Source organism: Nannocystis punicea, from assembly GCF_026965555.1.
Classification (GTDB): Bacteria; Myxococcota_A; Polyangia; order Nannocystales; family Nannocystaceae; genus Nannocystis; species Nannocystis punicea.
Map to the genome: position 1 here is coordinate 4,371,110 of NZ_CP114040.1, position 56,372 is coordinate 4,427,481.

The 56,372-nt window shown below is 71.2% G+C and carries 50 protein-coding genes (2 of these 50 running past the window's edge); 17 read left to right on the plus strand and 33 right to left on the minus strand.

From position 1 onward, the window contains the following. Positions 1-96: the start of a hypothetical protein gene (locus tag O0S08_RS16850; RefSeq protein WP_269040178.1), read on the minus strand. The gene continues 390 nt to the left of window position 1, outside the view; the window shows 96 of its 486 coding nt (coding positions 1-96); it begins with the start codon at positions 94-96; its stop codon lies off the left edge, out of view. Positions 97-413: 317 nt separating this feature from the next. Here O0S08_RS16850 and O0S08_RS16855 point away from each other — a divergent pair, with 317 nt between their 5' ends. Continuing rightward, positions 414-755 carry a GlsB/YeaQ/YmgE family stress response membrane protein gene (locus tag O0S08_RS16855; protein WP_269040179.1) on the plus strand — a complete coding sequence of 114 codons (342 nt, stop codon included), beginning with the start codon at positions 414-416 and terminating at the stop codon, positions 753-755. A gap of 72 nt (positions 756-827) precedes the next feature. On the opposite strand, the gene O0S08_RS16860 is transcribed toward O0S08_RS16855, so the two are convergent. From O0S08_RS16860 to O0S08_RS16870, 3 genes are read right to left on the minus strand one after another with little or no spacing between them, the layout of a single operon-like run. Further along, a complete protein-coding gene (locus O0S08_RS16860; protein WP_269040180.1) occupies positions 828-1,637 on the minus strand; it encodes a protein kinase family protein in 810 nt (269 codons plus the stop codon). Between the two features lie 53 nt (positions 1,638-1,690). Beyond that, positions 1,691-2,638, minus strand: a complete 948-nt coding sequence (locus O0S08_RS16865; protein WP_269040181.1) for a hypothetical protein — start codon at positions 2,636-2,638, stop codon at positions 1,691-1,693. A gap of 1 nt (position 2,639) precedes the next feature. Then, positions 2,640-4,082 carry an esterase/lipase family protein gene (locus O0S08_RS16870; protein ID WP_269040182.1) on the minus strand — a complete coding sequence of 481 codons (1,443 nt, stop codon included), beginning with the start codon at positions 4,080-4,082 and terminating at the stop codon, positions 2,640-2,642. 139 nt (positions 4,083-4,221) lie between these two features. Between O0S08_RS16870 and O0S08_RS16875 the strand changes: the two genes are divergently transcribed. Further along, entirely contained in the window at positions 4,222-4,938 is a 717-nt protein-coding gene (locus O0S08_RS16875; RefSeq protein ID WP_269040183.1) for a CoA transferase subunit A, read from the plus strand. A 155-nt stretch (positions 4,939-5,093) separates the two neighbouring features. Further along, positions 5,094-5,675, plus strand: coding sequence for a DJ-1 family glyoxalase III (locus O0S08_RS16880; protein ID WP_269040184.1), 582 nt, complete (start codon positions 5,094-5,096; stop codon positions 5,673-5,675). A 1,206-nt stretch (positions 5,676-6,881) separates the two neighbouring features. Here O0S08_RS16880 and O0S08_RS16885 read toward each other — a convergent pair. From O0S08_RS16885 to O0S08_RS16905, 5 genes are all read right to left on the minus strand, one after another. Beyond that, positions 6,882-7,469, minus strand: a complete 588-nt coding sequence (locus tag O0S08_RS16885; RefSeq protein WP_269040185.1) for a DUF4291 domain-containing protein — start codon at positions 7,467-7,469, stop codon at positions 6,882-6,884. Between the two features lie 55 nt (positions 7,470-7,524). Next, complete coding sequence (locus tag O0S08_RS16890; protein WP_269040186.1) at positions 7,525-8,163, minus strand: SRPBCC domain-containing protein; 639 nt, start codon at positions 8,161-8,163, stop codon at positions 7,525-7,527. A gap of 2 nt (positions 8,164-8,165) precedes the next feature. Continuing rightward, entirely contained in the window at positions 8,166-8,519 is a 354-nt protein-coding gene (locus O0S08_RS16895; RefSeq protein WP_269040187.1) for an ArsR/SmtB family transcription factor, read from the minus strand. Positions 8,520-9,241: 722 nt separating this feature from the next. Beyond that, positions 9,242-11,350 (minus strand): hypothetical protein, encoded by a 2,109-nt coding sequence (locus O0S08_RS16900; protein ID WP_269040188.1) that lies wholly within the window; start codon positions 11,348-11,350, stop codon positions 9,242-9,244. Between the two features lie 192 nt (positions 11,351-11,542). Beyond that, positions 11,543-12,127 (minus strand): Rid family hydrolase, encoded by a 585-nt coding sequence (locus O0S08_RS16905; RefSeq protein ID WP_269040189.1) that lies wholly within the window; start codon positions 12,125-12,127, stop codon positions 11,543-11,545. A gap of 538 nt (positions 12,128-12,665) precedes the next feature. Between O0S08_RS16905 and O0S08_RS16910 the strand changes: the two genes are divergently transcribed. The 6 genes from O0S08_RS16910 to O0S08_RS16935 all read left to right on the plus strand — a co-directional run bounded on the left by O0S08_RS16910 (position 12,666) and on the right by O0S08_RS16935 (position 20,902). After that, positions 12,666-12,953 carry a YciI-like protein gene (locus O0S08_RS16910; RefSeq protein ID WP_269040190.1) on the plus strand — a complete coding sequence of 96 codons (288 nt, stop codon included), beginning with the start codon at positions 12,666-12,668 and terminating at the stop codon, positions 12,951-12,953. A 640-nt stretch (positions 12,954-13,593) separates the two neighbouring features. Continuing rightward, positions 13,594-14,733, plus strand: a complete 1,140-nt coding sequence (locus tag O0S08_RS16915; protein ID WP_269040191.1) for an XRE family transcriptional regulator — start codon at positions 13,594-13,596, stop codon at positions 14,731-14,733. A gap of 15 nt (positions 14,734-14,748) precedes the next feature. Beyond that, a complete protein-coding gene (locus O0S08_RS16920) occupies positions 14,749-15,750 on the plus strand; it encodes an NHL repeat-containing protein (protein WP_269040192.1) in 1,002 nt (333 codons plus the stop codon). A 435-nt stretch (positions 15,751-16,185) separates the two neighbouring features. Next, entirely contained in the window at positions 16,186-17,310 is a 1,125-nt protein-coding gene (locus O0S08_RS16925; protein WP_269040193.1) for a putative porin, read from the plus strand. A 513-nt stretch (positions 17,311-17,823) separates the two neighbouring features. Continuing rightward, positions 17,824-19,278, plus strand: coding sequence for an SGNH/GDSL hydrolase family protein (locus O0S08_RS16930; RefSeq protein ID WP_269040194.1), 1,455 nt, complete (start codon positions 17,824-17,826; stop codon positions 19,276-19,278). A gap of 334 nt (positions 19,279-19,612) precedes the next feature. Continuing rightward, entirely contained in the window at positions 19,613-20,902 is a 1,290-nt protein-coding gene (locus O0S08_RS16935) for a DUF4388 domain-containing protein (protein WP_269040195.1), read from the plus strand. 9 nt (positions 20,903-20,911) lie between these two features. On the opposite strand, the gene O0S08_RS16940 is transcribed toward O0S08_RS16935, so the two are convergent. From O0S08_RS16940 to O0S08_RS17005, 14 genes are all read right to left on the minus strand, one after another. Further along, positions 20,912-21,181: a hypothetical protein gene (locus O0S08_RS16940; RefSeq protein WP_269040196.1), complete on the minus strand. Its 270-nt coding sequence runs from the start codon at positions 21,179-21,181 to the stop codon at positions 20,912-20,914. 62 nt (positions 21,182-21,243) lie between these two features. Further along, on the minus strand, positions 21,244-22,254 hold the full coding sequence (locus O0S08_RS16945) for a right-handed parallel beta-helix repeat-containing protein (RefSeq protein WP_269040197.1): 1,011 nt from the start codon (positions 22,252-22,254) through the stop codon (positions 21,244-21,246). A 179-nt stretch (positions 22,255-22,433) separates the two neighbouring features. After that, positions 22,434-22,874, minus strand: coding sequence for a hypothetical protein (locus O0S08_RS16950; protein WP_269040198.1), 441 nt, complete (start codon positions 22,872-22,874; stop codon positions 22,434-22,436). 69 nt (positions 22,875-22,943) lie between these two features. Continuing rightward, entirely contained in the window at positions 22,944-23,963 is a 1,020-nt protein-coding gene (locus O0S08_RS16955) for an ADYC domain-containing protein (protein WP_269040199.1), read from the minus strand. Between the two features lie 330 nt (positions 23,964-24,293). Further along, complete coding sequence (locus tag O0S08_RS16960; RefSeq protein WP_269040200.1) at positions 24,294-25,088, minus strand: lysophospholipid acyltransferase family protein; 795 nt, start codon at positions 25,086-25,088, stop codon at positions 24,294-24,296. A gap of 4 nt (positions 25,089-25,092) precedes the next feature. Beyond that, a complete protein-coding gene (locus O0S08_RS16965) occupies positions 25,093-26,001 on the minus strand; it encodes a diacylglycerol/lipid kinase family protein (RefSeq protein ID WP_269040201.1) in 909 nt (302 codons plus the stop codon). A gap of 65 nt (positions 26,002-26,066) precedes the next feature. After that, entirely contained in the window at positions 26,067-27,782 is a 1,716-nt protein-coding gene (locus tag O0S08_RS16970; RefSeq protein WP_269040202.1) for an AMP-binding protein, read from the minus strand. Then, positions 27,783-28,016 carry an acyl carrier protein gene (locus O0S08_RS16975; protein WP_096332471.1) on the minus strand — a complete coding sequence of 78 codons (234 nt, stop codon included), beginning with the start codon at positions 28,014-28,016 and terminating at the stop codon, positions 27,783-27,785. Continuing rightward, positions 28,013-28,786, minus strand: a complete 774-nt coding sequence (locus tag O0S08_RS16980) for an enoyl-CoA hydratase/isomerase family protein (protein WP_269040203.1) — start codon at positions 28,784-28,786, stop codon at positions 28,013-28,015. The genes O0S08_RS16975 and O0S08_RS16980 overlap by 4 nt, the downstream gene beginning before the upstream one ends. Beyond that, complete coding sequence (locus O0S08_RS16985; protein ID WP_269040204.1) at positions 28,783-30,417, minus strand: AMP-dependent synthetase/ligase; 1,635 nt, start codon at positions 30,415-30,417, stop codon at positions 28,783-28,785. Before O0S08_RS16985 ends, O0S08_RS16980 begins: the two co-directional genes overlap by 4 nt. Further along, positions 30,414-31,895, minus strand: a complete 1,482-nt coding sequence (locus tag O0S08_RS16990; RefSeq protein WP_269040205.1) for a polysaccharide pyruvyl transferase family protein — start codon at positions 31,893-31,895, stop codon at positions 30,414-30,416. The genes O0S08_RS16985 and O0S08_RS16990 overlap by 4 nt, the downstream gene beginning before the upstream one ends. A gap of 10 nt (positions 31,896-31,905) precedes the next feature. Beyond that, positions 31,906-33,051, minus strand: coding sequence for an SDR family oxidoreductase (locus O0S08_RS16995; protein WP_269040206.1), 1,146 nt, complete (start codon positions 33,049-33,051; stop codon positions 31,906-31,908). A gap of 4 nt (positions 33,052-33,055) precedes the next feature. After that, positions 33,056-34,741, minus strand: coding sequence for an SDR family oxidoreductase (locus O0S08_RS17000; RefSeq protein WP_269040207.1), 1,686 nt, complete (start codon positions 34,739-34,741; stop codon positions 33,056-33,058). 28 nt (positions 34,742-34,769) lie between these two features. Continuing rightward, positions 34,770-35,447, minus strand: a complete 678-nt coding sequence (locus tag O0S08_RS17005) for an HAD family hydrolase (RefSeq protein ID WP_269040208.1) — start codon at positions 35,445-35,447, stop codon at positions 34,770-34,772. Between the two features lie 315 nt (positions 35,448-35,762). On the opposite strand from O0S08_RS17005, the gene mqnB reads away from it, so the two are divergent. Beyond that, complete coding sequence (mqnB, locus tag O0S08_RS17010) at positions 35,763-36,392, plus strand: futalosine hydrolase (protein WP_269040209.1); 630 nt, start codon at positions 35,763-35,765, stop codon at positions 36,390-36,392. After that, entirely contained in the window at positions 36,389-37,207 is an 819-nt protein-coding gene (locus O0S08_RS17015; protein ID WP_269040210.1) for a 1,4-dihydroxy-6-naphtoate synthase, read from the plus strand. Before mqnB ends, O0S08_RS17015 begins: the two co-directional genes overlap by 4 nt. Before the next feature lie 208 nt (positions 37,208-37,415). Here O0S08_RS17015 and O0S08_RS17020 read toward each other — a convergent pair whose 3' ends face one another. Beyond that, the gene (locus O0S08_RS17020) at positions 37,416-38,189 is read right to left on the minus strand and encodes an ABC transporter ATP-binding protein (protein ID WP_269040211.1); all 774 of its coding nucleotides are present in this window, start codon (positions 38,187-38,189) and stop codon (positions 37,416-37,418) included. 109 nt (positions 38,190-38,298) lie between these two features. On the opposite strand from O0S08_RS17020, the gene O0S08_RS17025 reads away from it, so the two are divergent. Together O0S08_RS17025 and O0S08_RS17030 are read left to right on the plus strand one after the other, a co-directional pair. Next, complete coding sequence (locus tag O0S08_RS17025) at positions 38,299-40,239, plus strand: YgiQ family radical SAM protein (protein ID WP_269040212.1); 1,941 nt, start codon at positions 38,299-38,301, stop codon at positions 40,237-40,239. A gap of 190 nt (positions 40,240-40,429) precedes the next feature. Next, positions 40,430-41,155 (plus strand): hypothetical protein, encoded by a 726-nt coding sequence (locus O0S08_RS17030; RefSeq protein ID WP_269040213.1) that lies wholly within the window; start codon positions 40,430-40,432, stop codon positions 41,153-41,155. On the opposite strand, the gene O0S08_RS17035 is transcribed toward O0S08_RS17030, so the two are convergent. Further along, positions 41,112-42,029, minus strand: coding sequence for a S1 family peptidase (locus tag O0S08_RS17035; RefSeq protein WP_269040214.1), 918 nt, complete (start codon positions 42,027-42,029; stop codon positions 41,112-41,114). The two genes, O0S08_RS17030 and O0S08_RS17035, sit on opposite strands and share 44 nt — an antisense overlap. Positions 42,030-42,186: 157 nt before the next feature. Between O0S08_RS17035 and O0S08_RS17040 the strand changes: the two genes are divergently transcribed. Further along, on the plus strand, positions 42,187-43,464 hold the full coding sequence (locus O0S08_RS17040) for an endonuclease/exonuclease/phosphatase family protein (protein WP_269040215.1): 1,278 nt from the start codon (positions 42,187-42,189) through the stop codon (positions 43,462-43,464). A gap of 79 nt (positions 43,465-43,543) precedes the next feature. Here the strand turns inward: O0S08_RS17040 and O0S08_RS17045 are convergent, their stop codons facing one another. The 4 genes from O0S08_RS17045 to O0S08_RS17060 all read right to left on the minus strand — a co-directional run bounded on the left by O0S08_RS17045 (position 43,544) and on the right by O0S08_RS17060 (position 48,812). Further along, entirely contained in the window at positions 43,544-44,560 is a 1,017-nt protein-coding gene (locus tag O0S08_RS17045) for an amidohydrolase family protein (protein ID WP_269040216.1), read from the minus strand. Then, positions 44,550-45,173 carry a hypothetical protein gene (locus tag O0S08_RS17050; protein ID WP_269040217.1) on the minus strand — a complete coding sequence of 208 codons (624 nt, stop codon included), beginning with the start codon at positions 45,171-45,173 and terminating at the stop codon, positions 44,550-44,552. Before O0S08_RS17050 ends, O0S08_RS17045 begins: the two co-directional genes overlap by 11 nt. A 337-nt stretch (positions 45,174-45,510) precedes the next feature. Next, entirely contained in the window at positions 45,511-47,079 is a 1,569-nt protein-coding gene (locus O0S08_RS17055; RefSeq protein WP_269040218.1) for an SPFH domain-containing protein, read from the minus strand. A 182-nt stretch (positions 47,080-47,261) separates the two neighbouring features. After that, positions 47,262-48,812 carry a sigma-54-dependent Fis family transcriptional regulator gene (locus tag O0S08_RS17060; RefSeq protein WP_269040219.1) on the minus strand — a complete coding sequence of 517 codons (1,551 nt, stop codon included), beginning with the start codon at positions 48,810-48,812 and terminating at the stop codon, positions 47,262-47,264. 160 nt (positions 48,813-48,972) lie between these two features. Here O0S08_RS17060 and O0S08_RS17065 point away from each other — a divergent pair, with 160 nt between their 5' ends. After that, the gene (locus O0S08_RS17065; RefSeq protein ID WP_503827482.1) at positions 48,973-49,881 is read left to right on the plus strand and encodes a Cys-rich lipoprotein; all 909 of its coding nucleotides are present in this window, start codon (positions 48,973-48,975) and stop codon (positions 49,879-49,881) included. Between the two features lie 303 nt (positions 49,882-50,184). Here O0S08_RS17065 and O0S08_RS17070 read toward each other — a convergent pair whose 3' ends face one another. The 4 genes from O0S08_RS17070 to O0S08_RS17085 all read right to left on the minus strand — a co-directional run bounded on the left by O0S08_RS17070 (position 50,185) and on the right by O0S08_RS17085 (position 53,334). Next, positions 50,185-50,568, minus strand: a complete 384-nt coding sequence (locus tag O0S08_RS17070; RefSeq protein WP_269040221.1) for a hypothetical protein — start codon at positions 50,566-50,568, stop codon at positions 50,185-50,187. Positions 50,569-50,648: 80 nt separating this feature from the next. Beyond that, positions 50,649-50,852, minus strand: a complete 204-nt coding sequence (locus O0S08_RS17075) for a hypothetical protein (protein WP_269040222.1) — start codon at positions 50,850-50,852, stop codon at positions 50,649-50,651. A 323-nt stretch (positions 50,853-51,175) separates the two neighbouring features. Next, positions 51,176-51,862, minus strand: coding sequence for a uracil-DNA glycosylase (gene ung, locus O0S08_RS17080; RefSeq protein WP_269040223.1), 687 nt, complete (start codon positions 51,860-51,862; stop codon positions 51,176-51,178). Positions 51,863-51,873: 11 nt separating this feature from the next. Next, positions 51,874-53,334 carry a M17 family metallopeptidase gene (locus O0S08_RS17085; protein ID WP_269040224.1) on the minus strand — a complete coding sequence of 487 codons (1,461 nt, stop codon included), beginning with the start codon at positions 53,332-53,334 and terminating at the stop codon, positions 51,874-51,876. Positions 53,335-53,476: 142 nt separating this feature from the next. Here O0S08_RS17085 and O0S08_RS17090 point away from each other — a divergent pair, with 142 nt between their 5' ends. Together O0S08_RS17090 and O0S08_RS17095 are read left to right on the plus strand one after the other, a co-directional pair. Then, the gene (locus O0S08_RS17090; protein WP_269040225.1) at positions 53,477-55,552 is read left to right on the plus strand and encodes a serine/threonine-protein kinase; all 2,076 of its coding nucleotides are present in this window, start codon (positions 53,477-53,479) and stop codon (positions 55,550-55,552) included. A gap of 59 nt (positions 55,553-55,611) precedes the next feature. After that, on the plus strand, positions 55,612-56,372 hold the 5' portion of the coding sequence (locus O0S08_RS17095; protein WP_269040226.1) for a tetratricopeptide repeat protein. 106 nt of this gene lie beyond the right edge of the window; only the first 761 of its 867 coding nucleotides appear in the window; its start codon is at positions 55,612-55,614; its stop codon lies beyond the right edge, outside the window.

Here is a 56,372-nt window from a genome sequence, read left to right on the forward strand (position 1 = left end):
GCCGAGCCGGTCGAGGACGGTGTTGCGATCGTCGCCCGGGCGTACGCCGCCGAGCTGACCTTCGACCACGAGGTTGCGGATGGAGAACGGGATCACGGTGCGTCGACGGTAACACGGAGTCGCGCCGCGCAGGGCAGCGAGCCGGACAGGTTCGACACGAGCGCGCGGGGCAAGAGCAGGGCGGACGCGGCCGCGGTGACCTGCACGAGCTCGCGCGCGTCGCCGGGCAGACTGCGCCCGTCCGGCCGAGGATATCGCCGGCCGCGACCGTCGACGACGCGGCGTCTTGCCTGGCGGTCAGGCGCGGTGCGATGAAGGATCGCCGAGCGGCGGGCCCGCCCGCGGCGACGAACTCGACCGCGACCGCGGCAGGCTCGACCGCCCGAACGGCGATTGGCGGCGGCCCTGGTGCGATGATTCGCGAACTCCCCCCATTCGTTGCAGCGGCAAGGGATCGCGCTACGCTCCGGTCGGTCCTTGCGGAGGAGAAAACCATGGAGTTCATCTGGACATTGATCGTGGGCCTGATCGCGGGCGCCCTCGCCAAGCTGGTCATGCCGGGTAAGGATGCGGGCGGTGTCATCGCCACCATGCTCCTCGGCATCGCCGGCTCGTTCGTCGCCGCCTTCCTCGGGCGCGCGCTCGGCTGGTACGCGCACGTCAACGAGGGGCCGGGCATCATCGCCTCGATCATCGGCGCGCTGGTGCTGCTCGCCATCTACCGCCTCGCCGTCGGCCGCAGCATCCGCGGCTGACTTCGGCCTGCGGCGGCTGACTACGGCGTTTAGGCGGCTCGACTTCGCCGGCGGCGGGCGGACGCGCGGTCCTCACCGTGTGAGTAGTTCATCGAGGGCCAGCATCCACTCGCCGGCCGGCGTCACCACCCACGCGCCCGCGGTCAGCCGGGCGCGCACGGCCGCCGCGGCCTCGACCGGCAGGGCGTCGACGATCGCCATCGGGGCGAGCTGAGCGAATGGGACGTCGTCGGCCAGCCGACGACAGCCCTCTGGCCACGAGGCCAGGGCGACCCGTCGACCCTGCCGGTCGAGGACCGGCTGCAAACCAGGCACGTCCGCCGCGAGCAGGGCGTCGAGGGCGATGTCGTCCCAGGCGGGCGCGGCCTCGACGACCACGCCGTGGCCGGACAAGCCTGAATCATCGGACATGACCCCAGGTTCCTGTCCCATGGGCTCTGTACTCATGGACAGGTCCCGAAGGTCCGCCACGCGCCGGCGCATGCGCGCGAGCAGGGCGGCGGCGTCGGGCCGCTTGCCGGGGTCGGGGTCGAGCGCGTCCTCGACGACCGCGCGAGCCTCGGGCGCGGCCCCGCCGAGGCTGCCGGCGACGAGGGCGACCAGCAGGGCGGCGGCGCCGTAGATGTCGCTGGCGGCCGAGGGCGGCCCGCCGGCGCGGACCTCGGGGGCGGTGATCGTCAGCAGCTCCTCGAGCGCGCCGGTGCGGGTGGCGATGAGGCCGGCGATCGCGTCGGCGCCGAACGGGCCGAGCAGCGGGCGCCCGGCGGCGTCGCACACCAGCTGGGCCGGCAGCAGCGAGCCGTGGACCAGGCCGCGGGCGTGCGCGGCGACCAGGCCCTCGAGCAAGAAGGCGACCAGGGCGCGGGCCCGCGGCAGCGGCATGCCGGGCGGGCGGATCAGCGCCCGCAGGTTGTTGCCGGCCTCGTACGGCAGGATCAGGATCCCGGCGCGGGCGTCGAACTGGACGATGCCGCGGATCGCCGGGTGCTCGAGCGCGGCGGCGGCGGTGGCCCGGCGGTGGAACGCCTCGAGCGCGTCCTGGACCGCCGGGTCGGCGGCGCCGCCCTCCTGCAGCTCGGCGAGGAGGAGGTGGATCTCGACCTCGGCGAGGGTGACGCGGTCGGTGCCCTCGTAGGCGGCGCCAGGAAGCTGGCCGGCAGCGAGGCGCGGACGAGGAAGCGCGCCGGCACGGGAGCGCCCTCGGGGGCCTCGCCGCGGCCCTGGAGGACGATCTGGGCCGCGAGGTCGTGCCCCAGAGCCCCGAGGCCGCGGGCCAGGAGGCGGCTCAGGGCGGCGCGGTCGGCCCCGCCGGCGCGGATGGCCGCCTGGGCCCGGCGCACCGCGGCCTCGGCGTCGCCGAGCTCCCACGACAGCTCGGCGGCGAGCTGCAAGGTCGGGCCGTGGCGCTCGGGCAGCGGCTCGAGCAGGGCCAGCGCCTCGCGCACGCGATCGGCGTCGGCGAGCACGCGCGCGGCCCCGAGGCGATCGCCGGCGCGGACGAGGGCGCGGGCGCGGGCCTCGGGGTCGTGGTCGCCGAGGGCGAGGATCCGGGCGGCGTCGGCGTGCCGACCCTTGCGCTGCAGCAGCGCGGCGGCCTGCTGGCGGGTGTCGGCGTCGGCGGCGGCGAACACGGCGATGATGCGGTCGAGGACGTCGGGCCGGCCGAGCTCGATCGCGGCGCGCAGGGCGTCGAGGGGGCGACCGGCGCGGGCGTAGTGCTCGCAGGCGCCGGCGAACTCCCAGATCTGCTCGAGCACCCAGCCGGCCGCGGCGTGCCGGCCCGACAGCGCGAGGGCGTGGGCGAGGGCCTCGTGCCGCCCCTGGGCGAGCATGCGCTGCTCGTCGTCGGTCAGCGGCTCGGGCGGGGCCGGGACGGCCGCCAACTCAGTGCTCCTCCGCGAACAGGTCGCGCGCGAGCTCGCGGTAGAACTCGAGGTGGTCGAACTTGACGTCGGTGACGCCGAGCAGCTGCCCGACCTCGTCGATGTGGTCGGCGATCATCTCGCCGCGGTAGTCGCCCCACTTGGCGCTCTCGACGGTGACGAGGCCGTCGTTGTCGCCGCGCGCGACCTGCAGCACCGCGTAGCCGAGCGCGATCAGGGGGTCGACCAGGTCCTGGCACTTCTTGCCGGGGATCAGGAAGCTGGCGGCGTCGCAGGTGCGGCCGGTGTAGCTGATGTACTGGACCCGCGGGTCGTCAGGGTTGGCGGGGTTGAACTCGTCCTGCATGTAGTGCTCGCTGAGCGAGTAGAACGAGGCCTCCGCGTCCGACTTCTGCTGGGCCGAGACGGCGCCGACGAAGTTGAGAAGGAAGCCGAGCGCGGCCTCGACCCCGCCGGGCGCGAGGCCGAGGGCGAGGTCGGTGATGTACGTGCCGCGGTGCGGGCTGGCGATGGTGACGAGCGCCGAGACGCGGTCGCCGTAGCCGTGGGTGGCGACCACCGCCCGCGAGTCGACGCCGCCCTGGCTGTGGCCGAGGAGGTCGACCTTGCGCGCGCGCTGGGCCACCAGGAACTCGTCGAGCTGCTCGGCGAGCTGGCCGGAGCGCACGGTGGTGCTGTTGTACGGGTCGAGGATCGCTACCTCGATCGGGAAGCCGAGCGACTCGAGCTCGGCGGTGACGCCGTAGAAGTAGGTGATCGGACCTATCGCCTCGAAGCCGGTCCAGCCGTGGACGAGGACGATCGGGAAGCGGGTGGTCTCGCGCTCGCAGCCGATCGAGCACACGAACTCGAGGTTGTAGTCGGCGGCCGCGTCGGGGCTGTCCGATCGGACATGCACCGCGAACTCGCCGGAGCGCGGGACGGCGAAGATCGCCTCGGCCGGGGCCTCGCCGCTGACCAGCGGGGGCGCCAGCGCGGCCTGCCACACCAGCTCGGTCGGCTCGTCGGGGTAGGCGACGGTGGCCCGCAGCGGGCCGGAGCCGTCGGTGCGGGTGAGGCGGATCTGCCACGAGCTCTCGTCGGGGAAGGCGACGTACCAGCGGTGCTCGCTGCACGCGGGCAAGGTCTCGCCCTTCACGTCCTCGCCGCCGTGGAGGTAGTCGCGCTCGACCAACGTCCATTGATTCACGTCGCAGGCCGGCTCGCCGGTGGTCGTCCCGGTGGACTCACCCTGGCCGTGGGTGCCGCTGCCGCCGTCGTCGTGGCCGGTGGTGGTCGTCGTCGGGGCGTCGGGCGGGCCGCCGGTGGTGTCGCTGGCGGCGGTGGTGCCTGTCCCTTCGGTCAGGCCGGCCTCGGCGCCGCCGCCCTGCGAGTCGCCGCAGGCGAGGGTCACGAGCGAGACCGCGAGCGCGGGGGTGAGCGCGGGCGAGCGACGGAGCGACACGCGGCGACTTTAGCAGCGAGGACGCGGGCTCCGGGAGTGCGCGCGGCCGCAATGTGCGCTGACGCCGGGCGGGCGCCCGCCCTTGCGGGGGTTGCTGCGGGGCTTTGCCCGGCGCGGCGCCTGGGCTATAGCCGGGCCCATGACCGCGACGAGCCGCTCCAAGCTGTTCTCCAGCGCCGCCGAGGCGCTGTTCGACGTGCGCGACGGGGCCCAGGTGGCCGTGGGTGGGTTCGGCCTGTGCGGCAACCCGGAGGCGTGCATCCAGGCGCTGGCGGCCTCGGGGGCGAAAGACCTCGTGATCGTGTCGAACAACTGCGGCAACCAGGGCCAAGGCCTGGCCGTGCTGCTGCAACGACGCCTGGTCGCCCGGGTGATCTGCAGCTTCGTCGGCGGCAACCCGGATCTGGAGCAGCAGATGCTCTCCGGCCAGGTCCAGGTCGAGCTCAACCCGCAGGGCACCCTGGCCGAACGCCTGCGCGCCGGCGGGTCGGGCATCCCGGCGTTCTTCACGCCGACCGGGGCCGGGACGGTGGTGTCCGAGGGCAAGGAGGTCCGCGAGTTCGCAGGTCGCCCGTGCGTGCTCGAGACGGCGCTCCAGCCCGACTTCGCGATCGTCCGTGCCGCCGTCGGCGACCCGCTCGGCAACCTCCGCTTCTATCGCACGGCCCGCAACTTCAACCCGCTGGCGGCGATGGCCGCGCGGGTGACCATCGCCGAGGTCGACCGCCTCGTCGACGTCGGCGAGCTCGACCCGGACGATGTCCACCTGCCAGGAATCTTCGTTCAGCGGGTGATCCACGTGCCCGAGCACAAGAACGTGATCGAGTACCGCACGACCCGCCCGCGCGCCGGTTGACCGGCGGCCGCAGCGCTGGCCCCAGGCCCGCAGCAGGCCCCGCAGGCCCACTCGGCGGGGCGTCCGCGCGCCTTCGCCGGTTTTTGTCAATTTTGCAGGATCGCGGCTAGCCTCACCGGGCCGGAAGGATAGGCGAGGCTCACATGACGGAGGACATGATCGAAGACATCGAGGTCGAATCGACCATCCCGCGCGCCCTGGTGATCCTGGCCGAAGGGGCAGAGGAAGCCGAGGCCGTGATCGTGGTCGATATCCTCCGCCGCGGCGGGATCGATGTGGTGTTCGCAGGGCTCAACGGCGACGGCCCGGTCCTGTGCAGCCGCAAGATGAAGCTGGTCCCCGACGTGGCGCTGTCGGCGGTGACCGGCCACTTCCAGGCGATCGTCCTCCCGGGCGGCGCCGAGGGGGCCCGCCGCCTGGCCAGCTCCGAGGCGGTCGGCGAACGCCTCCGCCACGCGGTCACCGACGGCCTGGTCGTCGGAGCCATCTGCGCGGCCCCCCTGGCCCTGCAGGGCCACCAGGTGTTCGCCGGCAAGTCGATGACGTGCCACCCCAGCGTGGCGTCGCGGATCGCGATGTACGGCAAGCTGGTCCAAAAGCCAGTCGTCGAGGACGGCCAGCTGATCACCAGCCAGGGCCTCGGGACGGCGATCCTGTTCGGCCTCACCCTGGTCCGCAGGATCATGGGCGACGTCCGCGCGGCCGACGTCGAGCGCGGGCTCACTCTGCCCCGCTGAGCGGTCCCAGCTCGCGGCGATCCGCGCGGCGCGGGCGTGGAGCGGGTCGTCGAGTTTCGGCGACGCGAAGAACGATGTCGTGGGGCGGCGGACGTCGCACGGCGCGGCCGGGCCCCGGATGAGACGCGGCTCGGGTCGTGGGGCGGCGGACGTCGCACGGCGCGGCCGGGCCCCGGATGAGACGCGGCGAGGGTCGCGGGGCGGCGGACGTCGCACGGCGCGGCCGGGCCCCGGATGAGACGCGGCGAGGGTCGCGGGGCCGGTGTCCGGGGCGCCCTGTCCCCTCAAACAGTTGCTCGGACTTCGTGACGGGCAGGGTGCTTCGAGGCGGCAGTTGCCTCGTCCTGCGCAAACTCGGTGCCAGGGCGCCCCGGCCCCCGTCCTGCGGGAGCTCTCTTGGTGCGGTGAGGGTCGGCTGCGCCGAGATCCGGGGCCCGGCCGCGCCTGAACGACTGCGCTTCTTGCAACGCGACGTCGAAGCCGCGGCGCGACTCGGAGCGAACGGCGTGAACACGAGGCCGATGCCCTCAGGGCGGCGGACGTCGCCCGGTGCGAGCTGGATGAGACGCGGTGACGATCGCGTCCGCGTGTCGTTCAGTGAACGACTGCGCTTCTTGCGACGCGACGTCGAGGTCGCGGCTCGACTCGAAGCGAACGGCGTGAACGCGAGGCCGATGTCGGGGGGCGGCGGGCGTCGCACGATGCGGCAGAGACGATCGCGTCCGCGTGTCGTTCAGTGAACGACTGCGCTTCTTGCGACGCGACGTCGAGGTCGCGGCTCGACTCGAAGCGAACGGCGTGAACGCGAGACCGATGTCGGGGGGCGGCGGACGTCGCCCGGTGCGAGCTGGATAAGACGCGGTGACGATCGCGTCCGCGTGTCGTTCAGTGACCGACTGCGCTTCTTGCAAGGCGACGTCGAGGTCGCGGCGCGGTTCGAAGCGAACGGCGTGAACGGGATGTCGTCGGGCGGACGTCGCACGATACGGCGGGGATGAGATGCGGCGACGGTCGACTCCGCTGCTCCTTCGGGAGGCGGCTTCCGTGGGCTACGGGCAGCGCGTTCAATGAGTCTTCGTGTCGCGATCGTCACGCACGCCGCCGTGAGCACGACGACCGTCGCGCGGAGCGCAGCGATTCTTCGTCGGCGAATGAGGCCGGTCTCGTCTCGGAGAGGCGCCGGAGCCGGTCCGACGAATGAGGTGATCACGCGGTCGCGCCGATCGTGCGGGCGAGCGCGGGGGACAGCGGGTAGGGCCGCTCGGGCGGGAGGAGGGCCCTGGCGCGCGCCTCCTGGCCGCCCTTGAGGTGGCCGTGGATCTTGCGCACCAGCGGGGTGAGGTCGGTGATGTCGACGGTCCACTCGTCGACGAAGCGGTCGATGATGTGGCGTGAGAGGCCGACCTGGATGCTGCCCAGCTGCAGGTCGGCGCCGCGGAGCGAGCGCTCCGGGTCCCATTGAATGTGCACGGTCGCGGCGGCGAAGCGCTCGCGCCATTCGTCGGGGTCGCGAATGCTGCGTGGATCGTGGCTGGTGAGCACGCCGGCGGCGAGCGCCTCTTCCCAGCCGACGCGGGAGATCCGTACGGCCAGGATGTGCTCCTGGCCGGACTTCTGGGCCCAGTTGCTGCGCTCCATCAGCCACAGGAACGACGGCTTGATCCACGTCATGCGCGTCCGCGAAAACGGCGGCACGAACCGCTTGGCGGCGAGCGCCGGCCTGGCGATCGCCGGCGCGTAGGCCTGATAGACGACGAGCGTGCGGGCGTCGAAGTCGGCGCGGATCTGATTCATAAGGCCGCGGAGGATCGCACGTCGGACCCGTCGATTCCACCGGGGCGAGCGCGGCTCACGACGCCGGTGATTCGCGGACGTCGGGGGCGAAGTGTCCGAGCGAGGCCTGCAGGGCGCCGGCGATCTCGTCGGCGGTGGCGGTGCCCGAGGCGGCGACGGCGGCGGCCCAGGCGTGCGCCGACTGGCGCGAGAATTCCTGGACCTCCGGCGAATTGGCGGCGGCGGTCAGATCCTCGGGCGCCTGGCCGCGGAGGTACAGATCGAGGCCGAGCAAGCCGCCGTCCCAGCCCGGGCCGACGAACAGCGAGCCGGCGCCGCTGCCCGCCATCTCGATGGGGACGTTGTGCTCGACCTCGAGGTTGGTCGTGTCGCCGTCGCCCGGGGACAGCCGCACCTCGACGATGCTGGTCTCGCCGCCGTAGGTCAGCTTGAGCAGGCGCGGCGGGTCGCAGCGCAGGATGTCGCCGCTGGCGTTGCCCTTGAGCTGGAACTTGCCGCCCTCGCGCAGGTCGCCGGTGAGCAGGGTGAACCACCGCTTGACCCGCTCGGGGTTGGTGATGGCGTCCCACACGTCCGCGGGGGTGGTGTCGTAGGTGCGTCGCAGCAGGACCGAGATGCCCTGGCCGCCGGCGGCGGTGGTGCGATGGGCGACGTCGCGGTGAATGGCGCTGATCTGTCGGACGATGTCGAGCATGATTATTCCTTCTCCGTGGATTCGGCCTTCATTCGTCGTTCACGCTTGCCGCGCGCGATCTCGGTGGCCAGCGCGTCCAGGCGCTGGTCCCAGTAGCGGCGGAACCGCTCGAGCCACTCGTCGACCTCCTGCAGCCGCTCGGCGGTGACTGCATAGAGTCGACGGGTGCCCTCGGGCCGCACCGTGGCGAATCCGTGGTCCCGCAGGACCCGCAGGTGCTGCGATACCGCCGGCTGGGAGATCCCGAATTCTTCCTGGATCACCGTGGTGATGGCTCCCGAGGATTGCTCGCCGTCGGCGAGCAGCTCGAGGATCCGGCGCCGCACCGGGTCGCCCAGGATGTCGAACGCGTGCACTGGCGGCGTAGATATCAGGATCGGCTTATATAAGTCAACGATGAAATTTGTTCGGGCTTTTGAGCGGGAATTGGCGGCGAAAACAGCGTTGCGCGGAAGTGGACGGAGCGATTTCGCGCTCGCAGGGCCGAGCGAGTCGAGGTCCCGGGGCGCGGGGCGGCGAGCACGAGAGCGGGGCGGCGAGGTCGCGATCGCGGGTCCGAGCTGGCGCGATTCGCGGCCGAATTGGTCGAGCTCATGGTCGCCGCATTCACGGGCGGCTGGATCGCGGCCGATGATTCACTCGAAGGTCAAGGCCGCGCCGGGCCGGCGAATGGCGGCAGTCACTCGGTGGCCGGCCGTGAATGGTGGCAGTCACTTCGCGGGCGCGCGGCCGGGCCGGCGATGGTGGCAGTCACTCGGTGGCCGGCCGTGAATGGTGGCAGTCACTTCGCGGGAGCGCGGCCGGGCCGGCGAATGGCGGCATTCACTCGGTGGCCGGCCGTGAATGGTGGCAGTCACTTCGCGGGCGCGCGGCCGGGCCGGCGATGGTGGCAGTCACTCAGTGGCCGGCCGTGAATGGTGGCAGTCACTTCGCGGGAGCGCGGCCGGGCCGGCGATGGTGGCAGTCACTTCGCGGTCCGGCCGGCCCGGGAATGGTGGCAGTCACTTCGCAGGCGCGGGCGGGCCGGCGAAGGGTGGCAGTCACTTCGCGGGCGCGGCCGGGCGGTAAATGGTGGCGGTCACTTCGCGGGCGCGGGCCGGCGGGCGAACTCGAGGTCGAAGCGGACGCGGCCGCCGACGACGTCGGCGGCGAGGCGGACGCCGCGGCCGGACAGCCACGACTGCAAGAAGCCGGCGTCGCGGAGGCCGTCCCCGAAGCTGCCGATCAGGCGCCACAGGTCAGGCAACTCGCCGTAGAACGCGGGGTTGGTCTCCTTGTCGCGCTCGAGCTCGGTGAGCATCCACTTGAGTCGATCCTGGCCGTCGGCGACGGCGATCCAGCCGAACTCGACGTCCTTGTCGCCGAGCCGCACGGTCCCCGGGTCGGTGACGAGGTAGACCTGCACGGGGGCCTCGGCGTCGGACAGGGCGGCCGACTCGACCTTGGCCTCGACGCCGGCGACGGTGACCGGCGAGAAGCGCATCGACGACAGGCCGACGAGCGAGCGGAACAGCGCGAGGTCCTGGTTCTGCACCCGCGAGTAGACGACGTAGTCGGTCTGCACGCCGCGGTCGCCGACCTGCAGGCTGCGCAGGCTGCCGCCGGTGCCCTCGACCCGGCCGACGATGTCGAGCACCGTGCGGATGATGCCGGCCTCCATGCCCTTCTGCTCGCGGCCCCAGCGCTCGACCATGCCGAGCGCGCTCGGCCAGGTCTCGAGCATGAGGACGACCGGGCCGAAGTCGCCGGCGTCGTCGATCGCGTCCTTGAAGGCCCGCTCGTCGCGGCCGTAGAGGCCGATGGCCAGCTCGCCGAGGCCGGCCAGCGGCGGCAGGCCCGAGCTGCGCCAGCACGCCAGAGCGCCGTCGCACAGCCCGGCGAGGGTGGGCACGCCGACGCCGGCCGGGGCGCGCGAGAATGTCTTTTCGGCCAGGTCCGCGGCGGCGCCGTCGACTGGCTCCCAGGACATGGTCATCTGGACAGCTTCGGGATCGAGGGCGGCCTCGAGGCGCATGCCGGCGAACATGCGCCGGGTCTCGCGCAGCTGCTCGAGCGCCGCCCGCTGCCCGAGCGCGCGGGTGACGACGTTGCCGCGTTCGTCGGGGCCGTACCAGCGCAGCCTGCGGACGGCGCTGGCGACCTCGTAGACCTCGGACAGCGCGGGCACGGCGGCGGCGTCGGCGTAGGCGGCGAAGTCGCCGCGCAGGGTCGAGAGGACCGGGAGGGCGGCCGCGGCGGCGGCGAGGCCGTTGGTGACGGTGGTGACGCGATCGGGGTCCCAGGCGGCGCCGGTGCCGGCGGGGAAGAAGAAGAGGTCGAGGACGACCGCCGCGGCCTCCTTGCGCGCGACGAGCAGGGCCTCGGCGTCGCCGAAGCAGAACTCGCTCGGGCCGATCTGGCTGCACAAGGTCGCGATCTCCGGCGGCCGCTCCTTGCGGACCTTCTGCGCCAGGAAGGCCGGCAGCGCGGCAGGATCCTTGGCCGGCAGATGGATGCGGTTGTGGAGCGCCAGACTACCTGCCCCTCGGGCCATGGCCTCCTGGTCAGGTGATGGGCCGGCCGGCTCGGGCGGCGGCGGCTTCCACGGGTCGCCGAGATCGGGCTGGATCGGCTGGAACGGGACCGAGTCCTGGTAGGGCTGCGGCGGGCTCGGGGGCGGCGGGCTCGGGGGCGGCGGCACGGGGCGCGGGCCCGGCCAGGGCGCGACGTCGGCGGGGGTGGTGCCGGCCCCGGGGAACGGGTTCGGCAGGCCGGGCGCGGCGCCGAGGCGCTGCAAGGCCTCGCGCACGCCGGGCATGGTGGGGGCGATCGGGCGGGCGATCGTGACTGTGACGAAGGCGTCGGGATCGAGGCCGAGGCGGGCGCCGATGTCGTCGACGCGCGGGTCGAAGCCGAGCTCGGCGCCGGCGCGGGCGACGTCGCGGGCGGTGTCCGGATCGAGCGGGATCGACTGCAGGTACTTCTGGATCGCACCTGGCTTGAAGGCCAGATAGACGAAACCGTCGCCGACGAACCCGGGCCCCTGACCGACGGCCGCGCGCTCCTGCGGCGGCATGCGGGCGTGAATCGCTCGCAGCGCGGGATCGGAGGGATCGTCGGGGCTGCCGGCGCCGCCGCGGCCGCAGGCGAGGGCGAGGACGGCGGCGAGACCGAGGCCGAGGCGAGGACGCGCGAGGGCGTGAGACATCGGCCGAGGATACGCCGACCGCGACGGGTCAAACAGCCCTCGTCCTCGGACCGTCGATTCGTGGCAGGCGCGACGACGGCGAGGCGAGGGCCAGGCCGGCGAGAGCGAGCCGCAGGCGCTCGAAAACGGTCGCGGCCGCGCCGTCCGGCCGAGCGGCGCGGAGCGGGCGGCCGGGCCGAGCGAGGAGGCGAGCTATTTGGCGCACCAGATCTCGTACTCGACGAGCATGCCCGGGATCGCCAGAGCGTCGACGATCCGCAGGGTGCCCGCCGCCGGCTTGATGTTCACCGGGGCGAAGTAGTCGGCGAACAGACCGAGGATGGCGTTGAACTCGCCGTCGCTGACGTCGGTCGTCATCGTGAATTCGATGCGGACGATGTCCTTGCGGTCGTAGCCGGCGTCGTCCAGATACTCGTCGAAGTGGTCGAGGATGTACTGCGTCTGCCCCACTGCGTCGCCGGGGAACATGATCTGGCCGTTCGAGTCGTGCGCGCCGTGGCCGGCGATGAGGAACAGCTCGTCGACGTTCCGCAGCTTGAGACCCCAGTTGAAGATCGCCCCGAAGTCCGGGGCCTCCGGGTTCGGCACCGCGATCTTCTTGAAATCACCGTTATTGTTATTACCGTTGCCGTTGCCGTTGCCCTGACCCCAGCCGTTGCCGTTACCGTGGCCGTTGCCGTTGCCGTGGCCCCAACCGTTACCAGATACGACCTGCGGCGCCGCGATCGACAGCGAGAGCGACAGGAGAATCGTCGAAATAAAGACTGGTCGTTCCATCCCTACACCTCCAACCAGGACAGGTTACGAGGGCGGTGTGGCAGGTGTCAATCGTCAGGGATGCGCATGCACGAAGTTTGGAGCAGCGCCGCGTACCTTGCTTCACCTCACCCACGGCCGCTGACAGGTGGTTGCCGTCGGAGGCGAAAGATCTGGCGCAATTGACCGCGGATGACTCGGGGTTCACCTATGATCATTGCGATGTCGGGTGTGACAATGTCGGCCGCGCCGAGGAGCTCGGGCCCGGCCTGTCCGCAGGCGCGCTCGCCGGTCGAATCGCGGGCGACGACGCTCCTCACAATGTATATAGTGCGTATGCTCGGGGTCGAATCCGGGCGGCCGCAAATGTCATTTGGGGACGTCGCACCGCGCGGGTCGTGACACCCTCGTGGTGGCCGAGGCACCCCGCGCCCGGTCACTTGTCCGGGCGCCGGCGCGAGCCTGCGCACCCGCAGAGAATGCGCCCGAAAGGCATTTCTCGGGCCCATCTCGCGCAAGGCCGATCACGGGCGCCGCGGTCACGATATGCTCGCCGTCGATGTACTTCGTGCTCCGCTACGAACTCGTCGACGATTACCTCGAACGCCGTACGCCGCTGCGGCCCGAACACCTGGCGCTGGCCCGCGCAGCCGTTGCACGGGGGGAGCTCCGCCTGGGGGGCGCATTCGCCGAGCCCGCCGACGAAGCGCTGCTGGTGTTCCGCGGCCCCGACCCATCCGCGGCGGAGGCGTTCGCGCGCGCCGATCCGTACGTGCGTGAAGGGCTGGTCCGCCGCTGGACCGTGCGGCCCTGGACTGTGGTGATCGGGGCCGACTTCGAGGGCTGAGCGCTCTCGGGCTTCGTGGCGCGACGGACGTCGCCCGGCGCGGCCGGGCCCCGGATGAGCGAGGCGGTGCGACGTTCTTGGCGTGCACTCGGGTGCGACGTGGTGGCGCGACGGACGTCGTACGGCGCGGCCGGGCCCCGGATGAGACGCGGCGAGGGTCGCGGGGCCGGTGTCCGGGGCGCCCTGTCCCTTCAGACAGGTGCTCGGACTTCGTGGGGGGTAGGGTGCTTCGAGGCGATAGGTGCCTCGTCCTGCGCAACTCAGGGCCAGGGCGCCCCGGCCCCCGTCCTCCGGGAGCTCTCTTGGTGCGGTGACGGTCGGCTCCGCCGAGATCCGGGGCCCGGCCGCGCCTGAACCTCGGCGCTTCTCGCAACGAGGCGTCGAGGGGTGGCGCGATGCGAAGTTCTCGGGCCCGGCCGCGCTTGAACTGTGGTGCTTCTCGCAGCGAGGCGTCGAAGGATGGCGTGATGCGAAGTTCTCGGCGTGGACGAGAGGCTGATGCGTCGGGCAGTCGGGAGACTCCGAGAGGTTGGACATGTCTCTTGAGACACGTGGATGGTCCGCCGAGCGGGACCCGCACGTCTGTGGGGGAGGGCTGCACGCTTTTACAGTGCCGCGGAGCCTTTCGCGCTTGACAAGCATGCTTTCCATCGTGGAAAGAATACGCGCCATGTCCGAAAGCGAGCCGAACCGGGTGCGGGCCGTGCGGGAGGCGCGGGGGCTGTCGCAGAGCGAGCTGGCGGCGGCGGCGAGCCTGTCGCGGCAGAGCGTGGGGGCGATCGAGGCCGGGCGGGCGACGCCGGCGGTGGATGTGGCGCTGCGGCTGGCGCGGGCGCTGGACTGTCGGGTCGAGGAGCTGTTCGCGCTCGACGAGGCCGAGGCGCGCGTGGAGGCCGAGCCGGCGACGCCGGTGCAGGCGGGGCGGGTGGCGCTGGCGCACATCGGCGGGCGATGGGTGGCGTATGCGCTGACGGGCGAGGCGATGCGGCTGGCGGGCGACGCGATCGTGGCCGGGGGACCGAGGCGGCGCGGGCGGGTGCAGGTCGAGCTGCTGCGCGGGCGCGCGGAGGCGCAGGACAACCTGGTGGTGATGGGCTGCGCGGCGGCGCTGGGGGTGCTGGCGGATCGGCTGAGCGGGCGCGTGGGTGCCGGGCGCGTGGTCTGGTTGCCGCGATCGAGCACGCAGGCGCTGGCGGCCCTGGCGGCCGAGCAGACGCACGTGGCCGGAGTGCATCTGATCGACGGGCGTACGGGCGAGGCCAACGTGCCGGATGTCCGCAAACACGCCGCGGGGGCGATCGTGCTGATCACGCTCGCGCGGTGGGAGGCGGGGCTCCTGCTCGCGCCCGGAAATCCGCGGAAGATCCGCGGCGCGGCCGACCTCGGACGACGCGGGCTGCGGCTGGTCTCGCGCGAGACCGGGTCGGGATCGCGGCGGCTGCTCGAGCGCGAGCTGCTGCGCGCCGGGCTGCCGGCGACGCTGGCCAGCGCGGCGGCGGTGCGGGCGAGCGGGCACCTCGAGGTGGCGCAGGCGATCGCGGGCGGGGCGGGCGAGGTTGGGGTGGCCACGCGGGACGCCGCGATCGCGTTCGGCCTCGAATTCGTGCCGCTGGCCGAGGAGCGCTACGACCTGGCGATCCCGCGGGCGCTCCTGGCCGACCCGCGGCTGTCGCGGTTCCTCGACGCGATGACCTCGGCGGCGTTCCGCCGCGAGCTGTCGTCGCTCGGCTACGACGTGCGCGGCTGCGGCGACCGCGTCGCGGAGTTCGACGCCGCCTGACCTTTGGAGCAGCGGATGAAGACACGAGTATTGGCGATGATGGTGGCGGCCGCCGGTTGCGTGCCGCAAGCCGAGACGACGGCGACCGAGGGCGGGACCGAGACGGCCGCGACGACGATGGACACGACGGGCGAGACCGCGGCCGATCCGACCGAGGCCCCGACCACGGGCGAGTCGACCGGGGCGCCGGCGCAGTGCGAGTCGTTCCCGCCGTACCGGATCGACGTGCAGGCCGAGCCCAACGGGCTCTACTACCGCGTCGACGAGCAGCGGCTGTACATCGCCGACGACGACAACAACCGCGTGCTGGTGCGCGGCGAGGACGAGACGCTCGAGGTGTTCGCGGAGATCCCGAACCCCTCCGACGACCCGGGCTCGGACGGCCTCGGCGACCTCGATTTCGCCGCCGACGGCGCGCTGTACCTGCCGCGCTTCGGCTTCGGGATGCCGGGCCTGGGCGCGATCTTCCGCGTCGCCGGCGACGGGACCGTCGAGGAGATCGCGGGCGTGAACGACGAGTGGCGCCGCGTCGGGCTCGACTACGACGACGCCCGCGGGCTGCTCTGGGTGTCCACCTACTCGCGCGACGCCGACGACGTGTACACCGGCTGGATCGCCAGCGTCGACCCGATCGCCGGCGTCGAGACGATGATCGTCGGCGGCCTCAGCAAGCCGGTCGGGATCGCGGTGCTCGGCGACACTCTGTTCGTCGGCGACCAGTCGCAGCGGCAGCTGTTCAAGCTCGACCTCAAGGCCGCCGCGCCGGCGCTGACGCTGGTGTCCGACGAGTTCGAGTCGCTCGACCTGATGGAGACCACGCCCGACGGGGCGCTGCTGGTGCTGTCCTACGACACCGCGAACAGCACCGGCCGCGTCTATCGCGTGACCCAGGACGGGGCCATCTCGACGGTCGCGCAGGGCGACTGGGAGCCGCGTGGGATCGCCTTCGACGGCGTCAGCCGGATCTTCGTGTCCGCCCGCGACACCCAGCAAATCGTGGTCTTGCCGGCCTGCTGAGCGACCGTGAGCCCGACGACGATCCTCATCCTCGCGGCGCTGACGGCCGCGCCCGCCGACGAGGTCACCAGCGTGCCGGTGCCGGAGGTCCGTGAGCGGACGGTCGCGGGCGAGGGTGCGGCTGGTGGAAAGGACATGCCTGATTCGACAGGAGCGAAAGGCCCTGGTGAAAAGGACATGTCGAGCCCGGGGCCGGCCGGGGCGGGAGACGCCCCGGCGGGCGTGAGCTCAGGGGGCGGGCCTGTCCTCGAGGACAGGCCGGTCGGGCCGCCGCCCTCTGCCTCGCAAGCGCGGCCTGGAGCGGGTCCTGCCGCCCAGGGCGTGCGGGGCGCCGGTGGACCTGTCCGTCAGGACATGTCCATGGGCACCGCGAGCGCCGAGGCCCCGCCAAGCACGGGAGGCGCCGCGGTCGGTTCACGGGATGTCCCGAAGGACATGCCCGTCAAGGCTTCCAGGCCGCCGCTGCGCGAGCGGTTCCAGTTCTTCCCGTACGGATGGATCCGCACCGACGCCACCTGGTACTCGGCGCCGCGCGAGGGCTACAGCAACATCAGCCTGGCGGGGGCGCGGATCGGCGGCGGGGTCAACATCGGGCCGGTGACCGCGTTCGTGACGATCGAGGCGGCGCAGGCGAAGGGGCCGCAGCTGTTCGACGCGTTCATCGCCTGGGCCGCGGCCCCGCGGCTGCGGCTGCGCGCCGGGCAGTTCAAGGCGCCGTTCGGGCTGCGGTTCAACGCGCCCGACCTGGTCGACGAGCTGCCGCGCGCGCCGCTGTCGATGCTCGCCGCGACCCCGGGGCGCCAGGTCGGCCTCGAGGTGGCGTACGACTTCTGGCGCTGGGCCGAGGTCACCGCGGCCGTGTTCTCGGGCATCGGCCAGAACCGCGAGGCCAACAACACCAAGATCGCGTTCGCCGGCAAGGTGCAGCTGAACCCGCTGGCGTTCCTGCAGCGCGGCCCGCAGCTCCTGCTGGTGGCGTCGGTGTTCGCCTACCACAAGACCAACGGCTTCACGCCCACGGTCACCACCGCGTTCGGCTTCGACTTCTTCCACGGCCTGCCGAGCAGCGGCGCCTCGCGGCGCTTCACCGGCGGCGGCGGCCTGTTCTGGCGCTTCCTGTCGGCCCGCGGCGAGTTCTTCTACACCTACGACTCGCGCGAGCGCGACACCGACGGCGACCCGTTCACCCCCGGTGACCCGCTGCCGCAGCTGATCGGCGCCGGCGGCTACGCGCAGATCGGAGCCGTGGTGACGGGGCAGGACAAGGACCCCGCGACCCTGCTGCCGCGCCTGGCGAGCCGCCGCGTGCGCGACAGCGCGGTCGAGCTGTCGGCCCGCTTCGAGCGCTTCCGCATCGGCGCCCGCGACGTGGTCGGCAACGGCATCCTCGCCACGTCCGCCGGCGTGAACTGGGTCCTGCTGCAGCACCTGCGCGTGTTCGCGGCCGTCAACTGGCAGCGCCTCGAGACGGCGATCCCCGAGATCCCCCGCGCGACCTCGTGGGGCGTGACCGGCGGGCTCGCCGGCTTCTTCCTCGGCCGCGCCGGACGCGGCGATTGACGTGTCCGAAGGGACATGTCTCTTCGTATCATCCGGGGCGCGGTCGCGCCGTGCGCCGTCCGTCGCGCCACGACCTCGCGTCTGCTTCCACGTCGCGTGGTGAGAAGCGCGTGACTCGGCCGCGGCGAGCTTCAACCTGTCCGAAGGAGCATGTCGGCCTGCGCCTCGAACGCCGCGTGACATGGCCTGCAAATCCCGTCCGGGAGTGCATGCATGCCTCAATTGTCGCGTCTCGGACGCTGAGATGGGCCGTGTCACGAGGGCGTCTCCCTGCGGACGCCGCGTCCGTGTGGCCCTGATGTGGGCATGTCCGGGAGGACAGGTTGTGCCGCGGTTGCGAGGACGCGCGGGGGCGCCCGGACCGGCGCTCCGGTGCTCCTTGGGGCCGTCTACGGGCGCCCGCACCTGCGTTCGCCGGGCGTCCCTCGGGGCCCGCGCAGGCGCGCTCCCGGGCCTTCCGGAGCGGCCGTCGTGCCGGTGTTACGCCGCCGACATGGTGTACCCTGCCGGGCCATGACGCGATGGATTATCGGACCGGTCGCCGCGCTGGCGGTCGGGTGCGCACAGGGAGCGCCGCTCGACGGCGACACCAGCGGGACCCTCGGCACGACCATGACCACGACGATGCCGACCTCGACCGATCCGACGACCGGCTCGGGGACGGTGACCGAGACGGGCGAGACCACGACCACGACCACGAGCGACGGCGAGACCCTGACCTCGGAGACTGGCGAGACCACCACCAGCACCACCGGCGAGCCGACCGTGCTCGACGAGTACTACCCGTTCGACGAGGTCCATTCGCCGATCACCGCCGACGTCGCCGCCTCGCTGGCCGCGATCAAGGCCAAGAGCGCCAAGACCGACGGCGTGTTCGCCAAGGTCGGCGGCTCGAGCACCGCCAGCACCAACTTCATGCACTGCCTCGCCGACGTCATGCAGATCATGGAGCTGCCGGCGGAGCTGCAGCCGACGGTCGACTACTTCAACGCCACCGCCGCGGGCATGGGCGCGACCTCGTTCAGCCGCGTCAGCCTGGCCGCGATGGCCGGGTGGGGCGGGGCCGAGGTTTTGGCCGGCATGCCGTCGCCGCTCGTCAACGAGATGACCGAGATCCTGCCTCGCTTCGCGCTGGTGCTGCTCGGCACCGCCGAGCTCGAGGTGCCGCCGCCCGACGGCCTCTTCACCTTCGCCGACAACCTCGTGACCGTGGTCGACACGCTGATCGCCGGCGGCACCGTGCCGATCCTCTCGACCATGCCGTCGCGCACCATGCCGGCCGGGATCGAGGTCTACGTCCCGCGCTACAACGCCTTCGTCCGCGCGCTCGCGCAGGGCCGCAAGATCCCGCTGATCGACCTCAACCTCGTGCTCTCGGGCCTGCCGAGCCTCGGCCTCGCGCCCGACGGCATCGACCTCAGCGTCGCGCTCGGCGGCGACATGGTCACGCCGGCCCCGTGCGCGTTCGGCTTCGCCGGCAGCACGAGCGGCTACAACCGCCGCAACCTCGCCACCCTCGAGGCGCTCGCGCGCGTCAAGCCGGTGGTGGTCGACGGCGCCGCGCCGCCCGACGCCAGCGCGCCGAGGTTGATGGGCGCCGGCACGCTCGCCGAGCCGATCGTCATCCCGAGCCTGCCGTTCGCCGACATGCGCAGCACCGCGGACAGCCCCAGCGACGAGATCGACACCTACGCCGGCGCCTGCATGACCATGGGCGAGGACGGGCCCGAGTACGTCTACGAGCTGAACATCGTCGAGGCGACCTCGATCCGCGCGCTGGTGTTCGACCAGGGCAACGTCGACGTCGACGTCCACCTGATGACGCAGACCGACGCCGCCACCTGCGTGAAGCGAGCCGACCGCGAGCTCGAGGGGCCGCTGCAGCCGGGCACTTACTACCTCACGGTCGACACGCTCGGGGCCGCGACGCCCGGCGAGTTCGCGTTCGTGGTGCTGGCCGAGGGCTGAGCGCGATCTCGCTCGAACGCCCGCGAGCCGGGCCGTGCCGCGGCCGACCGCTGCGGGCGGCCTCGTTCGTGCTCCGCGTCGCTCGTCGGGCTCGAATCGGCCGAGAAACTTCATCCTCGCGGCGCGCCGGCCCGCGCGAGGCTGCTCGGAGCGCCCTGCGGGCGGCGCTAGTGCAGGACTTGGGGTCGGCTGACCGAAAGAGCAGGCCCCAAAGGTCATCCGCTCCGGAGCGGCGGCGCGGGGCCGTGGCGCGGCTTCGGCGGGCCGGACCGGGGGCCGCGTGCGCCAGGGTGAGAACGGGACGGACAGGTGTTACAGTGCGGCCCCGAACCCCATGAAGCACGCGCAGGACGAGCTGGTCTGGATCGACGGGACGGGGGCCGCGCATCCGCTGGGCGAGGTCGCCACGCAGCGGATGCGCACCCGCGAAGGCGCGTTCCGGATCATGCCTTCTCCGCGGCACCTGGTGTTCATGCGCTACGTCGGCGCCGACGGCCGCCGCGACCGGGAGGACGGCGCGGTGGTCCGGATCGCCGGCGAGATCACGGGGCCCGGGGCGATGGCCGACGTGATCGCCCTGCTGGCGCAGGTCGGCTGGCGCGGCGAGCTGGTGGTGCAGGACTCGGAGCACTCGCGCAGCCTGTTCTTCGAGCACGGCTCGATCGTCGGCGTGCAGTCGGACGCCGGCGACGAATTGCTCGGCAACATCGCCTACCGCTTCGGCGTGGTCCACGAGGAGGTCCTCGGCGACGTGCTGATCCGGGCCCGCAAGACCGGCGAGCGGTTCGGCGTGGCCGCGGTGGCGATGGGCGCCCTCACCGAGGAGCAGGTGCTGAGCCTGCTCGGGCGCCAGGTCGAGGAGGTGGTGTTCTCGGTGCTGATGGCGGACGACGGCCTGTACGCGTTCCTCGACGGCTACGAGGACTCGCGCCTGCCGTTCCGCCAGGTCCACAGCGCGACCTCGTTGCTGATGCACCTGATCGTGCGCCTCGACGGGATCCGCTACTTCCGCCCGTGGATCCCGTCGTCGCAGTACATCCCGAAGAAGCGTCCGGGCGCAGCGGAGCCGGGCAACGAGGTGATGCCGCTGTGGAACGCGATCGACGGGACCCAGAGCGTCGAGGCGCTCGGTCGCTCGACCGGCCTCGGCGAGTTCCTGGTCACGGAGATGCTGTTCCAGCTGACGCAGTCGCAGCACGTGATCATCCTGCCGCCGCGGCTGCGCGGCGGGGCGGCCGAGGCGGTCGAGCTGGCCAACACCGCGCTGCGGGCGATCCACCAGCGCGCCGACATGGCCGGCCGCGGCACGGTGTTCCGCAACGCGATGGCCGGGTTCGCCCGCGGCTCCTACGACGACCTGTTCCGCGGGGCAGGTCCGTTCGAGCACGGCGGCTTCAACGGGCAGATGATCGATCGCAACGCCAGCGCGACCTGCCGCGCCCTCGGCGGCGAGCCCGAGGTGCTGGTGCGCGAGATGATGTACGACTACGTGGCCTTCGCCCTGCTGTCGTGCGGCGCCTCGATCGGCAAGGCCGACGAACAGGCCCTGAGCCGCGAGGTCGAGCCGCTGCTCGCCAAGCTGCGGCCCGCCAGCCAGTCGGGGATGTTCCGCCTCAACAAGTGAGGCGCGGCGTCAGGCCTGGGCGTGGGACGCTCGCAGGCCGAGATAGACGGCCGCGGCGAGGCCGACCAGCACCGTGTTGACGACGAGCCTGGCGACCCATCGCCAGCGATGGCGACGCGCGTCGTACGTGCGCGAGAGGACCATCCCCTGCGGCAGGACGAACAGCGCGAGGAACCACGGGGAGGGGAACAGCCAGAAGGCGATCGGGACGAGCATCAAGAGGACGAACAGGACATGATAGTCGAGCTCGTTGATCCAGCGCTCGTGGCTCTCAGTCATTCGTCGTCCGCTCCCCGGCGGTGGAGTCTGACACCGAATCGAAACGCGTGCCCAAGGGGCGCTCACGGGATCGGCGAGTCGTCGTCGTCGTAGACGTTGCCCTCGATGAGCGGGTCCGGGTCGTCGATGACCCACGGGCCGTAGCCGTGGCCGCGGCCGAAGCGGTTGTTCAGGACCCTGGTGCCCATCGGCGCCGTCTCGCCCTCGCCGCGGATGTTGAGGGTCCAGCCGCCGTCGTCGAACCAGTTGCACTCGAGCGTGAGGTCGATGGTCGCGCCGCCGAGGTCGCCGGTCTGCACCGCGGCGTTGCTGGCCCCGGAGATGTCGTTGTGGCGCAGCGTGACCCCGGCGCCGCCGGTCGACTGCACGCCGTCGTTGTGCTCACCTTCCCCGTTGGACAGGTCGTGCACCCAGCAGTCCTCGATCAGGACGTTGCTGTCGGCCTTGAAGCCGTCGGCGGTGCCGTGGATGTTCAGCCGACGCGCGGTGTAGTTGGCGAACGAGATGGCCGCGGTCGCGTCGCCGGACAGGCCCTCGATCTCGCTGTCCTCGACCACGAGGCCGACGTTGTCCTCGTCGAAGTAGCGGATCGGGTAGTAGTCGCCGCTGCGGATCCGCACGTTGCGGATCGTGACGTCGTCGGCCAGGACGGTGATCGTGCCGTCGATGTCGAGGCCCTCGATCACCGCGCCGTCCTCGTCGACGGTGATCGAGCCGCTCGGCATCAGCCGCACGCCCTTCGGCACGCCCGTGTTGTCGGGGCCGGGCCGCGGGCCGTCGCACGGGCCCACGGGCTCGCCGGTGGTCCCGGCGGTGTCGTCGGTGGTCGGCTCGGCAGTGGTCGGGCCGAGGGTGGTGGGCTCGGCGGCGGTCGAGGTCGAGGTCGAGGTCGTGTCGCTGCCGTCGCTCGCGACCGTACCGGTCGAGGTCGGCTCGTCGGTGGTGCTCGTCGTTGCGTCGTCGGGGGTCCCGTTGCTCGTCGCCGCCGTCTCGCTCTCGGTCCCGGACGGCGCCGGGGCGCCCCCGCAAGCCATCACCAACGCCATGCTCGTGCACCACCGGAAGCTCCGCATCGGCCCGTCCTCCGCGCGGCATCTTCGGCGGGGTGGAGCGGGGCGTCAACCGGCGCGCGACTGGGAGCGAGCGCGCCCGTGATGTTGGCAGACCCCGGGCCGGCTCACCGCGGCGCGCGCGGCGAGCGATAGGATCATGAGGACATGTCCAAAGGAACCTGCACGAACGGGCATGCCCTTCAGGGCAGGTTTCCCGGGTGCAGCGCGGCGACGGCGGCGTCGAGGTCGAAGTCGAGGGCGACCGGCTGGTCGCGGTCGAAGGTCTCGAGGTAGCGGTCCCAGTCGCAGTTGGCGGCGGCGGCCAGGCGAACGCCGCGGGGCGAGGCGGCCCCGCGGAAGGCGAGGGCGCACACGCCCTGGCCGCCCGGGTAGAGGGTGACGGAGCGGCCGAGCAGGGCGCCGGCGAGCTCGTCGAGCGAGCGCAGGTCGACGGTGAACTCGGCGCCGATCAGCGCCTCGATCGAGGCCGGCCCGGGCATGACGGTGCCGGCCAGCCACAGGGTCTCGCCGGCGTGGGTGAGCGCGAGGTTCCAGTCGGCCTCGGGGCCGCGGCAGTGGTAGAGCTCGAGCGTGGCGTTGCTCAGGTCCCAGGTCTGGTCGCCGATGCGGATCCGGCTCATGCCGCCTCCATACCACGGGAGGCGGCGGTCTTGGCACCTGTTCGAAGAAACAGGTACTTGCAGATCGAATCAGCTGGGCCCGGAGCCGTCGCAGGCGCCGGGGTCGGACTGCCACAGGTCGCAGTAGCGATCGGCCAGGAGGCCGCCGCGGCTGCTGTCGAAGTCGCCGCAGGTGCTGATGTCGTCGAGGGCGTCGAGGCAGGTCGGGTACTCGTAGGTGATGCCGGCGTCGTCGAGCATCTTGAGGCGGCGCTGTTCACCGACGCAGACGGCGCCGTCCGGGCCCCACTCGGCCTCGATGCCCCAGTTCTGCAGGGTCAGGGTGACAGGGCTCTGGATCGCCGGGCTCAGGGCGTCGAACACGTCGATCGGCGTGCCGGTGAAGGTGTGCGGGGTGCCGTCGCCGCAGTAGTCGGCGCGGGCCAGCCGCGTGCAGGCCTGGTGGTGGTCGGCGAGCGAGACGCCGGCGACTGTGGCCCACGGGCGATAGCCCCACTCGACACACTTGGCCAGGACCGCGTCGCGGCAGGCGAAGGTGACGACGCCGGCGTCGTCGACGCGGTCGCCGGTGGTGCCGTCCCACCAGTTGCCGATCGCGATCGCCTGGGTCGGCTGGCCGTTGTGGTCGTAGCAGAGGCTGGACCACGTGCTCTCCGCCACGTCCTGGACCGAGATGTCGTAGAACCACACGTCGCCGTCGGGGTCGGCGGGATCGAGGTAGATGTCGTCGAAGCGCAGGACGTAGGTCTCGCCGGCGCCCTCGAGGGTGAGGAGCGAGCCGACCAGGTCGTCGCCGCTGACCTGCACCGGGCTGCCGTCGACGATCTGGGTGGCGGAGAAGCTGCTGCCGTTGAGGTTGATGCCGTTGAGGTTGATGCCGTTGAGGCTCCAGTTGTTCATGCGCATGCCGTTGAGGTTGATTCCGTTCATGCGCATGCCGTTGAACTGCTGGCCGTTCATCACGGCCGAGTTCAACTGAAGTCCGTTGCCGACGTCGCTCCGCAGCGTAACCGCCGTTCCAACGTCGTTCTCGACGACATCACAGGCCACAACCGAACAGACCAGTGCCAACCAAATCCCTCGAGTCATGGGCCTCATCATCTCCTGACCGAACGACATGATCGAGGTCCTCGGAACGCGCAACCCGTGCGGGGCGACAGCCCCGGCAGTCAGCGCATGCGGTGGTCCAGGGGGCGCTGTGCCGTTCGTGCGTCCGTCACATACACGCGGACGCGGTCCGGGCAATGCCACGTTACGACATCGCGCGTTTGGCCTGAAACTCGAAAGGAAATCGCGGCAGTGAGGCGAGGGCGATGCTCGTCACGCTGCCGCGATGACCCGGGTCCACGTCTCCGCTGCCGCGACATGCAGACGGAGGATTCATGGCCCCCGATCGCCGACTCGGCCTGTCGCCGACGATCAGGCGCCGGAGGCGATCGGCGTGGCGTCGGAGGGGATCGGCGCGGCGCGGCCGGGCACGATGCCGCGCTCGGCGAAGTCGGCGATGATCTTGTGGGTCCGCTCCATGACCTTCGCCAGCTCGGCGTCGGACAGGCCCTTCGTCTCGATCGGCGCGCCGACGTAGATCGTGATCTTGGTCGGCGTGAGCAGGTACGAGCCCTTCTGCATCAGCTCGTACATGCCGTGCGTGGCCAGCGGAATGACCGGGAGGCCGGCGATCCGGGCCATCCAGAACACGCCGCGCTTGAACTCGGCGACCTTGCCGTCGAGGGTGCGGTGCGCCTCGGGGAAGGCGAGGATCGAGATGCCCTTCTTGGCCCGGTCGCGCGCGGCCTCGGCGATGGCGCGGTAGCGGTTCGAACCCTCCGGCACCGGGATGCCGTCGGCCAGCTTCATGATCCAGCCGTACATCGGGATCTTGAACTGCCAGGCGTTCATCAGCCCGCAGAAGGCGTGCGGGATCGAGGCGCAGGCGGCGTGCGCGTCGAGCAGGTTGACGTGATTCATCATGAACACGCCGCGCCGCTCGTGGTCGAAGTCGGGGTCGTAGATGATCTCGACCTGAGACAGGGTGATCTTGAGGACCGCGCCCATGCCGGGCCCGCCGATGTAGTTGTGGGTCTTGCGCGACGGAACCACGGTCGACACCGCGGCCCACGTGACGGCGACGCCGCCCATCCACGCGAACGAGATGGTCCACACCACGGCCGAGTAGACGACCTGAGCTGCCTTCTTGAGGATCTTGAACACCATTGCTTCACGTCCGGACGTCGAGCGCGCCGGGGACGACCTCCAGCCGGCGCGGGTTGCACTTGATCATCTCGCCGTCGACCATGACGTCGATGTCCTCGGCGAGGCGGAGGTCGAGGCCGGGGGCCTGGTAGCAGCGCACGGCCGGGTGCTGCACGTGCGTGCCGCTGAAGATCTTGGGGAAGGTGCGGAGGAGGCCGACCCGGCCCAGGCGGCCGACCCGGATGATGTCGAGCAGGCCGTCGCGCGTGTTGGCGTCGGGCGCCATCATCATCTTGCCGCCGGTGAAGCGGCTGTTGTTGAACGAGAGGAAGGTCAGCGGCTCGCGGTCCTCGGGGTGACCGTCGATCTGCATCGGGAAGGTGTAGGGCCGCAGCGCCGCCACCCGCAGCACGGTGCTCAGGGTGTAGCCGAACTCGCCCAGGCCCGAGAAGTTGCGGTTGCGGGTGGCGCCGACGTCGGCGACAAAGCCGATGCTGAAGATGTTGATGAAGTGCAGCGCGCCGCGGGTGTGCGTGCAGCGGATGAGGTCGCACGGGCGCGTCTTGCCGGCGATGATCGCCTCGATCGCGTACTCGGCCCCCTGGTCGGTGAAGTCGCGGAGGAAGGAGTTGCCTGTCCCGAGAGGCAGCATGCCGAGCGAGGGCCGCTCGCCCGCCGGCAACGCCCCGGAGAAGATGCCGTTGATCAGCTCGTAGCTGGTGCCGTCGCCGCCGACGGCGATGAAGTGGCGCCGGCCGGCGGCGACCGCCTCGCGCGCGAGCTCGGTGGCCTGACCCGCGGCCCGCGTCTCGACGACGTCGATCTTGACCCCCGACTGCCGCAGGCGGTCGACGACCGCGGGCGCCCGCTTGCCGCACACGCCGCCGCCGGCGGCTGGATTGACGACTGCGAGGAGGGTGGCCGGATCGTGCATGCGGGCATGCTATCAGGCCCCGGAGGGCCGTGGAGGCGGGGGCGACGGGGGGCCGCGGAACGGGGTCACAGCTCGTGCAGGGCGGCGTCGCGGCCGAGCGGCTTGAGCTCGCGCGCCAGCGGGTCGCGCTTGATCTTCTGCGAGGCGGTGCGCGGGAACTCGCGGTCCCACAGGACGTAGGCGGAGATCCGCTTGTAGTCGGCGAGCTTGAGGTTGCGCCTGCGGAAGGCGTCGACGACGCCGGCGCGGGCGGCCTCGTCGAGGCCGGGCTTCGGCCGCACGACGACGACGAGCTGCTCGTCGGTCATCTTGCCGGTCGGCCAGATGTAGTTGGCCGCGAACACGCAGAACTCCTCGCAGTCGTCGATGTCGCCGAAGGCGGCCTCGATGTCCTCGGGGTAGACGTTCTTGCCGCCCTCGGTGACGATCATGTTCTTGGTGCGGCCGAGCAGCCTGAGGTGATTGGCGGCGTCGATGGTGCCGAGGTCGCCGGTGCGCAGCCATCCGTCGACGATCGACTCGCGCGTCAGCTCGGGCGCGTCGAGGTAGCCGAGCATGACGGTCGGCCCGCGCACCCACACCTCGCCGACGCCGCTCTCGTTGACGTCGCGCAGCTCGAGCTCGGTGCCCTCGACCGGCTTGCCGACGCTGTCGCCCCGGAACGGCTTGAGGTCGTTGACGGTGAGGACCGTGCCGGCCTCGGTGAGGCCGTAGCCGATGACGACCGGCAGGCCGAGGCGGTTGAAGTACTCGGCGCTGCTGCGGTCGACGAAGGCGCCGCCGCAGAACATGAGCCGCAGCTTGCCGCCGAAGTACTCGTGGATCGGCGCGAGCAGGGTCTTGCTGAGCCCGTGGCTGGGCGCCTGGCGGGTGGCGTACTCGTTGAGGTCCATGAGGCCGTCGAGCACGAGCCGCTGCCACTTCGGCAGCTCGGCGATCTTGTCCTTGATCCTCTTCTCGAGGGTCTTGAGGATCGTCGGCACCAGCGCCATGTGGGTGATGCCGTAGCGCTTCATGGTGCTGGCGAGGTAGGCCGGCCGCAGGGTGCGCTGGTGGACCACCGCGCCGCCCATCATCAGCGCGAGCAGGAAGCCGCACATGAAGTCGATGGCGTGGTTGGTCGGGAGGATCGAGAAGTAACGGTCGCCCTCGCTCAGCGGGTAGAGGTTGCCGAGGGTCTCGGCCTGCGCGAGGTAGTTGCGGTGCGTCAGCTGGCAGCCCTTGGCCGCGCCGCCGGTGCCCGAGGAGTAGACGATGCAGGCGACGTCCTCGCGGGCACGCGCGTGGTAGGTGAAACCTGCCCCTTGGGGCAGGTCCTCCCAGCGCAGGGCGCGGCCGACGCTGGCGCCCTCCGGCGCCTCGGTGACGACGACGAGGGTGCGCTCGAAGATCGAGGGGTCCTCGCGTTGCAGCTTGTCCCACGCCGGCCACTCGGCGAGGACGACGCGCGGGCGGCAGTGGGCGAGCAGGGCGTGCTGCTCGGGCGCGGTCAGCTTGTAGTCGATCGGGACCAGCACAGCGCCGGCCCACAGCGCCCCGGTGGCGCCGATCAGCCACTTGGACTGGTTCTGCATGACGATCGCGCAGCGATCGCCGGGGCCGAAGCCGTGGACCTGCAGGCCGGCGGCGAACCGCTCGGCCGCGACCCGCAGCTCGGCGAAGGTGTGGCGCGAGTTCTCGCGGTGACGGTCGGCCTCGATCAGCGCGGTCCGGCTCTTGTACGTGATGGTGGCGTCACGCAGCGCCTCGCCGAGGCAGGACAGCTTTCCCAGGTCGAGCATCTAGCGCCTCGCGTCGATCTTCTGCGCCAGCGCGGCGAAGGTCTTGATCCCCTGCAGCTCGTAGTCGGGCAGCTCGACGTCGAACTCGTCCTCGACGTCCGAGATGAGCTCGACCGCCTGGAAGCTGTCGATGCCGAGGCGCTCGAACAGGTCGTCCTCGGCGCGGAGCTGGGCCGGGTCGGCGCCGAAGCGCTTGGCGGCGAGACGGATGAGGGTGTCGAGGGTGGTGCTCATGGCAGGTAGGGTCTCAGGTCGGTGGACTCGACGAAGCGCTTGAGGGCGGCCATCAGCGCCGGGCCCTCGGCGAGGCGGACGAACAGCTCGCGCTCGGCGAGCAGCTCGTCCTTCGGGAGCTGCTTGATGAAGGCCTTGGCGGCCTTGCGCGCGGTGGGGTCGAACTTGGCGGTCTGGGCCGCGAGCGCCCGCGCGGCGGTGATGCCCTCGCCCGCGGCGACGACCTGGCTGACGAGGCCGGCCGCCTGGGCCTTCTTGGCGTTGATGCTGCGGCCGCTCAGCAGGAGGTCGCGGATGAGGCCGTTGCCGACGTCGCGGCGCAGCCGCGGGATGCCGCCGAAGCCGGGGATGATGCCGAGGCGCAGCTCGGGGAAGCAGAAGCGCGCGGTCTTCTCGGCGATCAGGACGTCGCAGGTGAGCGCGAGCTCGAAGCCGCCGCCGAAGCAGACGCCGTGGACGACGCCGACGGTGGTCAGCGGCAGCATGTCGAGGTCGTCCATGACGCCGTGGATGGCGTCGATGAACTGGCGGATCTGCGGCGCGTGCTGGTCCTTCGGCGCGTCGCTCAGGCCGCGGTAGAGCTCGCGCAGGTCGGCGCCGGCGCAGAAGCCCTGGCGCAGGCCGCTGCGCAGGATCAGGGTGTGGGCGCCCGGGTCGACCTGGTCGAGGAAGCGGCGCAGATCGGCCAGCATGGCGGTGCCGATCTCGTTGCAGGGCGGCGTGGCGAGGGTCAGCTCGTACACGCCTTCGCTGTAGGTCCAGTCGATCATGACGCGTAGGCCTTGTCGATCTCGGCGCGGTAGCGCTGCTCGACGGCGCGGCGGCGCAGCTTCTGGTTGGCGGTGAGCAGGCCGTTCTCGATCGTGAACGGCTCGGCGACGCGGATGAAGGCGCGGACCTTCTTGTAGTGCGGGACGCTGGCGTTGACGACCTCGAGCGCGGCGTCGATGGCGTCCTTGGGCACGTCGCCGGGGACGATGATGCCGAGGAACGGCCGCGCGTGGCCGACCAGCATGCACTGCTCGGCCTTGGGGCAGGCGGCGAGGAACTTCTCCTCGATCGGCTCGGGGGCGATGTTGTGGCCCGACTCGGGGACGAGGATGTTCTTGACGCGGCCGATGATCCGCAGGTTGCCGGTGTGGTCGAGGTCGCACTGGTCGCCGGTGTGGAACCAGCCGTCGCGGATCGCCTCGGCGGTGGCCTGCTCGCGCTGCCAGTAGCCGGCGAAGATGCCGGGGCCGCGCACCAGCAGCTCGCCCTCGTCGGAGATCTTGAGCTCGCAGCCGCCGATGGCGTGGCCGACGTAGCCGGGGCGCACGCCGCCGGGGGTGTCCATGGTGACGATCGCGGTGGTCTCGGTCAGGCCGTAGACCTGGTAGACCTGCACGCCGACCAGCTCGAACCACCACTGCGTCTCCTCGGCCAGCGCCGCCGAGCCGCAGATCAGGAACTCGAGGCTGGGGCCGATCTGCTGCTTGATCTTGCTGAAGACCAGCTTCTTCGCGGCGGCCAGAGTGAGCCTGTCCAAAAGGCCAGCCTTGCCCTCGCGCACGGCGCGGAAGGCCGCCTGGCCGCGGTCGTACAGGGCGAGGGCGACGCCGCCGCGCTCCGCGATCTTCTTGCCGACGCCGTTCTTGATCCGCTCGAGCACCGCGGGGACGTTGAGGTAGTAGTGCGGGTCGGCGGCGCCCATCTCGGCGACGAGGTGCTGCAGGTCGGTCGACAGCAGCAGCGGGTTGCCGCGGTACAGCTGCGTCCACAGCATGACGCGCGAGCCGGCGAAGCAGAACGGCAGGAAGTGGAACACCTTGTCGGCCCGCTGGCCGCCGGTGATGCGGTCGACGCTGCCGCGGGTCTGCGGCAGCATGTAGTCGACGTTGGCGCGGGTGAGGACGACCCCCTTGGGCTCGCCGCTGGTGCCGGAGGTGTAGATGATGGTGACCGGGTCGGTCGGCGCGACCGGGCGCGGCGGCTCGTGCACCGGCTCGCCGCGGAGGACGTCGGCCAGATCTTCGATCGGGCAGTGCTCGGGCCAGGCGCCGCGCAAGCCGGCGGCGAGCTCGGGGCCGTCGGCGATGACGAGCACGGGGCCGCAGTCCTTGACCATGACCGCCAGCTCCTTCGGATCCTGGCGGCTGTAGAGCGGGACGACGATCGCGCCCTCGAACAGGATGGCGAGGTCGGCGGCGACCCAGCGGGCCGAGTTGGGCGCGAGCAGGGCGACGCGGTCGCCGGGCCCCACGCCGGCGCGGCGGAGGAAGCCGCGCGCGTGGGCGACGAGGTGCAGCAGCTGCGCGGCCGAGGTCGGCCGGCGCTCCTTGCCGTGGAGCTCGATGAGGAGCTGATCCTCGCGGGTCTTCTGGACCGCGGCGTGGATGACTTCGAGGAAGTTGGCGCTCATGCGTGGCGCTCCAGCAGGCGCTGCACGTTGGCCGGCAGCGGCGGCAGGTGGGCTTCCCAGGTGCGCGGGAGGTCGCGGCGCGGGAACTGGGGATAGACGCGCACGACCTCGTCCATGAAGTCGATGCCCATCTGGCCCATGAGCCTCAGCTGGGCCGGGACGGCGCGGGCGATGTCGGCGCTGATGCCCTCGGCGTCGCGCCACAGCCGGCGCAGGGTGTGCAGCAGCTTGTCGCCGAGGTCGTCCTCGTCGACCTCGAAGAACATGTCCGGGTGGCCGCGATCGTTCATGAGGTTGCGGATCCGCTCGTCCATGGTGACGCCGGCGGAGGGCACGAGGCCGGGCATCGAGGTGACGATCGCGTGGAAGCGGGAGCTGATCATCATGCTGCAGTTGCGCAGCACGCTGACGAGGTCGTACATGTCGTGCTCGTCGCTGACGAACAGCGCGCCGCCGCGGTCGAGCCGCGGCAGCAAGTCCTCGCAGGCGTGGCGGTCGAGCTGCTCCATGCCGACGAGGATGGTGAAGAACTCGCGCTCCTGGGCGAACGCGTTGACGCCGTCGGCCAGGGCCTGGATGTACGCGTTGTACTTCTTGTCGGCCGCTTCGCTGTGGTGGTGGAAGTAGAAGGCGCTGTAGTGCTCGTGCTTGTACTGCCCGCCGAGCTTGTAGGCGGCGTACTTGAGCAGGTCGGGCTTGACCGGCCACCAGAACGGGTTGATCGGGCAGACGACGAGGACCTTCTGGCGGCCGTCCCAGCCGGCGTCGCGCAGCAGCTGGGCGCCTCGGGAGAGAGGAGCAGGATCGAAGGTCCAGGCGGTGTCGGCCCCGGAGGTGGTGCGGATGCCGAGCTCGCCGAGGACCTTGCGCGAGGGCTCGTTGCGGCAGATGACCAGCGACTTCTTGCAGGCGTCGCGCACGAAGTCGCGGAGCGCCGGGGTCATGCTGCCGGCCTCGGCGCCGTAGCCGACGCTGATCTTGTTCTCGGCGTTGGCGAGGCCGAGCGCGCCGGCCATGAAGCAGGTCAGCGCGCTCGAGAACTTCGACTTGAACATCGAGCCCTCGCAGGCGATGACGCCGTGGTGCTTCGGGCACTCGGTGGCGATGAACTTGGGGAACACCGCCGGCAGCTCGATCTGGTGGACGGCGCGGAAGTAGCCGCGCGTCAGCTTGGGATCGACGGTCATGATCGTCAGCTCGAGCTCGTCGTCGCCGACGACGTGGCGCAGCTGGCGGATCATCTCCTCGACGCGGACGTCGGCGCCGGTGTTGCGCGTGCCGACGTAGCCGGCGAGCAGCAGCTTGAGCGGCTTGCCGGGCTTCCACGTCTCCGGGGCCATGCCGAGCACGTTGCGGACGGCGACGCCCTCGATGGCGGCGGCGACGGTGGCCTGGAGGGCGCGGTCGGGGTCGACGACGTCCTTGACCTTGTCCCAGATCTTGCTGGTGGTCTTCTTGACGGGTGCGCTCTTGGACATGTTCGAAGGGCTAGGCTACCTGCCGCACCTGGGCGCCGCCGGGCCAGGGCTTGTACGGGTAGCTGAAGTTGTGGTCGACCGCGAAGCGGTAGAGGCCGTAGGCGTAGCGGTCGAACGGCGCCGGCGACTCGCCGAGGGCGTCGACGACCCGGCGGTTGTCGAACACGGTGTCGAAGGTGAGGTAGGGCAGGAACACCTTGAGCAGCGAGGCCGGCAGCGACAGGCCCCAGTTGCGCGGGGTGTTGGAGGCGGTCTCGACGACGCGGTTGAAGGCGCCGTTGAGGCCGGGGACGAAGCGGTGCTTGACCGGGTGGCCGGCGCGGCGCATGGCGTCGACGACCTGGCGGTAGGTCAGCGAGGCGGTGCCCGAGCTCAGGCTGTAGGCGTCGTGCGCCAGCTTGTCGCGCTGGTGGAGGGTGACGATCGCCTTGGAGACGTAGTCGACGGGGACGATGTCGAGCCGCCAGTCGGGGTGGAACGGCAGCACCGGCAGCTTGGCGAGCATGACGAAGGCCCGCACCATGTCGAACTGGGTGGTCTCGGGGAAGCGGCTGTCGCCGAGCACGATCGACGGGCGCAGGACCAGCTGCTGCACGTCGGGCAGCAGCTCGTGCAGCATGTGCTCGCAGAACTTCTTGGTCCGCGCGTACGGGTCGTAGTCGGACTTGTCCCAGTCGATGGTGTTGTCCTCGGTGACGACCTCGCCCTTGCGCTCGCCGGCGACCGCGACCGTGCTGATGTCGGTGAAGCGGCGCAGGCCGTGGTGGTCCCGGGCGTCGCGCGCGAGCTTGAGGACGCTCAGCGTGCCGCGCAGGTTGACGTTGAAGCACGCCTTCGACGACTTGCGGTTGAGCGAGGCGGCGCAGTGGATGACCGAGTCCATGGTCCGGACCAGCTTCTCGCGCGCGTCGGCCTCGAGGCCGAGGCCCGGGAAGGTCAGGTCGCCGAGGTAGAGGTCGCAGCGGGTGCGGACGAGGTCGAGGAAGCGCGGGAAGTCCATGTGCAGCTGCATGGACTTCCACAGCCGCTGCTCGGCCTCGGCCGGGTCCTTGGCGCGGACGAGGAGGGCGAGCCGCTCGTTCGGGTGCTCGTCGAGCAGGCCGGCGGCGACGTACGAGCCGATGTATCCGGTGGCTCCGGTGAGGAAGATGGCCATGGTGTCAGACGACCTCGGCGTGGGGCGCGGGCGCGGCCTCGGGCGAGCGCAGGCGGAAGGGGTGGCGCGGGGCGTAGCTCTCGGGGGTCTTGTTCTCGAACAGCGGGAAGCACCACTTGCGCAGGCCGGGGATGTGGACGTCGATCCAGTAGTGGCGCCAGTCGATGCTGCGCGGGTCGCAGTCCCACTCGGGCTCGACGACCGGGTGCCGCAGGAGGTTGCGGGTCACGAACGCGAAGTAGTTGTCGTGGATGAACGGCAGGTAGAGCTCGCACATGCGCTCGATCTTGTCGATCGCCTCGAGCGCGTCCTCGGTGTGCTCGACCATGTCGGTGAGCCGGCGGCGGATGAACTCGGGCCAGCCCTTCGGCGGGTCGCGCAGCCACTCGTCGACCGACTCGGTCATCTTGCGCACGTTCTCGATCCGCATCGGGTGGTCGGGCGTGACGGCGATCGCGTCCCAGCGCGACTTGACGACCCGGTCGAGGGTGGTGTCGCCGCGGGTGCGCAGGTGCTTGCGGTGGGCCAGCGCGACCAGCTCGACGGCGCGGTCGATGGTGAGGAGGTTGAGGTCCGAGCTGCCGCACTGGTAGACCGGCGCGTGCTCGCCCCGCATCAGCGCGGCGCCGGCGACGGTCATGCCGCGGCAGACGTAGTCGACCGGGATGATGTCGAAGGGGTTGCCCCGCTTGCACGGCAGGTGGCGGAACCAGCTGCCGAGCGCGTAGCTCAGCGGGCCGCAGGTGTTGAAGCCCTGGTTCCACCCGGGGAACGGGTAGCTCATGGCGCTCTCGACGATCGCGGGGCGGAACATGCTCCACCGGCCGGGATCGAGGCGGCGGGCGATCCACGCCTCGGCCATGTTCTTGGTGTACGTGTAGATGTTGGTGAAGCCCCAGCGGCCGGCGCGGCGCTGGCCCTCGGCGACCATCGCGTCCTTCAAGAGGTTGCGCTTGATCCGGCGGGCGGTGTTGCGCACCAGCATCGCGTTGTTCTCGTCGCCGCCCTTGTCGCGGATCTGCTTGACCGCGTCGTCGTGGGCGCGCTTGTCCATCTCGGGCGACTCGTGCTCGGCGAGGATGGCGTCGATGCTGGCCTGGACCTCGGCGCACTCGGCCTCGACGTCGAACGGCTCGCCCTCGGGCGAGAGGTCGGGGCGGATGACCTCGGGGATGAGGCCGTTCTTCTTGCCGGTGACGTAGCAGGTCGAGATGTGCAGCAGCACCGCCTTGTCGCAGGCGGCGACGAAGTTGGCGGCGTTGCGGGCGCCCTCGACGTTGGTCGTCATGGCGTCGCGCAGGTCGGGGTCGAAGTCGACGAGGCCGGCGCAGTTGATCACGAGGTCGACGTCGCGGCGCAGACGGGCGAGCACCGCCGGGTCGTCGACGCCCATGTCGGGCAGCGAGACGTCGCCGGAGACGACCTCGATCCGCTCGCTGATGAAGCGGCTCATGTCGGCGCCGTACTTCTCGTGCAGCGGCCGGAAGCACGGCGAGGTCTGGACCTGGCGCTCGAACCGATCGGCGGCCGGGCGCAGCGCCTTCTTGCGGGTGAGCACGTAGACCTTGCCGACGTCCGGCACGTGCTGCAGCACCATCGCCAGCCAGACCTTGCCGAGGAAGCCGGTGACCCCGGTGAGCAAGACGTGGCGACCGGCGTAGCTGTGCTTGATCGAGAGCGGCGTGTTCACGGGTGTCCTCCGGTTCCTGTCCCCAAGGTCAGTCGCGGTAGTCGATGATCGGCCAGTCGGCGTCCTTGGCGCTGCGGCGCAGGACGAAGTCGGGGTTGACGGCGCACGGCTTGCCGACGCGCGAGAGCAGCAGCATGTCGGGGCCGTGGGCGCCGTAGGCGGCGCAGCGCGACAGCTCGAGGTCGTGCGCGGCGGCGTAGTCGTCGAGCCAGCGGCCGCCGACGTTCGAGCCGATGACCGGGTCGAGCAGCTTGCCGGTGGCCTCGCCGTCCTCGAACTCGATCTTGTTGTAGACCAGCTCGTCGTAGTGCTTGAGGTGGCGCGCGAGCGGCTTCATGATCGGCTCGATGCTGTCGGACAGCAGCACGACCCGCCGGCCCTCGGCCTGCAGCCGCTTGAGCAGCTCCGTGCCCTGATCCAGGATCGTGTCCTTCAGGACATCCTCGGCGTACTCCTCACAGAGGACCTCGACGCGGTCCTGGCTCATGCCGCGGATGGCGAGGTGGGCGAGGCGGTGGGCCAGCGCGCGGTCGGTCTGACCAAGCAAGCGGTGGACCGGGGCGGCCAGACCGACGAGGCCGAGGCGGACCGCCCGCTCGCCGAACTTCTTGGCGTTGCCGGCCAGATAGGCCGCCGCGCTGAGCACGCCGCGGGCGAGCAAGATGCCTTCGACGCGGACGAATGCTGCCGTGTTGGTTTGTGTCATCGACCAGGCTCGCGGCCTAGTTAGCGCACCCGAGGCCAGCGTTACAAGCATTCGCGGCGGGGCGAAGATGCCTGCGAAGGCCGCTGCGCACGCCGGTTTACGCGTGCAGGAGGCTTCGCAGGAGGGCGCTCGGGAGGGGTCTGGCGCCGGTCCGCGGGGCTTTGGCGAGATGGGTAGCGACCGGGCGAGATGTTTACTCGCACGAGTAAGTTGTTAGCGGCGACGATTGCTCGCGCGTTTAAGAAATTGCTTCGGCGTGAGGCTGGTCGGGGTGTCACCGGTGGGACGCGCGTCGAGGTGCGCTATCGTGTGGCCGTGACCGCGCCGCTGCTCGTCTGCGCCGCCGAGGTCGAGGGCCGCGGGCTGCCCTCGGCGCTGCGCCTGGGCGTCGGCAAGGTGGCGGCGGCGGTGAGCATGACGCGGGCGCTGCACGAGCGGCGGCCGGCGTGGGTGCTGCTGTTCGGGGTCTGCGGCGCCTATCCCGAAGGACATGGCCCGGGGGCCAGGCTCGACGTCGGCGACGTGTGCCTGGTCGGCGACGAGTGGCTGGCCGACGAGGGGGTCGCGGTCGACGACGGGTTCCTGCCGCTGTCGCAGCTGGGCCTGGGGTCCAACGGGCCGTTCGAGGCCGACGCGGGGCGCACGGCCGCGGCGGCGCGGGTGCTCGCGGTGCCGGTGGTGCGCGGGGCGACCGTCAGCAGCTGCAGCGGGACCGACGCGCGCTCGCGTGAGCTGGCCAGCGGCACGGGGGCCACGGTCGAGACGATGGAGGGGGCGGCCGTGGCGTGGGCCTGCCGGGCCGCCGGGGTGCCGTGGGTGCAGCTGCGGTGCGTGAGCAATCGAACCGGCCGGCGCGCTGCGGGCGGGTGGGACCTGCCGCGCGCGGTGGCCGGGGTGCAGGCGGCGCTGCTGCGACTGCAGGCCGCGGACTGGGGGAGCGAATGAGCGAGCCGCTGCCGATCGGGTTCTCGCCGTGTCCGAACGACACGTGGATGTTCGACGCGATGGTGCGCGTGCCGGAGTTCGTGGCGGGGCTGCGGCCGCTGCCGTGGCTGGCCGACATCGAGGCGCTCAACGAGCGCGCGCTGGCCGGCGAGGCGCCGCTGCCGGTGACGAAGCTGAGCGCGCACGGGCTGTTCTGGGTCGAGCGCGACTACATGGTCTTGCGGACAGGTGCGGCGCTGGGCCGCGGCTGCGGGCCGCTGGTGGTCGCGCGCGCGGCGACGGAGCTGGCGGCCCTGGCGGGGCGGAAGATCGCCATCCCCGGGGCCTACACGACGGCGCACCTGCTGCTCCGCTGCTTCGCGCCGGCGTCGGTGACCGTGGTGCCGATGCGCTTCGATCGCATCATGCCGGCGGTGGCGGCCGGCGAGGTCGACGCGGGGCTGGTGATCCACGAGGCGCGGTTCGTGTTCCGCGACCACGGGCTCGAGCAGGTGGCGGACCTCGGCGAGGTGTGGGAGGCCGCGACGGGGCTGCCGCTGCCGCTCGGGGTGATCGCGGCCCACCGCTCGCTGCCGGCCGGGCAGGTGCGCGCGGTGGAGGAGGGGATCGCCCGCTCGATCGCGGCGGCGGAGGCCGATCCGGCCGCGGCCTGGCCGTTCGTGAAGGCGCACGCGCAGGAGCTGAGCGACGACGTGTGCCGCCAGCACATCGCCCTGTATGTCAACGAGTTCTCGCGCGACATGGGCGCGGAGGGGGCGGCCGCTCTGGCCGAGCTGCGGGCGCGCGGGCAGGCCGCGGGGCTGTTGCCGCGCTGAGGCGCCCGCGGAGCGGCGGGTGAGGCGGGTCGCTGTCGCGTCTGGAGCGCGGACCGGCGACGAGGCACGACCGGGCGCCGGGGATGGGGGCGGCGCGGTGAGGTGTTCGTGAGAGCATGTCCATCGAGACATGCTCATGAGGCCCTGTCTATCAGGGCATGTCGGTTCGGGCATGTCCTTTCGGACGCATGCCGGCGAAACTCGGGCGTCAGGGCGCGGGCAGCGCCTCGAAGAAGAGGCGGCCGTCTCGCTCCTGCGCGAGCACGCCGAAGGCGGCGCCGAGGTGGGCGGGGCTGAAGACGTCGGGGCAGGGGCCGACGCGGGCGCGGCCGGCGGCCAGCAGGACGGCGTCGTCGGCGTGGCGGCGGGCGAGGTCGAGGTCGTGCTCGGCGACGAGGACGGCCACGCCTTCGCCGGCGAGGGCCCGCAGGTGGCGGTAGAGGCCGAGGGCGTGGCCGATGTCGAGGCCGGCGGCCGGCTCGTCGAGGATGACGACGGCGGCCTCGGCCGCGAGCATGCGCGCGAGCATGACGCGCTGGCGCTCGCCGCCGCTGAGCTGGCCGATCGGTCGGTCGGCGAAGGCGGCGAGGCCGAGGCGGGCGAGGGCGGCGGTCGCGGCGTCGGCGTCGGCGGCGCGCGGCGGGCCGAAGCGCGGCAAGTTCGGCAGGCGGCCGAGGAGGACGACCTCATGCACGTGGAGGTCGGCTTCGACGGGGCAGTGCTGCGGCAAATAAGCCAGCCGGCGGGCGCGCGCGGCCGGAGAGAGGTCGGCGAGGCGGTCGCCGAGCAGCTCGACGTGGCCGGCCTGCGGACGGTCGAGGCCGGCGAGGGCGCGCAGGAGGGTCGACTTGCCGGCGCCGTTGGGCCCGGCGACCACGCAGATCCGTCCGCGGCGGAGGTCGAGGTCGAGGGCCTCGTAGAGGACCCGATCGGCGAGCCGGTGAGTCAGGCCGCGAGCGGCGAGGGCGGGGGCCTCGGTCATGTCCGGCATTAATAGGAGGGAGGCGGGGGGGCCGGGCAAGCCCGCAGGCAAGAGGTGGCGCACGCGCGGGCACGGGCGCGCCGGCGCCGGATCGACTAGTGTTCGCGGGATGTCGCTCGTCCAGCTCAGGGCCAGCAAGACGGCGCCGCCGCGGGACCTGCGGGCGTTCCTGCCGATGACCCGCGAAGAGATGGACGCGCGCGGCTGGGAGGAGCTCGACGTGCTCCTCATCAACGGCGACGCCTACGTCGACCACCCGGCGTTCGGCGGGGCGCTGATCGGCCGCTTCCTCGAGGGCCGCGGGCTGCGGGTCGGGATGATCGCGCAGCCGCGCTGGGATGACCCGAAGGACATCTCGCGATTGGGTCGGCCGCGGCTGTTCGTCGGCATCACCGCCGGCAACCTCGACTCGATGCTCAACAAGCTGACGGCGCAGAAGAAGATCCGCGGCGAGGACCAGTACTCGCCCGACGGCGCGCTCGAGCAGCGGCCGAACCGCGCCAGCATCGTCTACTCGAACCTGGCCCGGCAGGCGTTCCCGGGGCTGCCCGTGGTGCTCGGCGGCATCGAGGCGAGCCTGCGGCGGATCGCCCACTACGACTACTGGAGCGACCAGGTGCGCCGCAGCGTGCTGGTCGACAGCAAGGCCGACCTGCTGATCTTCGGCATGGGCGAGCGGCCGGTGTGGGAGGTCGCGCAGCGGCTCAAGGCCGGCGAAGACATCGGCACGATCCGCGACGTCCGCGGCACCGCGGTGATGCTGCCCAAGGGCCAGTGGGAGCACCTGCCGAAGAGCCGTTACGTGCGCGACGGGCAGCCGCTGCACCTGCCGAGCTTCGAGGCGGTGAGCGCCGACCGGGACGCGTTCCTCGAGATGTCGCGGGCGTTCCAGCACGAGACCAACCCGGGCAACGGGCGGCCGCTGATCCAGCCGCACGGCGATCGGGCGCTGTACTGCAACCCGCCGGCGCACCCGCTCGACATGCGCGACATGGACGCGCTCTACGACCTGCCGTTCGTGCGGCGGCCGCACTGGACGTACGCGGGCAGCAAGATCCCGGCGTTCGAGACGGTCAAGCACTCGATCGTGACGATGCGCGGCTGCTTCGGCGGCTGCACGTTCTGCTCGATCACCGAGCACGAGGGCCGCATCATCCAGTCGCGCTCGGCCGAGAGCGTGCTGCGGGAGATCCGGGCGCTGCGCCGCATGGACGACTTCCGCGGGGTGATCTCGGACGTCGGCGGGCCGACGGCCAACATGTACCGCATGCGCTGCAAGAGCGAGCAGATCGAGAGCGCGTGCCGCAAGCTGTCGTGCGTGCACCCGGGCGTGTGCGAGAACCTCGACACCGATCACGGGCCGCTCGTCGACCTGCTGAAGAAGGTGCGCAAGGCCGAAGGGGTGCGCCGTGTGTTCATCGCGTCGGGCGTCCGCTACGACCTGGCAGAACGATCTCCGGCGTTCATCCGCGAGCTCGCCACGCACCATACCGGCGGACAATTGTCCGTGGCTCCCGAGCACGTGAAGGACGAGGTGCTCGCCAAAATGAAGAAGCCCGGCGTCGCCAGCTACGAGCGCTTCGCCGAGCAGTTCATGTGCGCGAGCGAGGCGGCCGGCAAGGATCAGCATCTGGTGCCGTACTTCATTTCAGGGCACCCGGGCAGCACGCTCGACGACATGGTCGATCTCGCGCTGTGGCTGAAGGCGCGAGGCGTGCGGCCCAGACAGGTGCAGGACTTCATCCCCACGCCGATGAGCATGGCGACCTGCATGTACTACACGGGTCGCGATCCGTTCACGCGCCAGCCGGTCTACACGGCCAAGGAGCTGCGCGAGAAGAAGCTGCAGAAGTCGCTACTACTTTATTGGGATCCGGCGCAGCACCACCTCGCTCGCGAGGCGCTGCGGCGAGCCGGTCGCGCTGCGCTGATCGGTCACGGGCCGTCGTGTCTGGTGCCGCCGGAGGGAGGAGCGACGCGTACACCAGGCGCGTCGCCTGTCCCCGGCGCCAGGCGGGCGCGGCGCGGGCTCGGGGCCGCCGGTCCGTGAACCGGTAGCCGCGCCGGTGGACGCCGGAGACAGCGCCGACGTCGCCGGAGCAGGTTCGCCCGCACCACCACGCTAGCGCACGGGCTCCGGCGAGGACGGTAGTTCCGCGTCACAGCCGACTGTGAGTAAGATGCCCCAACTTATGACGATGATGCGGAGCGCGACGCGAGTGTTGGCGGCTGTCACTGTGATGTCGAGCCTGTCCGGGTGTGAGGCGCTGCTCGAGCCGAAGACGAAGGTCTCGCTGGCTATTTCGCACCACGGGACGCGCGACGGGAACGGCGTCCTGCCGAACTACGGCGAGGCCGACGCCGCCCGCGTGTTCGTCAATGACAAGGGCTGGGAGATCAACCTGGCCGAGGGCGTGATTGTGATGACCGCGGCGCAGGTCGAGTCGTGCGCCGGCGAGAGCTTCGACTTCGAGCTGCCGTACGGGCCGTTCCCCGAGTACCAGCTGGCGCAGGATCAGGACCTCGTCGACTTCGCGGCGGTCGAGCTGCCCGAAGGGACATATTGCAAGCTGCGCGTCGAGTACGGCCGCTACCAGTCGTCGCTGGCCGAGCAGGCGTTCGACACGCCGTTCCAGGTCCACGGCCACGCGTCGGTCGAGGGCTTGACGGTCTACCTCGCCGGCACCGCGGCCGACCCGACCGGCGCCAAAGAGGGCGCCAACTGGAAGTTCCAGACCAGTCAGACCAGCATCGTCGAGCTCGACCTCAGCAAGGCCGACGACGGTCGACCGTTCCGGATCACGGGCAAGGAGCCCGGCGGCAGGGCGCTCACGGTCGCCAAGACCTACGACGCGTTCTTCCGCGGCGTCGACTTCTCCGACTTCGACGCCGAGGCGATCAGCGGCCGGCTGCTCGAGGTGCTCAAGGCCGAGACGTACGTGATCGTCGGCGCCCAGGTCTTCTGAGCCCGGCCAGCGCCGTCAGCACGACCAGGCCGAGCGGGCCGCCGGCGTCGCCGCCCGCGGCGCAGTCGCAGCCCTCGTCCTTCTTCGGCTCGGTCACCAGGCAGTCGCACGCCTCGCACGCGTCGGTGCGCAGGTCGACACCTGTCTCTTGGTTCAGCCAGCACAGGGCGGCGTAAGGGATGGCGTAGAAGCCGCCCTTGCCGCACGTGTAGCCGCGCGAGGTGATGCCCGCGAGCCTGATCTCGCCGCCCGAAAGGGTGACGAACGCCGGGCCGCCCGAGTCGCCCTGGCACGAGTCGTGGCCCTCGCCGCCGGCCTGGAACTCGAGGCCGCTCGGGCTGAAGCGCACGATCTCGATCTCGACCTCGCGCTTGAAGCCGTTGAGGTTCTTCTCGTCGTCGCCGAAGCCGACCACGGTGATCGGGGCGCCGATGTACATCGCCTCGTCCCACTCGGCCTGGCCGCTGATCGGTCGCGTCGGCTCGACGCCGACGAGCGGCTCCTCGAGCACGACGTAGCCGTAGTCCCAGATGTCGACCTTGCACACGCTGGTGTCGGTGCCGCAGAAGTCGGGGTGCGAGCCGTGCTCGGCGACGGCGACGACCTGCTGGAATTCGGTCCAAACGTCGTCGCCGACGACGACGTGCATGACCGCGGGCGAGGGGTTGTCGTCGAGGCAGTGCGCGGCGGTCAGGACGATGGTGGGGCTGACGAGCGTCCCCGTGCACATGGTCTCGCCGATGAGGATCGCCACTGCGCTCGGCCACGAGCCCGGCTCGACCAATTCGCCGCCGTAGATCGGCGCGGGCGCGGGCGCGGGCGCGGACCACGGGAGCGGCGAGGCGAGGAGGGCGGCGAGGCCGAGCTGCAACATGCGACTAGAATAACCCGGGTTGCCGACGATCCACGGCGATCCGGCCCGCGTACTGCGCGGCCTGGGCGTGGATCGAAATTGCCCGGGCGCGCGGGCGCAGACCGGGACAGCGCCCCGGCGATCTGGTACCGATCGCCAGTCCGACCCGGGGAGGCGCGTGCCGACGAATCTCTTCGCTTATCCTAACCTGGTCTCGGAGCCAGGTCCGCTCCCGCTCCGCTCGCAGCTCGACCACGACTTCACCGACGCGCTGGCCCACATCGCCCGGATCCGCACGCGCCGGCGCCTGGAGCGAGACCCGGTGTTCCGCACGATCCGTCCGCAGCTGGAGCGAGTCCTCCGCGGCTTCGAGTGGGATCTCGAGCCGACGCTCGGCCACTCGCTGGCGCCGCGACGTCCGGGGATCGTCCGCGCGGTCGCGTGGAACGTGGAGCGCGGCAAGCGCTTCGAGGGGCTCCACACGCTCCTGACGTCCGACCCAGAGCTCTCGGCCGCCGATCTCTTGCTGCTGACCGAGGTCGACATCGGCATGGGCCGCTCCGGCAACCGCAACGTGCCGAAGGAGCTCGCCCACGCGCTCGGCATGGGCTACGTGTTCGCCAACTATCACATCGTCCTGGTCGAGGGCGATCGCGGCGAGCGCGGCCACGGGGTGCCCAACACCAAGGCGATGCACGGCTGCGCCCTGCTGACCCGCTTCCCGGTGCTCCGCTTCGAGGCGGTCGAGCTGCACGAGCGGCGCGACAAGTTCCACGCGACCGAGAAGCGGATCGGCAACAAGCGCGCGCTGCTGTGCGAGCTGCTGCTGCCAGACGGGCCGCTGACGGTGGCGCTGGTCCACCTCGACCCGTTCGCCGGGCCGCGCGACCGGGCCCGCCACATCCGCGAGATCGTCGCCCGCCTGCGCGAGTTCGGCGGCGAGCGCATGCTCCTCGGCGGCGACCTCAACACCAACACGTACGACCTCAGCAGCGGCCGCGGCCTGGCCTACAACTTCTTCTACAAGCTGACGCGCTTCGGCATCGAGGGGATGGCGGCCCAGTACATGAAGCCCGAGGAGCACTTCGAGCGCGCAGTGTTCGCGGCGATGCGCGACGGCGGGTTCGAGATCGACGGCTTCAATGACTTCACCCGCGGGACCATCTACTACGACATCTACGACCCCGAGATCTTCCGCAAGGCGCTCGACTACATGCCGAAGGCGATGCGCCGGGTGATGTGGACGTACCTCGAGCGGCGGCTGGCGCCGTGGGGCGGGCGGGTGCCGCTGCGCGTCGATTGGTTCGCGGGCAAGGGCCTGCGCCCGCGCGAGCCGCAGGTGATCGAGCGCCCGGTCGCCGCCGGCAAGCTGGTGTCCGACCACAACCCGATCCTCGTCGACCTCGAGCTCGGGGCGGAGGGCGAACCGGACCCGCCCGAGGAGTCCGACGAGTGAGCGGTGGCCACATGGCCTTATGGGCATGTAGGAGCGGGCATGCCCGATCGAGCATGACCTCTCGGGCATGTCCTGAAGATCACTGAGGGCGGTAGGCGCCGAGCCAGGCGCGGGCGTTGCCGCCGAGCACGCGGGAGACCGCGGGCTCGGCGAGCGCGAGGCCGTGGTACACGCCGGGGGTGAGCGCGCCGATCCGCGCGGCGTGGCGCCAGAACTCGAACCGCTCGCGCTCGAGCAGGCCGAGGTTGGCGGCGAGCTGGAGGTCCCAGTCGACGTCGCCGGCCGGGCCGCGCGCGGTGACGAGGTCGGAGCCGAACAGGAACCGCTCGGGCTGGACCTCGATGAGGGCGCGCAGGCGGTCGCGGTCCTCCTCGATGGCGGTGAAGCCGTCGACGCCGGGCAGGCCGGCGCCGTGGCTGGTGTCGACGCGCAGCCGCGGGAACTCGCGCAGGAGGCCGGCGAGGCGATCGAGGTCGGTGCGGCTGCCGCACAGGTGGGCGCAGACCAGCTCGAGCCGCGGGTGGGCCCGCAGCACCCGCGCCAGTTCGTCGCGGTAGCGGACTGTGTTGACGTGGGCGAGCACGGGCACCGAGCGCTGCTCGAGCCACTCGAACAGCGAGGCGTGGGCCGGATCGTCGAGCGGGCGGGCGTGCAGCTTCTGGTGGCCGAAGTAGAGCTTGACGCCGCGAGCCCCGCGGTGAAACCACCGCTCGAGCTCGGCGATGTCGACCTCGGCCGGCTCGACTGCGACGAACGGGAACAGGCGATCGCGGTGGTCGGCGGTGGCCGCGAGCAAGTCGTCGTTGGCCTCGCGCCAGCCGTGCAGGCGGGCGTCGTCGCCGGGCGCCGGGCCCCGCGCCGGATCGAGGTGCGGGGAGGCGATCACGACGGCGGCCGCGATCGCGCGGCGGTCGAGCGCGGCCAGCAACTCGTCGACGGCGCCGCCGACGAGGTGGACGTGGATGTCGACGCGGTCGCGCGCGGCGGGGTCGTCGTCGATGCCGGTGGTCCCGGTCGGCGTGGGGACGCCGCAGGCGACCGCGAGGCCGGCGAGCAGGGCGACCGCGCGGCGCCGCGGCGAGGCGTCAGCACTCACACTCGTCCTCGCCTTCGTAGTTGCGCATGTCGACGAGCAGGCGGTACGGGTACTGGGCGTCCGGGGTGTCGCTGTGCACGCGGATCAGCAAGGTGCCGGCGTAGTCGTCGCCGTACCCGTCGAACGCGAGCACGCCGCCGTCGGCGGTCTGGGCGATCAGCAGCTCGCGGGTGTCGGCGCGGTAGACCTCGACCGTCATCTCGTTCTCGGGACCGGCGGCGATCACCGGCTCACCGCAGGCGGCGCCGCACAGGCCGGCGTCCTTCACCAGGGCGCGCACGTGGAGGTAGTGGACGCTGTAGCCGAGGTGGGCGACGTCGAAGCGGTACCAGTCGTCCTCGCCGGGGCAGAGGTAGGCGTCCGAGACCTCGTGGTAGGCCGACCACTGGTCGACGCCGGTCCAGGCGACGTCGGTCGGGTCGTCGGGGTCGTCGTTGGGCTCCCAGGCGTCGTTGAGCGGGCAGGCGTCGGCGCCGGTGGTCGAGGTGCCGGTGGTGTCGGGCGTACCGTCGGGCGGGAGGTCGCAGGCGGCGAGCGCGGAGGCGACGACGACCTGGTGAAAGAGACAGGTCGATCGCGCTCCGGCGAGAGCGGTGGTGGCTGGCGTCGTCATCGGTGCTCCAGGGCGCTGCAAACGTGCGCCGCGGAGCGGGAGGAGCAACGCGGCGCGGTGGCGCGGGCCGAGGAGAGGCGACGGTCGCAGGCGCGGCGAGGAAGGAGCCGGGCGAGCCGCTCGGGGCCGCGCAGGCGCCGCCCGGGGCGCGTGGAGAGGCAGATGTCCGATCGGACAGGCGATCGAGGCGGGCGCGGCTGCGGGCGCGTGATGTCCGAAAGGACAGGCTACGCGGTAGCGAACAGCGCCGCGGCGCATGAGATGTCTGAAGGGACAGGTGTCTCGCCGCGGCGAGGCGCGGCGCCGGGGCCACCGTCGGCGGCCCGGTCGTCGGGCCTCAGCGCTCGGCCTGGCTGTCCGAAGGGACAGGCGCGGCCGGCGGGGCGAGCAGGTCGGTGCCGACCTTGCGGGCGAGGGACAGGACCTCGCCGATCCCGCGAGCGACCATCGCCGAGGGGTCGGCGCCGTCGCCGAACGCGGTGATCTTGACCTCGCCGAACTTCTGCGCGAACGCGCCGGCGATCGCGGGCAGGCCGGTCTCGACCAGGGCCATGCGAATCCGGTCGTCCGAGACGAGGTTGTCGACCTCGCGGGCGGCCCGGGCGACGGCGGCCCGCACCTCGCCGGCCAGGCGCTCGAGCTGCAGCTCGCGCTCCTTGAGCCGCGCGGCGGCGGCGCTCTCGAGGTCCTTCAGCTCGGTGTTGGCCTTGTTGCGCTGCATCGCCAGCTGCGCGCCGAGCTCGACCTCCCGCTGCTGGGTGGCGTGCTTGACCTCGAGCAGCTGACGCTCGGCCTCGGCGTACTTGCGCTCGCGCGCGAGCTGGGCCAGCCGCACTGCCTCGGCCTGGGCGGCCTTCTCCTGCTCGAGCTGGGTCCTGGCGCGCAGCTCGCCGAGCTGGCGCGCCTGCTCGCGGGCACCTCGCTCCTCGGCGAGCTCGGTGGCGGACTTGAGCTCGGCGATCGCCCGCGCCTGCTCGCGCGCGGCCCTGTCCTCGGCGAGCTCGGTGGCGGCCTTGAGCTCGGCGAACGCCCGCACCTGATCGCGCACGCGCTGCTCCTCGGCGGCCCGCGCGGCGAGCTCCTCGCGCTTGGCGGTCTCGGCCAGCTCGATCTGGATGGTGCGGCTCTCGGCCTGGGCCTTGAGCTCGCGCGTGGCGGTCTCGCTGGCGATCTTGGCCTCCTCGATCTGGCGGGCCGAGGTGGCCTCGAGCGTGGCGATCTCGCGGGCGCTCTCCATCTCGGCCATGCGGGCCCGCAGCGCCAGCTCGGCGCGGAACCTGGCCTGCATGTCCTGGAAGACGGTGTCCGACAGGATCTGCACGTTCTGGATCTCGACGGTGTCGATGATGACGCCCCAGCCGGTGGCGGTGGTGTCGTCGGTGCGGCCGCGGCCCTCGACGATCGGCACCAGCTCGGACATGAGCTCGCGCGCGATCGACTCCTTGCGGCGGGTCATGGCGTCCTCGACGCGCAGGTTGGCGACCAGGCGGCGGGTGGCGCCGACGAACATCTCGGTGAGGATCTCGCCGAGCTTCTCCTGCGCCCGCTCGCTGTACGAGAAGTTGAGCATGCGGAAGGTCAGCTCGGGCTCGGCGATCCGGTAGACGGCGAGCCCGGTGATCTGCACGCCGACCTTCTCCAGGGTGACCTGGTCGGCGGTGAACTGCAGGCGGTTGATGGTGGTCGGGATGACGGCGACGCTGTCCCACGGCCACTTGAAGCAGCTCGCGCCCTGACCGGTGCTGGCGCGGCGGATCCGCCCGCGGCGGACGTGGATCAGGTACTCGCTGGGCTTGGCGGTGATGAAGCCCCAGCGCTTCATCTTCTCGGGGTCCTCCACGGGCTTGCCCTGGCGCCAGGTGTTGTCGGTGGGGGCGGGCGTGGTGGGGGCGGGCTTGGTTGTCATCGTTCGACTCCTGCGCGAGACCCCTTAGCAGCCGGCGTGCCAGGCGCCGTGACGGGCTCGCGGCGGCGGCGTCGCGCGGGTGAACGGTGGATGGCGCGCTCGCGACGGACGCGGCGGTGTATCAAAAAGAGGCAGGTGGATCGTTCCGAGGCACCTGCAGCGAACGGGTCGCGCGGGCGGGGTCACGCGCGGATCTTGAGGGCCTTGATCTTGCGCAGGAGGGTGGCGCGGCCGATGCCCATGGCCCGCGCGGCGCCGCTGCGGTTGCCGTCGTGGGCGGCCAGCACGGACTCGATGTAGAGCTTCTCCATCTCGTTCCACGACAGCCGGGCGAGATCGGCGCCGCCGCGGCCGGCCTTGCGGCCCGCGGGCGGGGGCTCGCGCGAGTCGGCAGGCAAGGGCAGGTCGGCGGCCTCGATCGCGTCGCCGGCGCTGAGGACGACCGCGCCCTCGATGCAGTTCTCGAGCTCGCGGATGTTACCGGGCCAGCTGTGCGCGTGCAGCCGCGCGAGCGCGGCCGGGGCTAAGCGCACGACCGGCTTGTTGTGGCGCTGGGCGAAGCCGGCGAGGAAGTGGTAGGCGAGCTGCTCGAGGTCCTCGGGGCCGCGCTCGCGCAGCGGCGGCATGGCCAGCGAGAGCACGCGGAGGCGGTAGTAGAGGTCCTCGCGGAAGCGCTGGCGCGCGACCATGTCCTCGAGGTTGCGGTTGGTGGCGGCGAGGATCCGGACGTCGACCTTGAGGGTCTTGCGCCCGCCGACCCGCTCGAACTCGCGGTCCTGCAGCACGCGCAGCAGCTTGCTCTGGAGCGTGAGCGGGACCTCGCCGAGCTCGTCGAGGAAGACTGTGCCGCCGTCGGCCGCCTCGAACTTGCCGACGCTGCGCTGGTCGGCCCCGGTGTACGCGCCGCGCTCGTGGCCGAAGAGCTCGTTTTCGATCAAGGTGGCGGGCAGCGAGGCGCAATCGACGGCGACGAAGGGCCGCCCGGCGCGCGGGCTGTTGTAGTGGATCGCCCGCGCGATCAGCCCCTTGCCGGTGCCGGTCTCGCCGGTGATGAGGACGGTCGCGTCGGTGCCCGCCGCGCGTGTCACGAGATCGTAGACGCGTCTCATCCGCGCGCCGCCGCCGACCACGCCGTTGAAGCGATAGCGCAGCGGCCCGCCGGTGGGGGCCCGCAGCTGGCCGTAAAGACTGGTGCTCTCGACCAACATGGCGACCTGGCTGGCGAGCGCGCGCAGCAGGGCCTCGTCGTCGTCGTCGAAGGCGGCGCCCTTCTTGTTGAGGAGCTGGAGGACGCCGAGGATCTCGCCGGCGCGATCGAGGACCGGGACGCACAGCATCGAGCGCGTGGCGTAGTTGGTGGCGCGATCGATGGCGCCGTAGAAGCGCGGGTCGCCCTCGGTGTGCGAGAGGTTGATCGCCTCGCCGGTGCGCGCGACGTGCCCGGCGATGCCCTGGCCCACCTTGAGCCGGATCTCGCGCAGCTCCGGCAAGTGCGCGGCCTTGCTGAACAGCTCGCCGCGGGCGCGGTCGACCAGATAGAAGGTGCCGCGATCGGCGTCCATCGCCCGCGTGACGGTGTCGATGACCTGCGCGAGCAAGGCGTCGAGGTCGACCTCGCGGCGCACCAGCTCGCCGAGCGCGACCAGCACGCTGTCACGGTCGACCCGCGTGCGTCGCGGCGATGCGTCCCCGGTCGTCGGCTTCGCGGGCTTCTTGCGGGCTCCTGGCTCCATTCTCGCCGAGTGTATCAGAATGAGACGGTGACTCAAACCGATGCGTGCGCTCCCGCGCCGCGGAGCAAACAGCGCTGGAGCCGCGCTGGTCGGCATATGGAGCAGCGCGGCGCGGATGCAGGCGTTGACGTCCGCGCGGGCCGTTCGCGATAAAATCGCCATGATGAAGTTGGGAAGCGCGAAGGTGCTGGGAATGAGCGCGCTCGTCGGCGCGCTGCTGATCGCGGGTTGCGGCGACGACGGGATGGGGAAAGAGACCGAGACCACGCCGACCTCGGAGCCGACGACCGCGGGCACCGAGACCGCCACCGAGTCCGGCACCAGCACCGGGGTCGGCACGGAGCCCAGCATCGGCACCGAGGCCACCACCGACCCGACGACCACGCCCGAGACCGGGGGCAACATGAACATGTGCAACCCGAAGATCCAGGACTGTCCCGAAGGCCAGAAGTGCGTCGCCTACGACTCGATGGCGATGAACTACTGGGACGCCAACAAGTGCGTCCCGGAGCCGATGAACGGCGGGGCGGTCGGCGACCCGTGCAACATCGACATGGGCGAGTCGGTGTTCAGCGGCCTCGACAACTGCTCGAAGGGGACGATCTGCCTCAACTTCGACTTCTCCACCGGTCTGGGCGGGACCTGCACTGCGTACTGCGGCGAAGGCAACGTCTGCGGCGAGGGTGAACTCTGCCTCGAGTCGGCCAACGAAGGCGTGCTGCCGATCTGCCTGAAGTCCTGTGACCCACTGCTGCAGGACTGCGAAGACATGCAAGGCTGCTACGGCGACCCGTCGTTCGGCGGCTTCATCTGCTTCGCGCCCGACACCGGCGAGAACCCCGGCGACGACGACTCGCCGTGCGAGTTCACCAACGCCTGCCTCGCCGGCTTCAGCTGCCAGGCCGCCGATACGGTCGAAGGCTGCGTCGGCGCGACGGGCTGCTGCACGCCCTACTGCTCGGTGTCCGGCGGCGACGCCGACTGCGCTCCGTCCGAAGACTGCGTGCCGTTCTTCGCCGACCCACCGCCCGGCACGGAAGACGTCGGGGTGTGCGTGATCCCGAGTTGAGCGGTCGATGAGGCAGGGGCGACAGGCGAAGGCGGTCGCCCCGTCGAACGGTGAGCGTGCTGGATGTCTGCTCGCGTGTGGGGAGAGCTTGCGAGCTCTGCATGCGCGTGAGCGATCGCGTCGGATGGTCGATGACGTGGCGGCAGGCGAGCGAGTCCACGTCACGGTCGATCGCTCGCGGCGCTCGCTACGAAGGGGAGGGGAGGAGCGCTGCGATCGCTCCGCGGCGAGGCGACCAACGCAAAGAGCCGCGACGAGGATCGTCGCGGCTCTCGGAGCGCGCGTCGTGACGCGATGACGATCTCAGTTCGAGGTGCGCGGAGTGGGGCGAGCGAAGATCCGGTCGAAGGCGCCCTGGACCTCTTCGGACATGTCGGTGAGGGCGCCGAAGCCGATGAGGTAGAAGGGCCGGTCGCGGACGGTGACGCGCCAGACCTGCATGGGCTGGCCGTCGGTCAGCTCGTCGATGAGACCGGCGCGCAGGGTCGCGGGCTCCTCAACGAAGAGGGGGGCGACCGCGGCGACACGGTCGCCGAGGGCCTTGTCACCCGTGCCCGACAGGCACAGACCCTCGCGCGTGGCGAGCGTGAGGTGCTCCAGGCCGGTCCGCTGGGCGACCGCCCGAAGGTAGAGATCCCCGGCGGTCCAGGGGTTATCGCTGCGATCTTGGCGTCGTTCGTGCGTCATCCGACAAAAACTCCGGTGTGGGTGATGTAGGATAAGCGCCGACTCCGGCGGGGGCAAAATTTCTGCCAAACGCCAGAGGCTCACCGCGGCCGGCGCGCGCGCGTGGGCTTCTCTGGCCCGGTGCTCGGCCCGAATACCTCTTGCAACACCTGATCGGCCGGGATCAGCTCGACCTCTCCACGGTCCAGCTCCGCCAACCTGCGCTTCACCGCCTTGCCCAGCGTGACCTCATCAGCGTCCGTGAGGATTCGCGGCGGGCGCCCTGCAAAAGAGTGGCTCGTCATCTCGATTTCGTAGCATGACGCGCGACATTGAGCTGGGAAAAAGAATCGGCCTCCATCCCGAGGCGAAACGGGAGACCGAGGAGGCTCGCGACTTCGCCGCACAGCTGGGCTCCGTACATTTACTACGCCTCGAGCGTGAGATCCGGAACGCCTTCGAGGCCATGGCTCGATTCCCCAGCGCCTGGCCGCCGTATCTGTTCGGCACCCGGCGCTGTTTTCTTCTCGGGCTGCCGTATTTCTTCGTCTACCGCAAACGGCGGCGCGTCGAGGTGGTGGCACCTTGCCATCACCGGCAACGGCCGGGGTCGTGGCGGCGCCGACTGTCAGAAGATTTGCCAGTCGATCGCCGGGTAGCCGAGGCTCTCGAGGGCGGTGTTGATGGCCGAGAACGGCCGGCTGCCGAGGAACTTCGGGCCCTTGCCGAGGATCGGCGAGGGGTGCGGGGCGGCCACGATGCGGTGGCGGCGCTCGTCGATGAGGGCGGCCTTCTTCTTGGCGAAGTCGCCCCACAGCGCGAACACCACCGGGTCGCTGCGGTCGCTCAGGGCGCGGATGACGGCGTCGGTGAACTTCTCCCAGCCCTTGTTCTTGTGCGAGCCGGGGGTGTGGGCGCGGACGGTGAGGACCGTGTTGAGGAGCAGGACGCCCTGCTCGGCCCAGGACTGCAGGTTGCCGTGCGTCGGCGCGGTGCACCCGAGGTCGGCGGCCAGCTCCTTGAAGATGTTGGCCAGCGAGGCCGGCGGCTTGACCCCGGGCAGGACCGAGAAGCACAGGCCGTGGGCCTGACCCTCGTCGTGGTACGGGTCCTGGCCGAGGAGGACGACCTTGACCTGGTCGAACGGGGTCAATTCGAAGGCGCGAAACACGTCTTCCTCGGCAGGATAAACCGTATTGTTTTCGCGCTCATAGCCGACGAAGTCGACGAGATCCTTGAAGTATGGCTTGGCCATCTCGTCGGCCAGCACCCCGTGCCAGCTGCCGGGCAAGGTCCAGTTGCCGTAGCCGTACATGCGCGACCTCCTCAGGGGATCCGGCGAATCGTCTCGGACAGCAGGGCCACGCCAAAGCCCGTGCCCCGGTTCTTCGGGAAGCTCGGCCCCGCCAGGTCGATGTGGCACCACAGCGCCTTGGTGTCGTCCATGTGCCAGTAGACGAACTGCGCGGCGCAGGCCGACTGGGCGTTCATGCGATTCTTTACAGAATTGACCATATCTGCGATATTACTCTCGAATTCTTGCTTGTAGAATTCGGGGGCGAACGGCAGCGGGTGGACGAGGTCGCCGCAGTGCTTGCCGGCGGCGATGATGGTCTGCTCGAGGAGCTCGTCGTTGCTGACGATGGCGGCGTGCAGCAGGCCGGTCGAGATCATCTGGGCGCCGGTGAGGGTGGCGGCGTCGAACACGACCTCGGCCCCGAGCGCGCGCGCGGCGTAGCTGACGCCGTCGGCGAGCAAGAGGCGGCCCTCGGCGTCGGTGTTGTTGATCTCGACCGTCTTGCCGGAGTGCAGGCGCAGGATGTCGTCGGGCTTGTAGGCGCCCGGGCCGACCGAGTTCTCGGCGATGCAGAGGAGCAGCGAGAGCTTGTGTTTGCAATGATTGGCGGCCAGCACGCAGAAGGCCCCGAGCACGGCGGCCGCGCCGCCGAGGTCGCCCTTCATCGTGTTCATGGCGCCGCTGATCTTGAGACTGAGACCGCCGGTGTCGTAGGTGATGCCCTTGCCGACCAGCGCGATCGAGCGGCCGCCGGCGGCGGCCGGCGTGTACTGGGCGATGAGCAGGCGCGGCGGCTTGACCGCGCAGCGGCCGACGGCGTGGATACCCGCCAGGCCCTCCTGGAGCAGGGCGTCGCCGACGATCTCGCGCAGCTCGACGCGTGGAATCGCGGTCAACAGCTCGCGCGCGCGAGCTGCGAACTCCTCGGGATTGAGCTCCGTCGGGGGGGTGTCGACGTGCAGTGCGGCGATCCGCGTGGCGTGCATCGTCGACTCGACTTCGGGCGGGATCGGGATCGGTTGGCCGGCGGTGTCGAGGGCGAGGATCTGGACCTCCGTGCCGCTGCTCGCGCCGCTCTTGCTCGAATAGAGCGGGAGGGCGCGGCCCACGGCGTTGATGGTGGCCAGCAGGTGCGCGGGATCCGGCAGGATGACGATGATTCCCGCCTTGCTGCTCCCGAGGTCCGCGGCCGCCACCACGCGGCGTACGCTCTCGGCGCGGCTCGGCGAATTGTAGCGAGAACCGTGGTCGGGGAGCACGCCGAGCAACAGTCGTCGCGGCTCCGGGAGGCCGGTGAGCGTGCCGGACACCGCTCCGAGCTCGCCGGGCTTGGTGTCACGCGCGAGTTCGGCGAGCAGCGCCTGCGCCGGCGCCGGCAAGAACGCCGGCAACTCTCCGGTGAGGACGCTGGCCGTAGCGACGACGAGGACGGCGCGGCTGCCGTGGAGCAGAGCGGGAATGGTCGGGGCGAAGCTCAGGGTCGTGGGCACGGCCGGAGCATGCCACAAGCCGTCGACCGCGTCGTCCTGCGCCTCTACGCGCGCGCCATTGCGGCGACTGCCGCCGGGTTTTGCCGAAGACGCGCAACACCGGGGGAAGGTGTGTTAACGTCACAGGGTCCCCCGAGAAGCCATGAGCAAACCGGAAGACCAAGCACAAGCAGACCCCCTGCTGGGGACGACTTTCGCTCGGCGCTACTTGATCGAGCGCCGGCTCGGCCGCGGTGGGATGGGCGTCGTGTACCAGGCGACGCAGATCGATCTGAATCGCCCGGTGGTCCTCAAGGTGCTGGCGCCCGACTGGGTCGGCGACTCGGAGGCCCTGGCCCGCTTCGAACGCGAGGCCCGCGGGCTCTCCAGCCTGCAGCACCCGAACATCGTGACCATCCACGACTTCGGCAAGGTCGACGGCCGCGCCTTCATCGTCATGGAGTACGTCCAGGGCGAGACGCTCGACCGGTTCGTCCGTCGCCGCGGCCACCTCACGCTGGCCGACTTCGTGCCGATCGCGGCCCAGGTGCTCAAAGGCCTCGGCGAGGCCCATTCGCGCGGGATCATCCACCGCGACATCAAGCCCGCCAACATCATGCTGTGCGAGCGCCAGGGGCGCGCCAACTACGTCAAGATCCTCGATTTCGGGCTCGCCAAGCTGGTCTCCGGCTCGTCCGACATCACCAAGCAGAACGTCCTCGGCACGCCCACCTGCCTGTCCCCGGAGCAGATCCTGGGCGAGAAGATCGACCAGCGCGTCGATGTTTACGCGGTCGGCATCCTGTTCTACTTCATGCTGACCGGGGTGATGCCGTTCCAGGCCGACAACGACGCGTCGGTCCTGTACAAGCACGTCCACGAGAAGCCGCAGCCGATCCAGGAGCTCCTGCCGGCCGACTCCGGCGCCCCCGAGGGGGTGCTGGAGCTCATCAGCCGGTGCCTCGAGAAGAGCCGGGAACGGCGCCCCCGCGACGCCAACGAGGTCGTCGAGGGGCTCATCGATCAGGTGCCGTTCTCGATGTTCCGCCTGCCGCGGGCCCAGCCGCGGACCGAGCCGCTCGAGCCGGAGGAGCCGCAGAGCAGCACCGAGCACAGCAAGCCGATCCCGTCGCCGGAGAACATCGTGGTCGGCACGTTCGGCCGGCCGCGGTCGGCACCCGCCGTTGCCGCCGCGCCCCTTGCGCAGGGGATGCCGGGCGCGCCAGGCGGAGGGCAGACGATGTCGCCGTCGGTGATGCCGATCACGGCTCAATTTCCGCAGGCGACGCTCGACCAGCTCAAGGCGCAGGGCATCCCGCTCGAGGGCGGGAGCCTGGTGCAGAGCCAGGACGGGCGGACGCTGTTGGTCGTCGGCCCCCAGGCCCAGGAGGCCGCGGCCCGGCAGCGCACCCTGAACCTGGTCTACGGCGGGGTCGCGGCGCTCGCGGTAATTGCGCTGCTGGTCTACGTGTTCGGCGGCGGCGGCCCGGCCGAGGCCGAGACGGAGCGACCGGAGGTGGCGACCCGCGACGAGGGAGGGCGCGAGCAGCTGGAGGGCAACCTCGACAAGATCGCGCAGCTCATCGACGAGGGCAAGCTGCCGCAGGCGGAGCGCAAGCTCGAGAGCGCGGAGGAGGAGTTCGCCCGCGACCCGGAGCTGTCCGACCGCGCCGACGAGCTGCGATCGCGGCTGGAGGTCATGAAGGCGCTGGCCAGCGCCCGCAAGCACGAGCGCGACGGCGATCGCATCAGCGCGGTCAAGGGCTACCGCGACGTGCTCGCGCTCGACGCCGGCAACGAAGAGGCGAAGCAGCGCATCAAGGGGCTTTACCCCAACCTCAACCCGGACATGGGGTTTGCGATCATCTCGATCCGCTCGGCCCCGGTGACTGCGGAGGTCACGCTCGATGGCGGGCCTCTGGGCTCGACCCCGATCGAGGTGCCGCTGCACGCGGGCAAGTACAACATCTCGCTGACCGCGCCGGGTTACGGGCCGATGCAGACCGCGCTCAGCGTCAGCGCCGCCAAGGACCAGCCCTACGACTACCTGCTGACCCGGACCGGGGCGCCGACGAACCCGCAGCCGCCGGTCGAGCAGCCCAGGCCGCCCGCGGGCGGCGGGACCAAAAAGCCCGGAGGCGGCGGGAGCAAGAAGCCGCCCGACGGACAAGTCAAGCAGAAGCCGAACCCCGCGCCGGAGGACGATTTGTTGCCGGTCGGTCCGAGCAAAAAGCGGTAGTCTCTAGCTCTCGGGTTCGTGAGGGTCGCGCGCGCGTCGACCCGCCCTGAAGGCCCCCCATGAAGAAGCCGATCGTCACCCTCGTGGCCGCTGCGTTTCTCGCCTCGAGCATGCCCGCCCGCTCGGCGGCGGCCGCGGTGTACGTCCCGATCGCCGTGCGAGCGGCGCTGGCCCAGCCGGCGCCGACAGACGCCAACGGCGAGACGTTCGAGACCCTGGCCGAGCAGGCGCGGGCCAAGTACCGCGAGAAGGACTACGCCGGCGCGGTCGCGCTGTTCGAGCGGGCCTACGCGCTCCAGCCCGACCCGGCGATCCTGTTCAACATCGGCCGGATCCAGGAGCAGGCCAACAACGTCGACGCGGCGATCGCCTACTACCAGAAGTTCATCGCCGACGAGTCGGTCGACATCGGCCTGCGCGACACGGCGCTGCAGCGGCTCGCCACGCTCGAGAAGATCGTCGAGATCCGCGAGAAGGAAGAGGCCAAGTCGAAGCCGAAGCAGGCCGAGCCGGCCAAGCAGCCGGAGGCCGGCCAGCCGGTCGGGCCGCAGCCGGGGCCGCAGCCGCCGGCCACCGACGACAAGTCGGGGCAGAACAAGGCCAAGATCCTGCGACCGATCGGCTACACGATGTTCGGCGTCGGCGCGGCGCTGCTGATCGGCGGCGGGGTCGCGGGCGGGCTGGCGAAGGGGCAGGAGAACAAGTTCGAGGCCGCGGAGACGCTCGACGACCAGCGCGAGGCCGGTCAGAAGGGCAAGTCGCTGGCGGCCACCGCCGACGGGCTGTTCATCGCCGGCGGCGTGCTCGCGGTGGTCGGCAT

Excerpts from the sequence above, each read along its gene's own strand:
- O0S08_RS16975 (WP_096332471.1), bottom strand. The coding sequence starts at position 28,016 with ATGAGCACCACCCTCGACACCCTCATCCGTCTCGCCGCCAAGCGCTTC.
- O0S08_RS16915 (WP_269040191.1), top strand. The coding sequence starts at position 13,594 with ATGCTTTCCATCGTGGAAAGAATACGCGCCATGTCCGAAAGCGAGCCG.
- O0S08_RS16960 (WP_269040200.1), bottom strand. The coding sequence starts at position 25,088 with ATGGTGTTCAAGATCCTCAAGAAGGCAGCTCAGGTCGTCTACTCGGCC.
- O0S08_RS16965 (WP_269040201.1), bottom strand. The coding sequence starts at position 26,001 with ATGCACGATCCGGCCACCCTCCTCGCAGTCGTCAATCCAGCCGCCGGC.
- O0S08_RS16905 (WP_269040189.1), bottom strand. The coding sequence starts at position 12,127 with ATGGAACGACCAGTCTTTATTTCGACGATTCTCCTGTCGCTCTCGCTG.
- O0S08_RS17090 (WP_269040225.1), top strand. The coding sequence starts at position 53,477 with ATGAGCAAACCGGAAGACCAAGCACAAGCAGACCCCCTGCTGGGGACG.
- O0S08_RS16980 (WP_269040203.1), bottom strand. The coding sequence starts at position 28,786 with ATGATCGACTGGACCTACAGCGAAGGCGTGTACGAGCTGACCCTCGCC.
- O0S08_RS16985 (WP_269040204.1), bottom strand. The coding sequence starts at position 30,417 with ATGAGCGCCAACTTCCTCGAAGTCATCCACGCCGCGGTCCAGAAGACC.
- O0S08_RS17035 (WP_269040214.1), bottom strand. The coding sequence starts at position 42,029 with ATGTTGCAGCTCGGCCTCGCCGCCCTCCTCGCCTCGCCGCTCCCGTGG.
- O0S08_RS16930 (WP_269040194.1), top strand. The coding sequence starts at position 17,824 with ATGACGCGATGGATTATCGGACCGGTCGCCGCGCTGGCGGTCGGGTGC.
- O0S08_RS16955 (WP_269040199.1), bottom strand. The coding sequence starts at position 23,963 with ATGACTCGAGGGATTTGGTTGGCACTGGTCTGTTCGGTTGTGGCCTGT.
- O0S08_RS16995 (WP_269040206.1), bottom strand. The coding sequence starts at position 33,051 with ATGGCCATCTTCCTCACCGGAGCCACCGGATACATCGGCTCGTACGTC.
- O0S08_RS17015 (WP_269040210.1), top strand. The coding sequence starts at position 36,389 with ATGAGCGAGCCGCTGCCGATCGGGTTCTCGCCGTGTCCGAACGACACG.
- O0S08_RS16880 (WP_269040184.1), top strand. The coding sequence starts at position 5,094 with ATGATCGAAGACATCGAGGTCGAATCGACCATCCCGCGCGCCCTGGTG.
- O0S08_RS16935 (WP_269040195.1), top strand. The coding sequence starts at position 19,613 with ATGAAGCACGCGCAGGACGAGCTGGTCTGGATCGACGGGACGGGGGCC.
- O0S08_RS16875 (WP_269040183.1), top strand. The coding sequence starts at position 4,222 with ATGACCGCGACGAGCCGCTCCAAGCTGTTCTCCAGCGCCGCCGAGGCG.
- O0S08_RS17075 (WP_269040222.1), bottom strand. The coding sequence starts at position 50,852 with ATGACGAGCCACTCTTTTGCAGGGCGCCCGCCGCGAATCCTCACGGAC.
- O0S08_RS17060 (WP_269040219.1), bottom strand. The coding sequence starts at position 48,812 with ATGGAGCCAGGAGCCCGCAAGAAGCCCGCGAAGCCGACGACCGGGGAC.
- O0S08_RS16940 (WP_269040196.1), bottom strand. The coding sequence starts at position 21,181 with ATGACTGAGAGCCACGAGCGCTGGATCAACGAGCTCGACTATCATGTC.
- O0S08_RS16900 (WP_269040188.1), bottom strand. The coding sequence starts at position 11,350 with ATGTCTCACGCCCTCGCGCGTCCTCGCCTCGGCCTCGGTCTCGCCGCC.
- O0S08_RS17030 (WP_269040213.1), top strand. The coding sequence starts at position 40,430 with ATGTCGAGCCTGTCCGGGTGTGAGGCGCTGCTCGAGCCGAAGACGAAG.
- O0S08_RS17005 (WP_269040208.1), bottom strand. The coding sequence starts at position 35,447 with ATGACACAAACCAACACGGCAGCATTCGTCCGCGTCGAAGGCATCTTG.
- O0S08_RS17055 (WP_269040218.1), bottom strand. The coding sequence starts at position 47,079 with ATGACAACCAAGCCCGCCCCCACCACGCCCGCCCCCACCGACAACACC.
- O0S08_RS16945 (WP_269040197.1), bottom strand. The coding sequence starts at position 22,254 with ATGCGGAGCTTCCGGTGGTGCACGAGCATGGCGTTGGTGATGGCTTGC.
- O0S08_RS16855 (WP_269040179.1), top strand. The coding sequence starts at position 414 with ATGATTCGCGAACTCCCCCCATTCGTTGCAGCGGCAAGGGATCGCGCT.
- O0S08_RS16920 (WP_269040192.1), top strand. The coding sequence starts at position 14,749 with ATGAAGACACGAGTATTGGCGATGATGGTGGCGGCCGCCGGTTGCGTG.
- ung (WP_269040223.1), bottom strand. The coding sequence starts at position 51,862 with ATGTACGGCTACGGCAACTGGACCTTGCCCGGCAGCTGGCACGGGGTG.
- O0S08_RS17070 (WP_269040221.1), bottom strand. The coding sequence starts at position 50,568 with ATGACGCACGAACGACGCCAAGATCGCAGCGATAACCCCTGGACCGCC.
- O0S08_RS16860 (WP_269040180.1), bottom strand. The coding sequence starts at position 1,637 with ATGCCGCTGCCGCGGGCCCGCGCCCTGGTCGCCTTCTTGCTCGAGGGC.
- O0S08_RS16950 (WP_269040198.1), bottom strand. The coding sequence starts at position 22,874 with ATGAGCCGGATCCGCATCGGCGACCAGACCTGGGACCTGAGCAACGCC.
- O0S08_RS17050 (WP_269040217.1), bottom strand. The coding sequence starts at position 45,173 with ATGACGACGCCAGCCACCACCGCTCTCGCCGGAGCGCGATCGACCTGT.
- O0S08_RS17025 (WP_269040212.1), top strand. The coding sequence starts at position 38,299 with ATGTCGCTCGTCCAGCTCAGGGCCAGCAAGACGGCGCCGCCGCGGGAC.
- O0S08_RS16885 (WP_269040185.1), bottom strand. The coding sequence starts at position 7,469 with ATGAATCAGATCCGCGCCGACTTCGACGCCCGCACGCTCGTCGTCTAT.
- O0S08_RS16970 (WP_269040202.1), bottom strand. The coding sequence starts at position 27,782 with ATGCTCGACCTGGGAAAGCTGTCCTGCCTCGGCGAGGCGCTGCGTGAC.
- O0S08_RS16910 (WP_269040190.1), top strand. The coding sequence starts at position 12,666 with ATGTACTTCGTGCTCCGCTACGAACTCGTCGACGATTACCTCGAACGC.
- O0S08_RS16925 (WP_269040193.1), top strand. The coding sequence starts at position 16,186 with ATGCCCGTCAAGGCTTCCAGGCCGCCGCTGCGCGAGCGGTTCCAGTTC.
- O0S08_RS16990 (WP_269040205.1), bottom strand. The coding sequence starts at position 31,895 with ATGTCCAAGAGCGCACCCGTCAAGAAGACCACCAGCAAGATCTGGGAC.
- O0S08_RS17020 (WP_269040211.1), bottom strand. The coding sequence starts at position 38,189 with ATGACCGAGGCCCCCGCCCTCGCCGCTCGCGGCCTGACTCACCGGCTC.
- O0S08_RS17065 (WP_503827482.1), top strand. The coding sequence starts at position 48,973 with ATGATGAAGTTGGGAAGCGCGAAGGTGCTGGGAATGAGCGCGCTCGTC.
- O0S08_RS16890 (WP_269040186.1), bottom strand. The coding sequence starts at position 8,163 with ATGCTCGACATCGTCCGACAGATCAGCGCCATTCACCGCGACGTCGCC.